Origin of the sequence: Neisseria sp. HMSC15G01 (assembly GCF_001808255.1) — a bacterium.
GTDB classification, from domain to species: Bacteria; Pseudomonadota; Gammaproteobacteria; order Burkholderiales; family Neisseriaceae; genus Neisseria; species Neisseria subflava_A.
In genome coordinates, this window is sequence record NZ_KV792655.1 from 49,660 (window position 1) to 97,824 (window position 48,165).

Here is a 48,165-nt window from a genome sequence, read left to right on the forward strand (position 1 = left end):
AAGGCCGTCTGAAAATGTTTCAGACGGCCTTTTTGACGGCTTAACAAAATGATTTATCAAGAATTTGTTTTTCGTTCAACGAAAGTGGAAAGCAGGGCGGTATCGATGTCCCATTTCCAAATGCCGCGATCCGAGCCGTCCATGCCGCGCAGGAAGAGGTAGCGGATGGCGATTTTGGGCAACGGCTTGCCGCGCAGGGCATAGTAGCGTGCGGTGGCAACGGCGTAGATCAGGGCTTGCAGATAGTAGTGATGATGTGCCACGGCTTCGTTCATCGCCTGTTGCGTGTAGGCGCTTGCATCGTTGCCCAAATGGTTGGATTTGTAGTCGATTAAAACGACATTGCCGTCTGAATCTTGGCAAACCATATCAATAAAGCCGTTCAAATAGCCTTGTAAATCATGGAAGTCAAGCAGTTGCGCGGCTTGAACGCATTCGGGCGGCAGGTTTGCTTCGCTTGAGGCAAACCAACGGCGCAAGTCGTCCAGTTTGAAATCGTCCATGTACAGGGTAAACCCCATTTCGGGCAGGCGTCGGGTCGGCGGAATCTGCGACAGGCTCTCGTTGATTAAAGGCGTAAGGCGGCAGGTATCGAGCATGGTGATTACCGTCGGCAGCCATTTGTCTTCAAAGCTGTGGCGTTGCAAAACTTCGGCAATCATTTCGGATTGGCTCTCGGCAGAGGCGGCGAAGTCGAGTTTTTCCAGCATTTCATGCAAACATACGCCGGCATTGGTGCCGTGGGGGAAATGGTGGATATCGAGGCCGTCTGAAAGTGGGGGCGGCAGGTTTTCAGACGGCATGGCACGGTCTGCGCTTTCTGCCGGATCGATGGCAGGTTGCAAAGGCTCGTGTTGTTCGTCGGTTGACTTGGTATGCCGGCTCAAACCGGTAAAGCTGGTGTGGCGGATAAAGTCAAAATCGCGGCGTTTGATGCTATGTGCGCTAAAAGCTTGGTCTTGCTGGCGGCTGTATTGGTAGACGGTTTCCGGCGGGGCTTCTTCCGTGAATGCAAACTCCGTATTTTCAGGCGTGTTTGTGATAAAGCGTTGCCAGTTGGTTTTGAGCATTTCCACAACGTCTGTCGCGCTTTTATAGCTTTGGCTGACGCTTTCGCGGCCGGCATCCGGCAAACCTTCGAGCAGATAGGCAAAAGGATTGTTTGGCGTACAGTTTTTGTTGGCGGCGGCGTAGATATTGAGCTGTTCTTCGGCGCGGGTAAGGGCGACATAAAGTAGGCGTAAATCTTCGGCCGTCTTTTCGTCGGCAAGGTGGCTTAGTTCTGCTTCTGAGGTTTGCGATTTGGCCAGCAGCTCGGTTTCGTGGTTGTCAGTATGCAGGATTTTCCAGTTTTCTTTGGAATTGTCTTTGGTATCCCATGCGAAGGGGCAGTAAACCAAAGGATATTGCAAACCTTTCGACGCGTGCATGGTAACGATTTTGACCAGTTTTTCGTCGCTTTCAAGACGGATGGTTTGCGCGTCTGATGGGAAATGGCCGCTGCGCGCACGGCTGATTTGTTCGTTCAGCCATTTATGCAGGGCGGCAGGGTTGCGGCTTTGGCTGTCTTCTTCGGCCAAAAGCTCCAGAATTTGATAGTAGTTGGTCAGGCTACGCTCGTTGCCGCCTTTGAGCAGGCGTGTTTCGATGTCATGTAGGGCGGCAAACTGCTGCACGGCGGCAAAAATGCCGCCTTTCCGCCATTTTTCCATGGCTTGGGCAGACGACTCCAGCCATTTCAGCAGCTGGTGTTCGTTGTGGTTGAGTTCGTAAATCTCTTTGGCGGTATAGCCGAACAAAACGCCGGTCAAGACAAAGCGCAGCCAGTCGGTTTGCCTTGGGTTGAGCCAAAAGCCGATCAGCGCGGACAGCGAGTCTGCCTCGGCGGAATCGAAAACGGACTGGCGCGACAGCAACACGCTTTGGATACGGCGCTGTTTCAGTTTACCGGCAATCATCGCTGCTTCGTCGTTGAAGCGCACCAAGACGGCAATATCGCCGGATTCCAGCGCGCGGCCTTTGAAATTCAGACGGCCTTCGGCTGCTTCATTGAGCGCAAAGGCAATTTCATCGGCGCAATATTCGGCGGCACGGCCATGCAAAATCTCTTTGTTGGTCTGATCGTCCGTATTGAGCCAGCGTACTTGGATGGCGGGGCAGTGTGGCGATAGCCGGCTTTCGGCGCGGCTGGCGGAGACATCGCTGTAATCGATGTTTTCCAATACAAAGGGGTGTTTTTTTTGTTTGAACAAGGCGCTGATGCCGTTGATCAGCTTGGCATGGCTGCGGTAGTTGACAGCGAGGGTGTAATGCCTGTCCGCATCTTGCGCGGCTTGCAGATAGGCGTAAATGTCCGCACCGCGAAAGCTGTAAATCGCCTGTTTGGGGTCGCCAACGAGAAACAGCGGGCAGCCTTGCTCAATAAAGATTTGGCGGAAAATTTCGTATTGCAGCGGGTCGGTATCTTGGAATTCGTCAATCAGCGCGATTTCCCAGTTTGCCGCCGCCGCTTTTGCCAACGCATTGCCATGTTCATTGGTGGTCAATGCTTGATGGACGTCCAGCAGCAAATCGTCAAACACGCGCTCGCGGCGTGATTTTTTTTGTTCGGCAATGGATTGGTTGATGTAGGAAAGTAGGTCGAGTTGCAGGCAGATGAAGACTGCTTCTTCTGCGCTTTCCATTGCCTGCAAATCACGACCGAGATTGGCCAAGGCTTGCAGCTGAATAATTTCCGGCGCATCGGCATCGGCTTTATATTCTTTTTTCAGTTTGCTGTTGAGTGTATCGACACTGAAATGGTTTAGTTTTCCTAGTGTTTGTTTGCTTAGGCGGGGCAGACGGTTGGATTCGGAGTTTGTTTTTAAATCGGTAAAAACATTTTCAAAGGTATTTCTTCTGTAGATCTGGCCGTTAAGTTTGGGCAAGATTACCCAAAACGCTTTTTCCAAGTCTTCCAACTGGCTGCAAACTTTTTGCCATGTTTCTTGAAGGTTAGCTTGGGCTTCTTTCAAATCGCCTTCGGGCCGTCTGAATTTCAGATAGGGGCGGCCGGTATAGCTTTTGATTTCGGCAAGCATTTCTTCAGGCGTGCATTTCCGATCAAAAACCAATTGTGCCAATGTGGCATCGGTTGCCACTTTTTGCCGCCAAAAGTCTTGCGCAGGAATCAGCAGCCTCTCGCGCGAGTCGTCCGACAGCTCGACATCCAAAGGTGCGCCGCACAAAAACGCGTAATCGCGCAAGACGCGCTGACAGAAGCCGTGGATGGTGTAAATCGATGCGTTGTCAAACTGGCTCAGCGCGGCTTTGAGGCGGAGAGTCAGGCGATGGCAGCTTTCCTGTCCGTCTTGCTCGCCTAAAGCCAAAGGAATCAAGCGATTGAGAAAGTCATCGGGGGATTTTTTCTCTTTTTCGTAATATTTGTTCAGGCCGTCTGAAATATGTTCCGGCTCGCCGCCCAAGGTTTGGATTTCGTTCAAAACCTGCAACACTTCGTCCAAACGCGCGCGCAAACGGGTTTTCAGTTCTGCCGTCGCCGCTTTGGTAAAGGTAACGACCAGAATTTTCTCGATGTCTTTTTTTTCTAAAACAATCAGTCGGGTAAAAAGCGCGGCAATGCCGTAGGTTTTACCCGTACCGGCAGAAGCTTCGATGAGGTTGGTACCGTCGATGGAAAGTGTGAGCGCGTCAAAAGGAAGGGCGGAAGACATGGTTGGAACGGAATAATATTAGCGAGGCATTATCATAACAGAGATAGTGTGTTGTTTTGCATTGATGATAAAAATGCCGTCTGAAAACTTTCTGTTTTCAGACGGCATGTCTTAATGGCTATTAAATGACTTCAATAGTGCATTTTAGTAGCGCAAACGGCGTCTGGCGTAGCTTGGTTGGCGAGGATGGTAGGTATAACGGTTCGCCGCAGGAGCTTTACTGTCGTCATAGTAGTACGCAACATTATTACCGTTGATGGTCGTATTGTTGACGCTCAAACCGGTTGGAGAGCCGGTAGTGATAACAACATTGTCGCTTTGGATGGTGTTTGCCGTATTGGTTACGGTGGCGTCGTTTTTACCTTTGGCGTTGATGCCGCCGTTTGGTTTGCCTGAAGCGTAGCTGCCGTTGACATTGACGGTCAGATTTTTTTCGTTAACGCTGCTGATCGCGCCGGAAGTATTGACTTTGTTGCCTTCTACTTCAACGGAGTTATTGGATACCAGGTTGGTACCGTGCAGGTTGACGTCGCCGTTGTTGGCATTGATTTTAATATCGTTGCCGGCCACTACATTTGCGCCTGCGGCGGTAGAAGACGCGTTATCGGTTTTGTTGACGCCGACAGAGCCGTTGACGTGAGGAACGGCAACACCGGTTTCAACATTGATTGTCGCGCCAGCGCCGATACCGACATTAACGGCTGTACCTTGGTTGGAGGCAGTATTGGCTGACTCGGTGAAGGTTACGCCGTTGCCTGCGGTAATGTTGACGTTGTTGTTGGCAGTAATGTTGGATGCGATTTCAGCAGAGTCTTTGGCGTTGATGACAACATTGGTCGCATTCATATCGCCTTTGACGGCGGTAGATTCTTTTTTGTTTTCATCAGCGTAGTTGACGTTCAGGTTGGCATTCACATCAACGTTTGAACCGTCTTTGGTGTATGCGCCGACAGTCAAAGAAGCGCCTCCTTGTTTACTGCTGCTGTTGCTGGTGTTGTGGGCGGCAGTGTTGTGGTATGAACCTGCATCAATGTTGATCGCACCGGTAACATCATATTTTGTACCTTCATCAGACACTTTGTCATTTGCCAAAACGATGGCATTGCCTGCGTTGATGGTGGTTACGGTTGCAGTGGATTCATTGTGGGTCGAAGAGTTGCCTTGACCTTGTGCAGTGATTTCACCGCCGATGCCTTTGTTGGTGCTGATGCCAACAGAAACGACCAAACCGCCGCCGTTTTGTTTCACATCGGATTTTGCACCGCTGTGTGCCGCTGCATGGGTAACGTTTTTGGCAGATTCAACCACATTGCCGGTCGCGTTAATCACGGTACCTTCTTGATTAATATTGCCGTTTGCAGTGATGGTAGCGTTGCCGCCGGTGTTGATGTTGGATACATGGGATGTATTCGTTACGGTAGTTGCATCTGTTTTGGTGCTGGTAATGCCGACAGATACGCCGACGCCTGCAACGTTATTTTTTTCGTATGCAGTAGCAGATACGCCCAAATCGGTTACGCGGCCGGATTCGGTCACAGTGCTGCTGCCTTTGGATGCAACAACATTGACGTCATTGGCTGCGGAAATGTTGACAGATTCTTCGCCGTTGACTTGGCTGCCGCTGACGGTAACGTTTGAGTTGGAAGACAACTGGGTGTTTTTACCGGTCAAAATGCTGCCGTTCAGGCCGACAGAATGGGTGTCGGTGTGGGTATCGGTAAATTTGATACCGGCTTTGGCAGTCACGCTGCCGTTTTCTTTATTGGTTTCGATACCAGAGTAGCCTTTGATGGAATACTCGTTGACCTGCTTGTTTTCTACTGCTTTGGCTGCATCAATGGTCAAATCGCCTGCGGAAGACAGTTGCAGTTTTTGTGCCGCAAACAATGCAGAACCGATCACATTGATGTCTTTGTTGGAAACAACGGTCAGGTCGGCATTGGAAACCAGGGTAGAACCGGTTACTTTTTCAATGCTGCTGTTGCTGCTGGTTTTAGAGGTAGTGATATTGAAAATCGTACCTTTACGCGCGCTTTGTGCGGAAGTATCGGTGCTGGTGGCGTTTTTAATATCAACATTGCCTGCTTTGGAGCTGACGAATGTACCGGCTTGGCCTTCAACGGTACTGCCGTAAACGTTGACGCCGTTTTTTGCACCCAAGACTACGTTTGAGTTGGCAGTAATGCTGCTGCCGTGCAGGTTTTCTGTACGGTTGTTTTGAACTTGGCTTTCACCGCCGAACAGGCCGCCCCAGTATTTTTTCTGGTCATCGAGGCTGTTGGTATTAGTGGTGGTTTGAGTGCCCAAGTTGATCTTGTTGACATCGGTAACGACATTGCCGTTTGCCGCGATGCTTGCGCCGTAAGTGCTCAAATCGCCTTCGGAAATCAAACCGATATCACCGGCTGCGGAGATTTTGGTTTGATGGGCGGTAGAGTTTTTGGAAGATTTTGTAGCGATACCGGTTTTCAGGGCGGCAGTTTCATTTTTGAAGCTGACATAAGTCGAGCTGCTGTCGGTTTCGCTGTTGCTGCTCAATACGATTCCTTGTTGGGCGGCAATGCGAGCATCAGCAGCCGAGTTTAGTTCGGTCGCATCCAATTGAACTTTGCCTGTGGTGGCAATATTGACAGAGCCGGCATTGATTTTGGTTTGATGCAGGCTTTCGTCAGCAGAAGAGCTCAGGTTGTTGTTGTACCAAAGGCCTTTGCTTTGAGTATGGTCGGATTCTATGCGGTTGGTGGTTTTTACCGCGTTAGAATTGAAGTTGCCTGTGGCAGATGCGGTCAGCGCGCCGGCATTGATGTTGGCTGCGCTCAGGTTGAGGCTGCCGCTATTGTTCAAAGTCAATGACTCGGATGCATTGATATTGCTGGCGGTAAAGGTTTCCGTTTTGTTGCGGTCTGAACGGAAGTGCTGAACATTTTTCGCCTCTTTGCCGCTGGAAGACTTGTTAGCAGAATGGCTGTTAACCGTGCCTTTGATGTCGGTATCGCGGGCAAACAATTCCATTTGTGCGCCGGTCAGATTGGCAGACTGGATGCTCAGGTTGCCTTTGCTGTCGATATTCAGGTAGCGGGTGCCGGTAATCGCCGCATTTTGAATGTTTTGTTTGGCGCGTTTGTCGGTCGCGTGGATGCGGATGGTACCGGCACGCATACTGCCGAAGATATGACCGTCAAGCACCGGCGCATTTGAAGCAGCGTCCAATGCTTCGATTTGCGCGGTTTTGTAGTCGAAGTTGCTTTTGCCTGAAGAAACGTTGATGGCGTCGGCGGCATTAACATTGGCTGATTTACCGACAACAACTTGCGGCGCGAGCAGGTCAACTACGCGGTTGCCGCTCAAATTGCCGTTTACTTGCAGTTGTTTGCCATTGTCGCTGATATTAAAAGATTTCAACGTGCCGTCTGAAACGGTTGGCGTACCGACAACCAAGGATGTGCGGTTGGCATTCAGGATGCTGCCGCCGTTGTGGGTAATGCCGTTAGGGTTTGCCAAAACATAGTCTGCGGCAATACCGAAGATCTCTTGCTGACCCAAGATCAGAGAAGGGTTTTTGCTGACCACTTCGTTCAAGATCACAGATGCGGCCTGACCTTGGAAGTTTTTGTTGGCAGACAGGTTTCCGGCCAGTTGGGATTTACCGGCAGACAGGGCGTTATTCAAAACGGCACCGTGTTGGGAAACGTTGTACTTGTTATATTGGTTGTGAGAAAGACCTTGGGCCGTCGGTGCGGCAATGTTGACGATGTCAACATTGTGTTGCTGCTGTACCGAAGTTTGGCCGATGGCTTCGATATTGGCCGCTACCGCTGCATTTCCCAGGAATGCAAAGCACACGGCGACAGTTACTTTGCCAGAAGCTGAGAGCTTAGGCTGATATAAAGTGTCGATTTTCATGGATTTTAATCCTTATTTATCGTGATGGAGATTGAATCAGAAATCCCATATCGGGTATGAGATTTCTGTTGAGGAAATTTTGAATGTATTAACATTGTTATAAAATTTTTTACAATAATACCACCAGTACGGCCTTGTGTGCACTATTTCAAATGCAAATATAAACCGCCCATCTTATTGATATTAATGAAAAATTAATAATGTTAAGATGGGCGGTTTATATATTGGATAAAAGGATATATATTTACATAACTTTAAAATGGAATGCGCAAAGAAACGGTCACATGATCCTGTATTTCACTGTTTGATTGGTTGGGCATGCGCGCAAAACCTTTGCCATAGTCGGCAGAAAGTTGCCATTTATCCGCCTTGCCCAAATTCAAACCTGCAACCACACCCATGGCGCGTTGCGAACCTTCGTTATTGTTTTTGGCAACGCCGATGTCTGCACCCAGATAAGGCTCGATATAGATGCCGTGAGGCGTATTGCGGCGGAAATAAACGGTATTGCTTAACAGGACTGCGCTGTTTGCGCTCAAAGAAGTTGAACGGAAACCGCGTACATTTTGATGACCGACGACGTCCATTTCTTTGGTGGCAAACAAATCATGAGGGCTATATTGGGCATCGATTTGGTGATGGTTGCGCACGATCCATTTACCCAATGGGCGGTTTTGAATCAAATTGCTTTGCAAGGATACAGAGGTATAGCGCTTGTCGAACGGCGTATGTTCGGTATTTTTCGCAAACCCTTGTTCCACGCCGATATTGTTGAGCCAAATACCGTTTGGCAGGATGGTTGTATGCGACAGGCCGACTTGTGCCGAATAGATTTCCGGGCTTTGCAGTTCCAGTTTGCTGTCGGCAAATTTTGCAGTCTGTTTCACATAATCGATGCCGGCATAGGCGGAGGTAATGTGTTTTTGACTGCGTGAAAATACGCGGTCCGCTTTGATTCCTGCCGCTTTGGATTTGGAGCGGTAGGCATAGCGCGTTACGCTGGGCGTTAAGATGCTTTGCGATTGCGACGCGGCGGCGTAAGTGCTGAATGTCCATGCGCCATAAGGTACTTGGTAGAACATACTGCCGCCGCGACTGTAATGGCTGTCGTGATTGTTTAGATTGGTATAGCCGTTTAGATAAAGGGAGTCGCTCAATCCCAACGGGCTGCCGATATTCAGGCTGCCGCGAAGTGTCGTGGTATTGGGTTTGCTGCCTTTATTGTCGATGGTGACGCTGCCGCCCCAATGTTTTTGGGCATCGTTGTTGAGTTGGATGGAGGCGGTGCCGTCATCATGCGGATAAACATCGATGCTGACGTTGTTGCCGGCAACATGGTTTGCCTGTTCAATACCTTGGTCGAGGTATTGGATGTTTAGAGGTTTGCCTTGATGATCGGGGAAGAGGGTATCGACGTTGACTGTACGGGAGCCGCCGGTAATCTCACGGATTTTGCCTTCGATGACTGCCAATTTCAGGACGCGTTCAGACGTGGTTTCAAATTTGATTTGCGTATGCGGATAGCCTTGAGCGATATACTCGGCAACGATGTCCCGGTTCAGTTGGTTGATGTTGTTTTGATTGATGCATTTGGGTAACTTGGCTTCAATCTTTTGGGAATCGATAAGGGTAATGCCGGAAAGCTCGATACCGGTGTAATCCAAGCATTCGGTATTGTTTTCAGACGGCACCTCTTGTGCAACCGTGTCGTTATCTTGTTTTTTCTGTAAATCCCATGCCGACTGCTCGCGTTTTTGGATTTCGACCGAATGAATCTGATCGAGGTTGTCGCGGAAGTCTTTGTCGAATTGGTTGGGTACGTTTTTATCGATTTGATCAAGCGGATTCGGCGTATTGGCCGCATAGGCGTTCAGCGCGGAGAGAATCAATACGGGCAGGGGAAGAAGGCGGGATTTATACATGGTGTCGTAATTTTATAGGGATAATAATTGGGTTTATTTTATCGAAAATAGCTGCTTGGGGCGTATCAGTTTTTATCGTTGTCTGTAATCAGGGTTTATTAAGCAACGATGGGATAAATTTCTATGATAATACCATAAAATATTAAGGGAATTTAAATAACAAAAACCTGCCTTTGAAAAGGCAGGTTTTTTTCAGACGGCCTTTGAGCCGTTAAAGATTTTGCAAACGTTCGACAGAAGGTGCGTAGTAGTAAGCACCTGATACGGCTTTAGACAAATGTTTCAGCAGTAAGTCGGTTTTGCCGTCAGATTCGCCGAACATATTGAGCAGTTGAACTTCAATATTGTGCAGCGTGTTGCAATAGGAAGTGAACATCAAACCATGTTCGCCGCTGAGTTTGCCGAAGGGTAGGCTGCGGCGGACAATTTTCAGGCCAACGCCGTTTTCTTTAACATTGACGCGGCCGAGATGGGAATCTGGCAGGCGCACGTCTTTGCTGAATTCGTCATTGGTTTCTTTGCTGCGGCCAACGCTGGCTTCTTGTTCGGCAGTGGGAACGGCATCCCATTTTTTCAAATCGTGCAGGTATTTTTGCAGCAAAACATAGCTGCCGCCGGCATCAGGCTTGCCTTCGGGAATAATGGCGACATTGCGCACATTGTCATCGCCCTGCGGATTTTCCGTACCGTCGACAAAACCGTCCAAGCCGCGGTCTTCATACAGGCGCAGGCCGTGTTCTTCAGTGGCTACGCGGATGCTGTCGCCGAATGCGCTGAAAACAGATTGGGCCAAGGCGTAGGCGGCTTTTTGCTCGGTGGCTTGAATGTGGATATAGAGGTCGTGTTGGGTGGAGGGTGCGAGGCCGTTGCCCAATTCTGGGAAAGGTTTGATTTCGCTGCCTTCGTCAGTATGGCCGAACGATTGCCATGCGCGGCTGCCAAAGGCAATGGTCAAACCCAAAATATCATTCGGAAAACGGGTTTTCAGTTTAGCCAGAGCCTCCAAAGAAAGACGGCAGGCAGATTTGATGTCTTCATTGCGGCCGTCTGAAATGTCTGCTTCGATAAAAATACCGGCTTGTGCGTGATCAGGAATAATGGCTGATTGGGGATGGCTCATGATGATTCCTTTCAAAATATTATGGGTTTTTACGCGGGGGATTATACACTGAAAGTTTCAGACGGCCTAAAATCTGCCTTTTGATTTTTTAGGGCGGAAAGGCATGTTTGGCAAGATGTTTTTTGTGAGCGTCATTCTGTTGCAAGTGTTTACATTCGGGCTCGGGCGTTCGCTGCAATGGTTGTTTGCGCCTTGGATTGGCAAAGTCGGCAGACGTTGGCTGATGGGTATTTCCTATTTCATTACAAACGGCTTGTTGGTCGGTTTGCTGCTGGAGTTGGGACATATAATATTCCGCGCGATGGCGTTTTGGATGGTGATCTTGCTGTTTGTGATGTATGCCGCGCTGGCGACATTTATCCTGTATCTTTTGCTGCGCCGTTTTATGGCACGCCAACTGCTGTCACGAAGCCTGCGGCTGTTTGCGCCTTTGTTTGTGGCCGGTTTGCTCGGTTTTGGGATGTATAACGCCTATACGCCTGTTGTTCGCCATCAGACTGTATTCATCAATAAGAAAATGGATAAGCCGCTGCGTATCGGCGTGGCCAGCGATTTGCACTTGGGGATTTTGTTTGGCGCGCGTCAATTGGACAAGCTAACGGACATCATGAAGCGGGAAAAAGTCGACATGGTGTTGCTGCCGGGGGATTTGATGGACGATACCGTTGATGCCTACCTTAAAGAAAACATGAAACCGCATTTGCAGAAGCTGACTGCGCCGATGGGCGTTTATGCCACTTTGGGCAATCATGACTGGTTCCGCGATCAGAAGCGTATCAAACATGAATTGGAAGCGGCAGGTTTGACGGTTTTGGCCAATCAGGTTCTGGAAGTGAATGGTGTGTTGCTGGTAGGGCGGAGCGATGATTTGGATCGCAAGCGTCCCAGTGCGGAGCAGCTTTTGGAAGGTCAAAATACCCAATTACCGGTTTTATTGATGGATCACCGTCCTACTTCAATCGAAACCCATGCCCGGCTGCCGATTGATGTGCAGGTCTCCGGCCATGTCCACAACGGCCAAGTTGCACCTGCCAACCTTATCGTCCGTACGCTTTATCGTCTTGCTTACGGTTATGAGGCGATCGGCAACGGCCATTTTTTCACCACTTCGGGCTACGGCTTCTGGGGCATTCCCCTTCGTTTGGGTTCGCAATCAGAAGTGTGGGTTATCGACATCAAGTCAAAGCATTGAAATAGAAATATAAACTTCAGGCCGTCTGAATTTTAGACGGCCTTTTTTATGAAAATTGGGAAAAAATATTAAAATTGGATTATAATCAATGTAAAAAATCAGCCACCGGTATGAGTGGCATCATAACTAGGGAACTCACTATGGGCATTATCAGTCTTGCACTTATTTTCGTATCAATCGCCGCCGTCTTATTGTATTTCAAACAACAGTTGAAAGACCGCAAAAAAGACTGTCGCGAATCCTTTGTCTCTTTGCGCATTGCGCTTGACTGCCGACATCAGGCCGTCCGTCATGTATTGGATGCATACAGCAAACACCTGCAAGAGCAGGGCATTGCATCGGATCGAAACGTTCAGCAGATGTGTGCCGAAGTCGAAACCGCATTGGCGCAAACTGCCAAAACATTTTCCGAATCCAAGATCAAACATCTGTGCGAAGCCGAAACAGCATTGAATCATGCGCTGAAAAAATTGCAAACTGCCGTCAAAGGCCTTTTGAAACAGTATCCTGATGAGAAATTGGCCGGTTTGATGGAAATGCTGGATGCAGCAGAGGCGGAAGTTGCATCGGCACGCCGCACTTACAACCGCAGAGCCGGAAGCTACAACCATCATTTAAACAAGCTGCCCAACCGCCTTGTCGCCAAGCCATTAGGTTTTGACAGGCAGGCAAGATTGGTTCATTTTACGGAAAACCAAACGCAACGCATGAGCAGCAATATGTTGGCTTAAAAAAATAAGCAGTTTGCTGAATAAGCGATAAACAAAAGGCCGTCTGAAATATTAATTTCAGACGGCCTTTTATGTGCTGTTAATGAAAAACACTTAGGCCTTGGCCAATTTATTGAGCAAAGCGGATCAGGCTGTCGGCAAGCTTATCGGCTGCAGTTTCATAACCTTGTGCAGAGAAGTGGACGCCGTCTTTGGCTGCCAAGCCTTGAGCCATCCAGTTTTTCATGCTGCATGCCCCGCCCATCGCATCCTGCCAAGACCAGAACATGATTTTTTCGTCATGGGCAACGCGTTGCTGCATTTGTTGTACTTCGCTGAGTAAGACTGGACGGTTGCCGCAGCTGCCGTAGGCAGTTTTCAAAGATTCCGGAGCGCCGAGGATCAGGATACCTGCGTTAGGCAGGGTGTTTTTGATTTGACGGATGTAATTGCGCCATGTCCGCTCGGTAAAGGAAATATCGAGGTTGCCGGAAAAGGCTTCATTGGTACCGTAGGCAAGGATGATTAAATCGGCTTTGGTTTGTGCCAAATCTTCCCACATACCGGGCCGCCATTTTGACCATTGGGATAACTGCGCGCCGTTGATGCCCATGGCGGAAACGGTTACGCCGCGTCCGGGGCGTTCGATATTAATGAAACCGATTTGCCAAGGCATGCTGCTGCTGAGGGTCATCGGCAGGGAAGCATTGGTACGCAGCAGTTGCCAACCGTTTTGTGTGGCAGGGATTTCGCGGCCGTTGACGGTCAGGGTTTGCTCTGACCAAACCGGTTTGCCGAAAATGGAGATTTGTTGCATATCCATGCTGCCGTCGGCTGCGCTTAAGGTAATGCTGCCGCCATCGGCGCGTGCTTCAATACCGCCGAAAGAAAAATCGCTGTGTGATTTGCGGCTGCTGATGGTGTTCCAACCGCTGCCGCTGTAACGGACGGTTGCCATGCGCTGGCCTTTGACGGTGTTGGGGTAAACCCAACCGATGCCGCCGTTGCCCCATTGTTGTTGCAAACGGCGACGCAGGCGGTCGGTGAAATAGTCGCCGGCGGTGTGGGAGTCGCCAACTTGGATGATGCGAAACTTGCCGTCTGAAGTATTGTTGAGCTGTTGCAGTTTATTCAGCCAGGCAGGGCGGTTGGAGCCGTAGTTGCTTAACAGGCCGTCATTGGTTGCGCAGGCGGTAATAGGGAGTGCGAGAAGTGTGAGGAGTAAGGTTTTATTAAATTTCATGGTTGTGTATCGTGTGTAAAATTAATTTTTTCCATAATTTTTTCGGCCAATAGTTTTTGGCCTTCTGCGGAAAAGTGAATGCCGTCCTTGCTGCGGTAACGGATGATTTTTCCATCTACTTTGACAGAGTCGGCATATTCTTCTGCGCCATTGCTCAACAGTTTGTCAGTCGGCAGCCAAATGGCTTGAGGCGACACCGTACCCGACAGGATTTTGTCGAGGTAGCGCATCTGTTCGTTGAGCTTGGCTTTTTTCATGTAAGGAATGCCCAGCCAAATGACTTGGACATCATGTGTGGAGGCTGCATCAAGAATACGGCGGACGCGGTTGAGGTATTCTGCCTCCCATTCGGGGGAGGCGAATTTCAGGTATTTTTTACCCATCGGGAAATCCCAAGGGTCGTTGGGGCCTAAGAATACAACCAAAACGCGGATATCGGGTTCTTTTTGCAAAGTTTGTTCGATGGTTTTCGGCCAGTCGAAGAAATTGGGGTAGGACAAACCGGTACTTTGTTTGCTGAGGTTGACCGATTGTACGCCATATTCTTGCTTGAGGTGTTTTTGTACGAAAGGTGCAACGCCCTGCATCAGTGAGTCGCCGGCAAAGAAAACTTTGTTGCCTTTTTTCAACACGACCTGTGTTGCCGACTGATCAGCCTGATTGCTTGGCTCGCTGGCTGCGGTATCTGTATTGTTAGCCGCATCGGAAGCAGCAGAGTCTTTTTGATTGTCGGATACTTCAATGTTTTCCGTATTTTCAGACGACCTTGTTGTTTCAATGCCAGAGTCTTCCGAAGCCAAAGTGTCTTCTGCTTCCAGCGAAGCTTTCAGGCCGTCTGAAAATTCGTAGGCTTTTTGTTGCCAATCCGCACCGATACGCCACCAAGCGTATTCGGATAAAGGCTCAAGCGGACTGTTTTCATGATAGGTTTGCTGCCAATAGGCATTGATGGAGTTTTGGGCAAACCACGTCAGCGCAACCGCACTGAGCAGAATCGAAACAAACAGGGAGATAAAGCGTTTCATGTTCTGCTCCTTAGAAGTTGGCGTAAATAAAGCCGGGAATACCGGACGGGGCGAAGACGATAATCAGGGCGAGGATCAGCGTGATGGGGATAAACCACAGCCATGCAGGCAGTTTGTCCAAGCCTTTTACCGATGCTTCAAATAAGCGAAGCAAATACGGGTACAGCAAAAGCATCATCGCAAATGCACCCAGCAACATGAGGTCGGTCGGCAGAGGCGCGTTCCAACCTTTGTCATTGGCAAATAATGCGCTGAACAGCATTTCCGTATCGGCAAGCGTTGCGCTGTTGAACACGACAAAAGCGAAACAAACGAAATGGAAAGTAAACAGCCAGGCAAGCGGTTTGCCGATTTTCAGACGGCCTAAGGCATTGCGGCCGACGATTTTATCGCCGCAGTTAAGGAATACTAAAGCCGCACCGTGCAGCGCGCCCCAAATTAAAAAGCTCCAGCCATAGCCATGCCAAATGCCGGAAAGCAACATAGCAATCATCAGATTGAGCTGGGTGCGGCCGAAGCCTTTTTTGCTGCCGCCCAAAGGGATATAGATATAGTCGCGAATCCAAGTGGACAGGCTGATATGCCATCTGTCCCAGAAGTCGCGGATGTTGATGGCGCGAAGCGGCGCGGCAAAGTTTTTCGGCAGTTGGAAGCCGAGCAGCATGGCCAAGCCGATGACCAAATCTGAGTAGCCGGAAAAGTCGAAAAAGAGTTGGAAGGTGTAGCCATAAATCGCAGACAGAACGCCCCAGCCGTCGAACTGAGCCGGATTTTCAAAAACAGGCGATACCCAACCTTCCGCTAATACGCCGGCAAGCCACCACTTTTTGGCAATGCCCAACATAATCAGGCCAACCGCCAAAGCCGGATAAATCAGCTGGCGTGCCTGTTTGGTGCGGATTTGCACCAATGCGCCTGCTTGTTCGCCATCTATGCTTTTAAAAGCGGCTGCACGGATAATCGGGCCGGATGTGATGGTGGGGAAGAAGCTCAGATGCAGTAGGAGCTCGTGCCATTCAAAACGCTCTCCCTTAGGCTCACGGTAGCAATACACCAAGTAAGCCAGCGATTGGAAAGTGTAATAAGACAAGCCCAGAGGCAAAAGGATGTCGATGACGGCGCTTTGTCCTGTATATTGCTGAATAATCGGGCGGAAAAAGTCGAAGTATTTGAAGAAACACAAAACAGTCAATGCCGCCAAAATACCGCAACCCAGCCAAAATTTGCGGATATGCTCGTTTTCAGAAAACATCAGCACGCTGACCAGGTAAACCACAGACGAGTAAACCAAAATCAGCGCGGCAAAGATGGGGTCGATACGGTAAAGCCAGCCCAGTCCGGCAACCAAAAGTAAAACGTTTTGAACTTGCGGCAAACGTGCAAATGCCCAGTACAGCGGCAAAAATACGATAAAGAATACCGCAAACTCAATAGACAACAACGGCATGACAATTCCTTGATGTGTTTAAACTTTCAAACTTTTCGATTGATTGTTATTTTTTGGCGTTAAGTTTGGCGCGGACGACTTCGACTACCGCAGGTAAAATCGAAATCACGATGATTGCCGCCATGACTAAGCCCAGATTGTTTTTGACGACGGGGATATTGGCGAAGAAGTAGCCTGCATAGGAAAACGACAATACCCACAACACTGCGCCGATAATGTTGTAACGGATAAACGTCGCGTAGTGCATATCGCCCATACCGGCGACAAATGGAGCAAACGTCCGCACAATCGGCACAAAGCGCGCAATGATGATGGTTTTACCGCCGTGTTTTTCATAGAACGCATGGGTTTTTTCCAAATACGAACGGCGGAAAATTTTGGAATCAGGATTGGCAAACAGTTTTTGTCCAAAATACTTGCCAATCATAAAGTTGGCCGCATCGCCTAAAATAGCGGCCGCCAAGAGCAGCAATACCATGACGTGGATGTTCATGCCGCCGATGGCCGCAATACCGCCGGCGGCAAAAAGCAGCGAGTCGCCGGGTAAAAATGGCGTTACGACCAAACCAGTTTCGCAGAAAATCACAACAAACAAAATCGCGTAAATCCACGGGCCGTATTGGGCGGAAAGGTGGACAAGGTGTTGGTCGATATGGAGGATGAAATCAATAAGGGTAGAAATCACTAGGGTTCCCCAAATAAAAAGGCCGTCTGAAAAAGAACAGACAAATGTTTCGGCGAGAAGTTCGACATTGTAAAACCAAAGCGGAATAAAACCAATGCCGTAAGCGCGTCAAGATATGTTTAGAAGTGCAGATATGTTGCAGGTATAGGTTTCAGACGGCCTTTATCCTTGATGGTGGACGGCAAAACAACGTAAAATAAAGCCGATTTCAACCTAACCGGTGCGCCTTTGTGAACCAGCTCATCTTCGATTTTGCCAGCCATGATTATCCCGGCTTCGACAAATTTCTGGGAACAGAAAATGCCGAGCTGGTGTATGTGTTGCAGCACAAACATGGGCAATTTATCTATGTTTGGGGCGAAGAGGGCGCAGGAAAAAGCCATCTCTTGCAGGCATGGGTCGCACAGGCGCTCGATGCCGGACGAAATGCCATCTATATTGATGCCGCCGCCACGCCGCTGACAGAAGCCGCGCTGGATGCGGAATATCTTGCCATTGACCAAATCGAAAAGCTTAATAATGAAGAACAGGCTTTACTGTTTGCCATCTTCAACCGCTTCCGCAACAGCGGCAAAGGCTTTTTGCTTTTGAGTTCCGAATATACGCCGCAACAACTCGTTATCCGCGAAGACCTGCGCACACGCATGGCGTATTGCTTGGTTTACGAAGTCAAACCGTTGACCGACCGGGAAAAAATCGATGCGCTTGTCAGCATGGCGGCCGCCCGTCAGGTAACCATCGATCCAGAAATTTTCGAATACCTGCTGAACCATTGGCGGCGCGATATGGACAGCCTGATGCAAATGCTCGATACCCTCGACAACTACGCCGTTATGATGGGCAAGCGCATTACTTTGCCGCTTTTGCGCCAGCTTTTAAAACAACAGGAAACCCAATGAAAAACCTTGCCATTTTCGACCTCGACAATACTTTAATCAATACCGATTCGGATCACTCCTGGCCGCAATACCTGATTAAAAAAGGCATAGTGGATGCGGCTGAAACCGAGGCGCAAAATGAAAAGTTCTACCAAGACTATCAAAACGGTTGTCTTGATATTGATGCTTTCCTCAAATTCCATCTCGCGCCTTTAGCCCGTTTCAGCAAGGAGGAATTGGCTGAGTTTCATCGCGAGTTTATGGCCGAATATATTGTTCCGCATATTTCTCCGATGCAGCGTATGTTGGTACAAAGCCATCAAATGGCGGGTGACGAAATGTTGGTTATTTCTTCGACCAACGAGTTCATCATTACTCCAATCTGCCATCTTTTCGGTATTCACAACATTATCGGCACACAGCTTGAAACCGGTGAAGACGGCCGATATACCGGCAACTATGTCGGTACGCCGAGCCTGAAAGAAGGCAAAATTACCCGATTGAACCAATGGCTTGCCGAGCGCGGCGAGACCTTTGAAAGCTACGGTAAGGTTTATTTTTACAGCGACTCCAAAAACGACTTGCCGTTGCTGCGTATCGTGGACGAACCTGTCGCCGTCAATCCGGATGCCGAGTTGGAAAAAGAAGCCAAAGAAAAAGGTTGGCCGATTTTGAATTTCAAATAACGACGAATCCAGGCCGTCTGAAATATTTAACCTAACCACAACCCTAATAAGGACTAAAACATGAAAACGACTAAACTCCTCGCCTCAGCCCTGTTGTTTGCCGCTGTATTCGGTACCGCACAAGCAGCCGATACCGAAACTCTGGAAGCCATGAAAGCACAAAACGGCAGCGTTAAAACCGTTTTGATGGATGTCTTCACAACTCCTGCCGGTAATGTCGACCGCGTGAATATCATTCAATCCAGCGGCAATCCTGAAATGGACGAACGTGCAGTGAAAAGCGTTTCCAAATATCCTTATCCGAAACGCAAAACCGCATCTAAATACCAACATACCGTTACTTTTGAGACCAATGTTGAAGTAATCAACAACTGATTCGGACGCAAGGCCGTCTGAAAAACAAAAGGCGTTTTGATTGGGAAATTCCCTGTCAAAACGCCGTTTTATTCTTTAAACAAGTATAACCAAAATTGCCGTAAAACCACACGCTCCGGTGTTATACTGAAGCAAATAAACCGCTTCATCACACATCATGTCTCCCCGTCCAGTTACCATTACTTCCTACAATATGCACAAAGGCATGTCTGCGCTCAACCGCAAAGTGCAGGTCAACCGCATGGCTGACGCGCTGGGTGCATTGGGTTCGGACGTTTTGTTTTTACAAGAAGTCCAAGGACAACATCTCAACAGAAGCCGCCGTACCGACTTTCCCGATGCGCCGCATTACGACATCATCGGCGACAGCCTCGATTATCATCGCAGCTACGGCAAAAATGCCGTCTATCCCAAACGACACCACGGCAACGCCATTCTCAGCCGCCTGCCGCTGAAAACGGAAAACAACCTCAACATCAGCGTCAATAAACTCGAACAGCGCGGCCTGTTGCATTGCGAGGTCGTGCCCGAAGGTTGGGAAGATCCGCTGGTGTGTTTGTGCGTCCACCTCAATCTGCGCGAGCCGGACCGCCTTAAACAATACCGCGCCATCAGCGATTACGTTGGCCGATATATTCGTCCGGAAAGCCCGTTGATTATCGCTGGCGATTTCAATGACTGGCGGCAGAAATCAGCGCATGAATTGGGCAGGGCATTAGATTTGAACGAAGTATTCGTCGATAATACAGGCAAACGCCCCAAAACCTTCCCTTCGCGCCTGCCCATCCTCAGTCTTGACCGCATTTACACGCGCAACCTTGATGTCATCGATTCTGAAATCCACAACAGTAAAGACTGGCAGCATTTGTCAGATCATCTGCCCTTGAGTGTAACGGTTAGACCTCATCGTAAAATGAATATGAAATCAGATAGAAAAATGTGAGGCTGAAATTTTTTAAAGCACTATTGGGAATGTATCGAAAGAAAAAGTTTTTTCGCTCAGATATTTGATATAAAAACAGGCCGTCTGAAAAGTTTCAGACGGCCTGTTTAAGTTTATAAAAAAGCGCAAACTTTTTTATATTAAAAGTTTGCGCTTCAAATCTGGTGGAGGCGGGGTCAATCGTACTTTGAGATTAACTCATTGATTTAAATATAATCATGTTCTTGTTTACGGTAAAAGTTACCCCAAAAGTTACCCCAAAACTTTAAGGTAGGGGCATTTTTTTGGCACTATTTACCCCTTGTCAGATTGCCAGTTTAAGCTGTTTGGGTGGCAGGGGCAAAAATATTTTGCGGCATTTCTGCCAAGCTGTAAACATGGTTGAATTGTAACACTGGAAATTATCCGCGCTTGTGGGGTGTTCTCTGCTTTCTTCTTCCAGTCGTCCGATATTGTCTCTCGGGCGGCTTTTGTTTGTATCGGCTCTGTCAGTCATGCGCCCAAACAAAAAAAGCGTATATATACAAAAAAACGCAAAAATCGTTTGTTACCTTGTTACCAATGGCTGAAAGCCTTGCCAGTCATGGCTTACATGGTAACAAAACACATATTTTAACCTTGTTACCATTTGTTACCGCTCCTATTTTTTAAGCGTAACCATTTGAATATAAAAGGGTAACAAGTGGTAACAAATCGGTAACAAGTAAATTTATGTTCATTTGTTACCGTTTTTTCTGTGTTTTTATATTTATATTCATATAGTTATAAGTGTTAAATTTTGTGGTAACAAAGGTAACAAGTGATTTTGCCTCGCGCATATGGTTTTATCTTTTCGCGTGTCTTGGTCTTCTTTCCTTTTTATGGGCTCCAAAAATTCAAGGGCTGCTTTTCTCGCGCGCGCGCGTATTGGTGTCGAAATTATTTATCCCTCGTCTGTCTTTGTTGGTCATAGCGTAAATAGGCTAAAATCGCGCTGTAAGCGCGTTTCTTTGTTTTGGTAGGGTAGGTATAGGGAAAGGGTCAAACAGTCCTAATTTTTGAGATTTAGGGGCTTCCTGTTAATTTTATGCTTTCTTGGTTGGTCTGCCTGAATGTTTAGACGTAAAAAAGCCCGCCTGTGTTGATCCCGGCGGGCTTGGTTAGGATTTTGGAATTAACCCCATGTAAATGATTAGTCGTCCAGTTCTATATTTGTAGCTAAAACATGAAACCAGCCGTTACCTTTCCGCTGGTGTTGGTAGCCTCTGTTTTTGTGGTTATATTTCAACAATCCATTATCTGCTAATACGCGGCAAACTTTCGCTTCATCGAAACTTTGGGCGATTTCATCGGCAAAGACACGGCGGATTACCCACAATTCCAATTTTTCCCCCTCCTGTTTCCTATATCCTGCATGGTCTTTATTGGTGCTTTTATCGCTCCATTCCATAAACCGCGTGCCTAATGCGTGCTGGGCGATAAAATCCTCTGCCTGCTCAATGATTCGGCGGTCTTCGTGTTTTCCTGCTCCGTTGGCTTCCAGCCATTCATCAAAGCATTTTTTCACGCCTGCCATGCCTACACCTACGGGCAAGCCGGTAACAGGGGCGGCAAGTTCCAAAGCGGAGGCGGCGATAGCAAAGCGTTTTGCTACTCTTCGCGCCTGCCCTGATAATTCGGGAATGGTTGCCATAAATGCGGCCATGCGCTCCGTTGCCTGCTGTTTGGCTTGTTCTAGGTTGTCTAAAAGCTGTCGGATAAATAGTCTTCCTGCCGTTCCGTGATATTTTTCTGCTGATTGGGCGATATGCTCACTCAACAATGCGCCATCTTCAAATCCGTGCAATGTGTCATAAATGCCGTATTGCGCGGCGGCTCTGATACTAGGCAGGCGGGCGGCTTGTCCTGCGTTCCAATCGCCCTTATGGTGCTTCAAGATGGAATCGGGGGTCTTTTCGCCGGTGGAAAACATCATCACTTTCCAGCGGCTTAAAGCGCGGTTTCCGCCTTGTTTTGCGCCTTGCACTTTGTTGATACCGTTCATAACGCTATAAACAGTATCGCCGATAACGTGCGGGCTTGCCTGTCCTATTTCGTCCAACACCAGCAAGCCATCATTGCGGGCGGCGGCTGTGTTGGAAAAGCCTATTTTCGTACCGCTCCAAGACAACAGGCTTCCTGATGGTTTGCCCCATACGCTCAAGGCTACTTTTGCGGCTGTGGTTTTGCCGTCTGAAGAATCGCCCATCAAGTGGAAGCCCCCCGATTCTTCGTTTAATAGGGAAAGCAACGGGGCGGCAAATGAAGCTCCCAAAGCAAGGCACAAACGGCTATTTCCTACTGCATATCGGGCTATGTTTTGTTGCCAGTCGGTAAGCTCTCCGTTTGGCTGATATGCCTTTGCTTGGCTGGTGTCGCCGTTGTAGATAATGGCGGGGTCTTTGTCGGTCGCTGTGATGGTTTCCCCACTGGGCATAATGTAGCTGTCTTCGTGCCAGCCTGCGCGGTCGGTAATGGTAAAGGCCGCCGGGCTTCCCTCTTTCTGCAAATAGTCTGCTAGTCTTTCCCTTTTTGCCCGCCCGCTCATGATGACTAGGCCGAAATTCTGCAAACGCTGCCAGCCTTGGACTGTGCCGATTTCTGCTTGTGGTATGGCGGCGGTCTTTTGTTGGCGTGTGATTTTGTCTTTAAACTTGATAATCCGATAATACGCGCCGTCATTGTCTTGCCCTGTGCCAATGATGTCGATAGGGTCGGAAAGCAATAGCGGCTCTGCTTCGATAATATCGCCGTCTTTATCGGTTCTAACGTTTACCCACCATACGCCCCGATTGTCGATTTCAAAGTGAGGGCGCGGGCGGAATGGCTCGATATTCTCAAGGTTGTAGTCGTTGGGGCTTTCCTGCTTCGCTGTTTCGGTATTTTTCATGCTGTCTGTCCTCCGAAATGATTGTCTGATTGCTTTTTCTCGTTCAGTTCGTCCAGTGCGTCATAGCCCGGCGTTTTGCTTTGCCATATGCTCGCCTTGATTCCCTGCTTAATGGCTCGCATTGCCAAGTCATAAGCAGCTCTGTAACCAACGGGGCGGGGCGTGTCGTTATCGGCAATAATCGCAATTTCTTTTATACCGTTCAAAAACTGAAAATTTGCCATGCTGTTTGCGCTCAAGGCCGCGTATAAGCCCCAATCGTAAGCCTTGTACAATTCACGGGCGGCAAGGGCGGTTTCTATTCCCTCTGCAATGACAAGACGGCCATTTTCAGGAATCGGGAACAAGTGGACGGCTTGCCCTGAAATGCTGCCTTGCTTACGGTTTCGCATTTTCTTGGCCGGTAATGCTTCGCCTGTTACAGGGTCTTTGATTGCCAGTTTCTGATAGCGCGGGGCGTGTAGTCCGTCCTCCCCGCATGGCTTGTCATAGCTAGGCTGTAAATAGGTTAGGTGTAAGCCTTGTAGCTCTTCGTCCATATCGCGGATAGCGCAAACCATACAGGGGAAACGGCCAAGCAAAAGCGGCTTATCTTCGACTGTTGTCCAATAGTCTTTTTCAGGTAGGAAACGGACGTTTTCGGGTAAATGCGCCATCTCCAAACCGCGTGATCTCAAATACTGGATAACAGGGGAATCGGGGCGGATAGGTTCTGTGCTTCTCCACAATGCGGCCAGTTTCTCGATTTGGTCTTTTTCGGGGCGTGGCTGCGCTTGTGGGCGTTTGGGCGGTATCGGCAAAGGGTTTGCATTGTCCATGTCTAAAATGCCAGCAACCTGCTTTAAGGCCGTCTGAAAATCACACCCGAAAAAGTGCATTACCAAGCCGAAACCATCACCCGCGCCGTTGTTGTAATGGTTGCAAATGAATGTGCCGTTTCCGTCCTTGTCGTCATATCTGAAACGGTCTTTCCCTCCACACGCGGGGCAGGGCTGGTGTTTGTTTTTCAGGTATCGCTGGTCTATGCCTAATGCCGCGTGTATTTCCGGCCAGCGGTATTGCGCGGCTGCTCTGATTTCTTTGCATGTCGGTTTCATTTTCCTACCTCCTCGAATCTGTCCATAGATTCGCGGGCTATGGCTGATACGGTATGAATCGCCTCTTTTTGGCTTGCTCCGTCATTCACAATCAGCAAGATAGTGCTTACAACGTCCGCCGCTGCGATTGCCTTTTCTTTGCTGTTTAGTTGGTTTGCCAGTTTCTCCGTGATGGTTTTCATTGCTCTGCCTCCTCTGATACTGGCTCTAAAACAATTCCTGCTGTTGGGTCGGTTTCCCATATTGCGGGCGTTTCTTGCTCTAGTTGCTCCGTGTCAGCGTGGGCGGGCTGGTTACAGGCTCGGACTACCAAAGCCAAAAGCAACACCCAAAACACCAGCAAGGCGCGGTTAAGATACCGGCGGAAACGGTCGGATTTATTGGTCTGTTTCATGGTTTTATCCTTTGCTCTGCCTCCAGTGTTTCAAAACATGAACCTAATAAAATCAATTAGTTATGAAAACACTAGGGCGAAGTTTGCCCTATGCCGTCTGAAATAGGCGGCATAAAGGCGGGTAAATTTCAGGGAATAGGTGGGCTTAATCTGCTTTGGTTACGCTGTAAACAGCCCATTCTTTCAGGTCGTCTGAAAGCTCCAGCAGGGCGGAAACCTGATTTACAGATTCCGTAAAGCTGTAACCAAACACCAGCGCCAGCAGGTCAAAACCGCTGCCGCCTTTGGGGGTGCATTGGTTACAGATGTAGCCGCCGCCGTCTGAATCGTCAGGGCGCGGGATGGGGTCGGTTTTGAATATATCCCTCAAGCTCGGATGACAAATCGAAAGATTCCAAGTTTTCCGCATGGGGGACTAGGGTTTGAATGACTGTGGCAAGGCGTGCCGTGCTTCTGATCGCACTTATGGGGGTGTTGTGGACGGGATGGGCGGCCATGTTGTCGCAAATGGTGTCGATAATTGCGCCCGTATTGGCGATAAATTCGCCGCCGTAGTACAGCGCGTCCATAATGCGGTTTGCCAGCTCTAAGGGGATGGTTACCGTTTGGGCTTGATTTTGAATGGTTTGGATTTGGGTAGAAGTGCAAGATTGCATTTGAAATGCTCCTAGTTAAATTGAGATTTGAGAAATGCCCGAAATAAGGGGGCGGTGCTCTCTCCTGTAACTAGTCAGGCGTGGACGTTGCCGTTACCACACACCGCCATAAACTTTGATATGCCGTCCAAAGCCTGTGAATAGGCTTCAAACGCCATAAGAGAAAATGGCGATAAAAAATCAGCGTTTACCCTGCTGATTTGGGCTAGTTAATTTAAGAGAGAAACTTAATTCTGCTTCTCAAAGCTCAATCTGTCAAATGGTTTTTTACGGGGTTAGATGGCGTTATGCTTACTCTTTCCCGACACCAGCAAAGAAAACCGCCCGCGTTTCACGGTCGCCCCGAATTGGTTTTGCACTTCTTCCATCACGGTTATGATTTCATGCCCCGCTCTGCGAAGTTCCATAATGCGTGAGTTATAGCCAAGTATGCCCATCTGTGCCAGCTCCCATGATGTAACGCTCCCTTTTCTCAATCGGGCTAAAATGCGCTCTCTTTGGCTTGGCGTTTTGGGCTTGTTATTGATACAATCAAGTTTCATAATCTACTCTTCTTTCTACCGTCTGAATGTCCGTTCAGGCGGTCTTATTTTTTAAAAATCAGGTCTTGAGTTACAATCGCGCGCGCGGGCGCGTACTGTTACGAAAACTCCTGTTCTCCTTTCATTAGCTTGCCTGTTCTGTAAGCCATTTCTTCACTTCTCCTGCTACATAAAAGCGGCTGCGCGTGCCTGTGATTTGGCGTGATTGCGGGAATTGTCCTGCTGCCTCCAGTCGTCTGATTTGGCTGCTACTCAAGCGAGTGATTCCGCGCCGTCCTTTTGCTTGGCTTGTCTCAAGTTCTGCAATAGTTAATTGCGCGGTATCAGGTAAGCAGTCGATATTGATAATGTGCATTTATTGCCTCCGGTTGGTTAATCACGCCTGCGTGTTGCTGGCGTTTCGATAGGCATAAATATAGCCGCCTCAATGGGCGGCTTTCGAGAGAGAAAAAAATGAGAAAAAACTCTCTTTTAATTTCAAAATTTACTTAGGTTATTTTTGTTTCTTTTTCATATGTAATTGATACATATCTATAAAATCATCTTCAAATTCTATTACCTCATTTATTTCTTTGCATTTAATATCATATCTATGCATGAAAGGGTTTGCCACTGCTTCCAATAATAGGATAGCTTTTGGTAATACGCTGTCTTTGATTGTGGACTTATCGGGAAACCATTCTTCCCCTGTTTTTGGGTTGATAACGGTTTCTGTACCATCGCCAAAGAGTAAGAATAACAGTTCTTCATGCGTGAAGTGTTGGCCGGTGTATACCTCCCAAATCAGCAAATCTAGGCATGGCAATACTCTGAAACGGTTTAGGCTTTCTATTTCTGAATCACTAAATGTTCTTGTCATGTCGTATTTTTTGCTTATATGGATATGGCCGCCGTAAAGTTGAAATGCTCTGTATTGCCTTAAGAAATACTCAAACATTTCTTTCAGCTCATCATCGGTATGTTCTTGGAAATTAATCAGCACCGGCGTGAAACAATTATATGCCCCTGCTTTTTTTTCATATCTGAATTGGCCTAGTTTGGGTAATTGAATCCCTACGGTAGAAATTTCATCAATAGGCATTTTTTCCCCGTCAGAATCGACAATATCAGCCCCGTGTTTTGCCAGCAATCCATTAAAGCAAGAGAAAAAGGAAGAATCGGGGAATGTTTTCTCATCGGGGAATGTTTTCTCTAAGTCTTCAAATGGTATTTTGTACATATCATCAGAAATTAGATTCTTGCCTAATGGAATCCCTCTAGAATCTCTTGGAATATCAGTATTACCCAAAAACAATGATTGCCAAGAGTTTATACAATCATTGCAGATGTCATAACCTAAATCTGGATTACGGTCATATTTTAAATTCTCATTGTAGTGGTAAATTTTATGTTCAAAAGCGATTGCCCAATCTTCCCGCCCCCATTGGTAGGTCTCTTCATACTTGGAAATATCAAACCATTTAGGACAATAATCATGAGTATTCATTTTTAGCTTTGTTTCCGGTATCAGGCAATCGCCTCAATTCCCTTGTTCTTGACGATAGTAAGCAGCTTCAAAGCCGCGCCGCTCGGCTTTTTAATACCCCGCTCCCATTCGGAAACTTGGTTTTTACCAATGTTCAGATACATGGCAAAAGCGGCTTGTGATAATGCTTCGCGCTCTCTGATTGCCTTGATGTCTTCGCCGCTCAATGGTTTGATTTCGGTCAGGCATGATTTGTCAAAATCGCGCATGGTTTTTTTGTCGATAATGCCAATGTCGTGCAATCCCTGCATGGTTTCATGTATTGCTGCAAAAATCTCGCTTTTGTATTTCATGGCTGTATCTCCGTGAAAGTGCCGTTTGATTTGGCTTGTTCTATGTCGGTTTCCGTCATTGCCAAGATGATGGCGGCGGCTTTCTTTAATTCTGCAAGTTCTTTGTCCGTGATGTTTTCGCGGTCGTTCTTGGCAAAGGCAGTCATGAAAAACGCCCGTTCCCCACGTCTGAAAAATATCAGACTACGATAACCGCCGCTTCTGCCTTGTCCTTGCCTTGCTATGCGTTGCTTGATAACGCCGCCGCCTAAATCTGCGTCTATCACTCCTTTATCTGCCCGCTCTACCGCTTCTATCAGCTCGGAATCGCTGATTTTGTGCTTCTTGGCAAATTTCGTTATCCACTGGTTTCTAAATATCCGCATGGTTTTCTTTCGTAATGCTTAAGATGATAGTTTATTCTGCCGTTTCCTGCAATATGCCTGAATGTGCTTTCAATTCATCAAGATAATCAGCCCATTTTTGAACCATATCGGCGCGCTGTTCTAAATATTCCGCATGGTTATAGGCTGCCCTTGTCGTGTTGGGGTCTTTGTGGGCTAGTTGTCGCTCTACCCAATCGGCGTTATAGCCCATCTCATTCAATATCGTGCTGGCTGTATGCCTAAAGCCGTGCTGTGTGGTTTCTTCCAAGAATCCCAGACGGTCTAATGCTTTTCGTATTGCTCCCTCGCTCAAGGGCTGTTTTTTGCTGGTGTTACAAAATACATATTCATAATGCCCGGTTACTGGTTTCAAGCCGTCCAGTATTGCTAAGGCTTGGCGGCTCAAGGGGACAATATGGTCTATCTTGTTCTTCATGTTTACGCCGTCTTTATAGTATTGCTGCTCCTCCCAATCAATTTCACACCAGCGCAATAAACGTAATTCGGAAGGGCGGGCAAATACATAAGGGGAAAGCTGTAATAGGGCGCGTGTTTGCGGAAAGCCAGCGTAACCGTCAAAAGCTCGTAACATCTCGCCTATCCTTTGCGGGTCTTTAATGAAGCGGTAATGTTTCTGTTCCACCTTTGCCAGCTCTCCCCGCAATTCGGCGGCGGGATTGAATAGGCTCAAGCGAAGTTTCACGGCATATTTGAAAACTTGGTTTACTACGTCATAAATTTTTTGTGCCGTGTCATATTTCCCCGCCGATTCCAGCCTCTGTAACAGTCCTAAAACCTCAAGCGGCATGATTTCGTCTATTTTGCGTGTTGCAAGGTCAGGGAAAATATGAAGCTCAAGGCTGCGGATAACTCTTTGTGCATGGTCGGGCTTCCATTTATTCGGCTTTGCTACTTGGTCGCTGTGCCATTTGCGCGCGATAGCCTCAAATGTTTTTTTAGCTGTTCTGTCTGCCTCTGTGCTTTGTCTTGCTGGTGTAGCTTAGGGTCTATCCCTTTTGCTATCAGCATGCGTAATTCTTCGCGCTTTTCTCTTGCTTCTTTTAAGCTGATTTCAGGATAGACACCCAGTCGCATTTTATCGCGTTTGTTGTCGCTTGGCCGGTAGTAACGAAAACGCCAGTATTTGCCGTTTCCCTTTGCTTGAAGATATAACCCTCCGCCGTCTGATAATTGATTCGGCGGTTGTAGTTTTTTGCATTGGCTATCTGTAAGCGGTAGCGTCTGTTTAGGCATTTTTAATCCAGTTTGGGGTAACTTTTAAAAACTCATTAAGCCATTGTTAATAATTGGTTTTATGGGTTTTTGGGGTAACTTGTTTAAAAAAATAGGGCTAATTTGCCCACTTTTCGGGCTTGTTTTTTGGGTAATTCCTGAAAAGTTACCCTAAAAGTTACCCTATAAATGATGAAAACTCAAGCATACGCCAGCATATTTGAGGCAATAAAAAAGCCTTGAAACCGTTATGGCTCAAGGCTTTATGCGTATTACAGGATACTGCTGAAAATTGGGTATGGTGGAGGCGGGGGGAATCGAACCCCCGTCCGAAAGTCCTCTACAGAGCGTTCTACATACTTAGTTGTGTCTATTTAGAATCTCGTCCCCATCATGCCGACCAACAGGCCTTCAGGGAACCAGTTACCTTAAATCTCGTTTCCTGCCAAGTAACCCGACAGAAAACCAGTCAATGTAGAATGACGTTGCGGTAGCTTGCGCTACACAGCCCATTGACCAACTGCTGCAACGGCAGGCCTTAAGCGGCCAGTGCGTAAGTTTCGTCGTTTGCGACTATTTTGATTCAGTGTTTAACGGGAAATCTGAGACCCCGGTATGCCCGCATCTGCTTTGCAACCCCCGTCGAAACCAAGATCGCCCCCAGATAGGGAAAGTCGATTATACGCATGTCGGCGGGCTTTGCCAAGTTGCTGTTTGATTAAAAAGGCCGTCTGAACAGCGGTTTGCTTTTTCAGACGGCCTCTTTGTTTAGGTTTATTGACGGTAGTTTTGCAGGAAGCGTTCGAGTTTGCCCATGGCCTCTTCAATTTGATGAACGGGCGGCAAGGTAACGATACGGAAGTGGTCGGGGCGTATCCAGTTGAAGCCTGTGCCTTGGACGAACAGGACTTTTTCACGTACGAGTAAGTCGTAGATGAATTTCATGTCGTCGTGGATGCTGTACATTTCGGTATCGATTTTAGGGAACATATACAATGCGCCCATGGGTTTGACGCAGGATATGCCGGGAATCTGGTTGACCAGTTCCCATGCTTTGTTGCGTTGCTCGAGCAGGCGGCCGCCTGGGAGGAGGAATTCGTTGATGCTTTGGTATCCGCCCAAGGCCGTCTGAATGGCGTGTTGCATGGGTGTGGTGGCACAAAGGCGCATAGACGAGAGCATGTCCAAGCCTTCGATATAGCCTTTTGCATGATGTTTCGGACCGTTGAGTATCATCCAGCCTTGACGGAAACCGGCAACGCGGTAGGCTTTCGAGAGGCCGTTGAATGTCACGGTCAGGAGGTCGGGGGCGAGCGCGGCGATATGGTGGTGTACTGCGTCGTCGTAGAGGATTTTGTCGTAAATTTCGTCGGCAAAAATAATCAGGCCGTGTTTGCGCGCTAATTCGGCGATTTCGAGCAGGATTTCTTTGCTGTACACCGCGCCTGTCGGGTTGTTGGGGTTGATGACGACGATGGCTTTGGTTTTAGGCGTAATTTTGGCTTCTATGTCGGCCAGGTTGGGAAACCAGTTGTTTTCTTCGTCGCATAGATAATGGCGGACGGTGCCGCCTGCCAGTGTCGCGGCGGCGGTCCACAAAGGATAGTCCGGTGCGGGAATCAGGATTTCGTCGCCGTCGTTGAGCAGCGCCTGCATGGACATGGTAATCAATTCGGAGACGCCGTTGCCGATGTAAACGTCGTTGACTGTAACGTCGAGCAGTCCTTTGGTTTGGTAGTAGTGGACGATGGCTTTGCGTGCGGAGTAAAGGCCTTTGGAGTCGCAGTAGCCTTGCGAAGTCGGCAGGTTGCGGATGACGTCAACCAAGATTTCGTCAGGCGCTTCAAAGCCGAACGGAGCCGGATTGCCGATATTGAGCTTGAGGATTTTGTTGCCTTCTTCTTCCAGTTGCAGGGCTTTTTTGTGAACCGGGCCGCGGATGTCGTAGCAAACGTGGTCCAGTTTGGATGATTTGGGAAATTTCTCCATGATGTGTGTTCCGTAAAATTGTTAACAATGGGATAAATGTACTCTTTTTGCGGGTAAATTAAAAGGGTTTCAGACGGCCAAGGCTTACTTATTGCGCGCTTCGGCACGGCGAACCGTCACGCTTTTACCGCCTATGCCCCAGTTGTCCATATCGATTTCGTCGATGACGACGACGGTTGTCTCAGGGTTTTTGTTGAGAACGCGTGAGAGTAATTCGGTGACGCCGCGGATCAATTCGGCTTTTTGCTCCGCGCTCGGGGCTTCGTTGCCGCCGGTTACTTTGATGTTGACGTAGGGCATGGCTTCCTCCTTTGAAAATAACGTTTATATGTTATCTTATTTTTATCAGGCCGTCTGAAATTTAATTGCAGGATTTTTCATTGCTCATGCCTGCTTTTACAAAGAATTAAGTTTTTTGGAATAGATTGTTTTTACAATGCGGTTTTATTTTGGATGGATATTGTCATGAACCGTTTTTTTCAGACTTTGATTGTGGCCGCGCCGATGGTAATTGCCGCGCCTTATGTGGCGGCGGAAACGCATCCGGCACAAAAGCAGATGCAGCAGAACATTGATGCCGTGTTGAAAATTGCACGCAATACGTCTTTGACAGAGGCGCAACGCGTGAAACAGGTTGAGCAGTATGCCAACCGTTATTTGGATTATGAGCGTATTTCGGCTTTGGCGGTCGGTGCGCCATGGCGTGAATTTTCTGCCAAGCAGAAAACCGATTTTATCCGTGCATTCAAAGATATGGTCATTGCGATGTACTCGCATTCCGCGTTAATTGGCGCGGCGGATGCAAATGTGCGCCTGTTGCCGAAGATGACGGCAAACGGCAATAAGTTTGACGTTTTCTCGGAAATTCAAACCAAAAAAGGTACGAAGTATGAGGTGGCTTACCAACTTTACCAAAGCGGCGGTGTGTATAAGATTTACAACATCCGCGTGGACGGTACCAGCTTGGTAACGGTATACCGCAATCAATTTGGCGAGCTGATTAAGAGCAAAGGCATTGACGGTACGATTGCCACTGTCGAAGCCAAGGGCTTGAAGAAACAATAAGGCAGATTGATAAAAGGCCGTCTGAAACTTGTTTCAGACGGCCTTTTTGTATTACGGGCTGATTAGGCGCGTTTGCGGAATTCGCCGGTACGGGTATCGATTTCGATTTTGTCGCCGTTTTCGATGTAAGACATCACTTGGATTTCAGTGCCGCCGACCAGACGTGCGGTTTTCATCACTTTGCCGGAAGTATCGCCTTTAACGGCAGGCTCGGTGTATTCAACTTCGCGAACGATGATGGTAGGCAATTCTACGGAGATTGGGTTGCCTTCGTAGAAAGTGACTTCGCATTGGTCTTCCATGCCGTCAACGATGAATTTCAACGCGTCGCCGATGTTGTCGGCTTCGATTTCGTATTGGTTGAATTCTTCGTCCATGAAGACGTACATTGGGTCGGCAAAGTAGCTGTAAGTACAGTTTTTGCGGGACAGGATCACGACGTCGAATTTGTCGTCGGCTTTGTAAATGGTTTCAGTAGCGGCACCGGTCAGCAGGTTTTTCAGTTTCATGCTGACTTTGGCGGAAGAGCGGCCGCCTTTGATGTATTCGGTTTTTTGAACGACCATAGGATCGTTGCCGACCATGAATACGTTGCCGGCGCGCAGTTCTTGTGCTGTTTTCATTGTGGTTTTCCAATCAAATCGGTTGTAATAAAACGCGCTATTTTAGCGTATTTTTTTGTGCTTTGAAATAAAGGCGGCAAGTTTTTCGACGGCACTTTTTTGGGCAAAAAGTCCGTCCCGCCATTTTGCCGCGCTTTGCCGCCATTCGTTTTGGTGTGCCGTCAGGGTTTGCCATGCTTGCAGGCGCTGGCTGTCGCTGAGTGCTTCGCCGTTGTTGAGTTCGTTGGAAAGGCGGCGGTGTGCCGTGGCGACAACATCCGGGTAAACTTGATGCGCTTTGTCCCAAAAAGCGTGCAGCTTGTCGAGATGGATATTTTCTTCTTGCGGATAGATGTGCCAAAAGAAAGGTTTTCCGGCGAGCTGGGCGCGAACAAAGCTGTCTTCGCCGCGTATGACGGCGCCGTCGGCAAGGTTGAGCAGTTTGTCGAAATCTTGTTGGGCAACGAAAGGGATTTTGATCAGGGTAACGTGTCCGCTCTGATATACATCGCCGTCTTCAAGCATGGTGTTTTGCGGCACTAGGCCGCTGTTTTTCAGGCTGGCGATGATTTGTGTACCTGCAAGCAGCAAGGTAATGGGTTGGCCGGCCTGTTGCCACATGGTCAGCCATTTTGCCCAAATATCGCTTTGATAGCCGAAAAGCAGCCATTCGAGCGTGTTTTTTGCGGGAAGTTTGAGTTGTCGGCGTAAGGTTTCCGTATCAAAGCGGGCAAATTCGGCGTAATTGCGTTCGCGCAGCAGGCCGCCGCTTTTTTCGCTGAAACCCATAAACCAAAAGTATTTCTGTATGCCGCCGGCTTGGGGCGAGGGCATTAAGTGCAGCCTCTCGTTGCTGTCTTCCGCGCTGAGGTATTCCCAGTTGAGCCAAAGCGGTCGGTGTCGGCGGATGATGGATTGAACGTTGTCGGGCAGTTCGCAGGCGAAGGTTTCGATGACAATGTCGGGGGTAGGGGCTGTATCGGTATCTTCGGCATGGTCGGCTTGCCAAGCGTGAATGCCGATGCCTTGATGAATATTGGGAATCGAGGCCAAATCAGGACAAAGTGCTTGAAGGGACGGGAAATCGTCTGTCCACAAATGCACTTGACAGCCGAGTTCGCGTTGCAAAATACGCGCCAGCCGCCATGAAACGCCGATGTCACCGAAGTTGTCGATGACGTTGCAGAAAATCCAGCAGGTATAAGGTAGGGGAGTGTTCATGGGAAAATATGCCCAAGGCCGTCTGAAAACATCAGAATGCGCCGAAATAGTGGAACAAATAAACAATCAGCAAAACAATCGGGATAAACATCCATATGCTTTGCCGTTTCAATTCGGGCTCTTGTTTGAGGTGGTGTTTGATGACGTCAAAGAGGACGAATTTGAATAGGAACGTGGCTTCGCAGGCAAGGATGATGCCGTTGATGAGGTGTTGCGTTTTGTCTTCGGGCGGGTTGAGGGCAAACCACAAAAGGGTGGCAAGCGGAATCAGGCAGACGGCGAGCCAGCGCAAAAGAATGGGTTTGGACATGGTGTGTGTGCAAGAAATAAAAGAAGCATTATACCCTGTCGTCTTTCAGACAAGTGCAAATCAGGCTATCATTCGGTTTATTTGAAGCGAACATTTATCCCTATGCAAACCCAAGCCATCATCCGCCATATCGTTCAATGGCTCAAAGATTACGCCGAGCAGGCGCGTGCCAAAGGTTTTGTCGTCGGCGTATCCGGCGGCATCGATTCTGCCGTGGTTTCCACACTTGCCGCGCAAACCGGTTTGTCGGTTTTGTTGTTGGAAATGCCGATTCGTCAGAAATCCGACCAAGTCAACCGCGCACAAGGACACATGGGCCGTCTGAAACAGCGTTATCCTAACGTAAAAGCGCAAAGCGTTGATTTGACTCCGGCGTTCGATACGTTTGCCGATACCGTTGACGTCAGCGAAACCGAATTTCCCAACAAACAGCTGGCACTGGCCAATGCACGCAGCCGCCTTCGCATGACGACGCTTTATTATTACGGCCAGCTGCATGGTTTGCTGGTGGCGGGGACGGGCAACAAAATTGAAGATTTCGGCGTCGGTTTCTTCACCAAATACGGCGACGGCGGCGTGGACATCAGCCCGATTGCCGATTTGACCAAAACTCAAGTGTACGCGCTGGCAGCCGAGTTGGACGTATCGGAAGACATTCAAAAAGCCGTACCGACAGACGGCCTTTGGGATACCGAGCGTACCGATGAAGAGCAAATGGGCGCGTCTTATCCCGAACTGGAATGGGCGATGAGCGTGTACGAAAGCCACAAGCCTGAAGATTTTGAAGGCAGGCAGCGCGAAGTTTTGGCAATCTATACCCGATTGCACAAAGCCATGCAGCACAAAGTCAATCCGATTCCGGTTTGCAAGATTCCGGAAGAGTTGTTTTAAATTTGAACATCAAAAGGCCGTCTGAAAACGCTGGATTAAGGTTTTCAGACGGCCTTTTATATTTTATTTCAATAAGAATTGGGAATATGCTTGAAAAACAGCATTATCAGATACCAAAACAGCGTAGCCGCCGCCGCCCCCAGCAATACCCACGCGCTGATTTTGGCGATTTCCCGAATGGTGCGCTTTTGTTGGCGGCTGAACAGACGGTTCACAATCAATGCCGCGATGGCGCAAAAGAAAAAAAATCGCAAAAGCCTGCCTATCATTCCACATCCTCCCAAAAATATTGCCTCTAATTAGGGCAGGCCGTCTGAAGCCTCATGCACAAAACAAAAACGAAACGTTATAATACCCCTTTTGCCGCATCACTTGGAAATTACAAATGACAACAAATGCCTCAGTGGGCATTGTAACGCCCCGGAAAATTCCGTTTGACACACCGCTTGCTCTGGAAAACGGCAAAACCTTACCTCGTTTCGACCTGATGATTGAAACCTACGGCACGCTCAATGCCGACAAAAGCAATGCCGTCCTTATCTGCCACGCCTTATCAGGCAATCATCATGTTGCCGGCAAGCACAGTGCGGAGGATAAATACGCCGGTTGGTGGGACAATATGGTCGGCCCCGGCAAACCTATCGATACCGAACGCTTTTTTGTGGTCGGTTTGAACAACTTGGGCGGCTGCGACGGCAGCACCGGCCCTTTGTCCGAGAATCCTGAAACCGGCCGCGAATATGGTGCGGATTTTCCGGTTGTAACCGTCAAAGACTGGGTGAAGTCCCAAGCCATGCTTGCCGATTATCTCGGCATTCAAAAATGGGCGGCCGTTGTCGGCGGCAGCTTGGGCGGCATGCAGGCATTGCAATGGACGATTTCTTTGCCCGAACGCGTTGCCCACGCGCTCGTTATCGCTTCTGCGCCCAAACTTTCCACCCAAAACATCGCGTTTAACGATGTTGCCCGTCAGGCGATTTTGACCGATCCCGATTTCCACGAAGGTAATTACCGCAGCCATCATACCGTTCCTTCACGCGGTTTGCGTATCGCGCGCATGATGGGGCACATTACCTATCTTGCCGAAGACGGTTTGGGTAAAAAATTCGGCCGCATTTTAAAATCAGACGGCTATCAGTACGGCTACGGCGTTGAATTTGAAGTGGAATCTTATCTGCGCTATCAAGGCGACAAGTTTGTCGGCCGTTTTGATGCCAACACTTATCTGCTGATGACCAAGGCACTCGACTACTTCGACCCGGCCGCCGATTATGGCCACAACCTCACGCGAGCCGTGGAGAATGTGCAGGCCAAATTTTTTGTCGCGAGCTTTAGCACCGACTGGCGCTTCTCGCCGCAACGTTCGCATGAATTGGTCAAGGCATTAATCGCTGCGCAAAAATCCGTGCAGTACATCGAAGTCAAATCCAATCACGGCCACGATGCCTTCTTGATGGAAGACGAAGCCTATATCCGCGCGGTTACCGCTTACATGAACAACGTTTACAAGGACTGCCAACAATGAATCTGCGCGACGATTTGCAACTCATTTACGATTGGATACCCGAAGGCAGCCGCGTACTCGATTTAGGTTGCGGCGACGGCGAGCTACTGGCCGCGTTGGTAGCGCATAAAAACTGTGCCGGTTATGGCATTGAAATCGATACCGACAGCGTGATTGCCGCCATGACCCGCGGTGTAAACGTCATTCAGGCCGACTTGGAAGAGGGTTTGGCGGCATTTGGCGATCAAAGTTTTGATGTGATTGTCTTGAGCCAAACCATTCAAGCCATGCAGAACACGGAAAAAATCCTGCGCTGCCTGATGCGCGTGGCCAAACAGGCCATCGTCAGCTTCCCTAACTTCGGCTACTGGCGCAACCGCTTTCAAATCGCCGTCGGTGGCCATATGCCGGTTTCCGAGCGGATGCCGTATCATTGGTACGATACGCCCAATATCCATTGGTGTACCCTCAAAGATTTTGATTTACTGTGTGCCAAAAACAAAATCCGTGTGCTTGAGCGTGCGGTCATGACGGGCAACCGACAGGTCAAACATCTGCCGAATTTATTGGGCAGCCTGGCGTTTTACCGCGTGGGTTGATACGGCAATCAATAAAGGCCGTCTGAACAGGTCATCACGAAAGCATGGCTTTTGCAAATATCTGTTCAGACGGCCTTTTATTGTTCCAGCCGGTTTAAGCCTGTTTCAATTTTTCCAACAAGGCCAAACTGCCGGCATCGACCAGACGGTAGGTTTCGTCAAAGTCGCCTGTGTACCACGGATCAGGAACATGGTTGTAGCCTGAGTCGGGGATAAGGTCGGTCAGTTTGAAGATTTTGCCGGGGTGAAAACCGAGCTGTTTTTCAGTTTCTCTGAGGTTGTTGTCGTCCATCACGATGATGTAGTCGAAATGCTCGGCATCGCTGGGTTTGATTTTGCTGCTGGTAAAGCCTGACGGGTCGATGCCGTGTTGCTTGAGTGCGCGGCGCGTGCCTTCGTGCATGTCTTCTCCGTCGTGCCAACCTGATGTGCCTACGCTGGCAGTAATGACAGCATTGCCCATGCCTGCTTCGCGGGCGCGATGGCGCAGGACGTATTCGGCCATGGGGGAGCGGCAGATGTTGCCGAGGCAGACGAAAAGGATTTTGTGGGTTTTCATGTTTGTGAAAATGAGCGGTAAGGTTTGAAAATCAATGCAACACGCTAAACCGTTTTCAGACGGCCTTGGCGTGTTGCATTTTCAATTTAGTTTACATTGCTGAAGAAAGGATTATGGCCTTCTAGTTTCAACGCTTGGGCATAAGTAGGGATGTTCTCGTTTTCGCCCAATGGGTCGTGCAGCAGGTAGAGGTGCTCGATTCGGCATTCGGCCATCAGGTCGAGGAAGTTTTGCTGAACGATAGCGATATTGTCGGTTGATGCCAGCTCCCAAGTGAAGGTCTGCGGAACGATTTCAAACGCGCTGTCGGTCGCGTTGAAGCTGAACTGGAGTTTGCCGTCCGCTTTTGCAGCGGCAACAACGCCGACGCGCGGGCTTTGCATACGGATGGCGCGGATGGCGTTGGTGGCAAAAACGTCCATGGCCATGCGTTGGCGGGTGTGGCTGCCGTCGGTAAGCGCGTCAAGCGGCGTATTGGGCGAGAGCGGGTTAGTAAAGAGGGTAACGCCGTCGAGGGCGAGATGCTCTTGCCAAACCTGCATCAATGGCAGGCCTGCCTGTTGCAGGTTGAGTCCCAAAGCCGTCTGAATGTCTTTATTGCCGTAGCCCAGCGCGTAAACAACATGGACGGATTGACCTTCGGGCAGCGTCAATGGTTTGTATTCGAATTTTTGCAGGAATGCGCCTGCCGCTTCATCGTTTTGCTTGGCTTGGAACCATTCGCCCGGGGTAACGCTGCTCAAATCGGTAGATTGGACGAGGTAGGGCAGCCATTGCGTGTTTTGCGTGAGGGCGCGCAGATTAGGGTAGTTTTGCAGGCAGGCGAAGAGGGCTTCGGTAGGCAGCGTGAGCGGCAGGGTTTGTTCTTTTTTGCAACCGGCGACCAAAACGACAGGCAGGGCAAACCATTGGGCTTCGTTATCGTTTTCTGCCTTCAGGACTTCGCCCACGCTTTGAATCAGGCTGGTGTAAGTGCCGACATCGGGGGCCATGGTCATCGCCAATGAAAGGTTGATGTAATGGTTTTGGCTGAGCATGGTGCGGATTTCGGTTTGCAGTTGGCCGGCGGAAAGCTTGCGCGATGCGGAGGAGGAGTTGTGCGCCAGCTGATAGGCATTGAGAAGAAGGTAGTTTTTGATAGGGCTCTGCGGATAAGGGCGGGTATCTGGAAGAACAAAGGTTTTCATGACGGTTTGAAGTGTTGTGTTGTAAGTGTGGCGATTATAGCAATTTAGTCAGTCGGTGTGCTTGTTAATACATGAAATTCAAATGGCGATAGAGGATACGCTTCATTTCTACACGGTGTATGTATCGGCATTTTCTAAGATGAGGGGGGTAAATGCCCGATGTGTTATAATCCATGACCAAACATAATTTAGAAAGGAACAAAATCATGCGCTTGCTTCATACTATGCTGCGTGTCGGCAATCTCGAACGCTCTTTGGATTTCTATCAAAACGTATTGAATATGCAACTGCTGCGCCGCCGCGATTATCCTGAAGGCCGTTTTACTTTGGCTTTTGTTGGTTATGGCGATGAAGCGGACCATACTGTTTTGGAACTGACCCACAACTGGGATACCGAGTCTTACGACTTGGGCGATGCTTACGGCCATATCGCGATTGAAGTCGATGATGCTTATGCGGCGTGTGAACGTGTCAAAGAGATGGGCGGCAAAGTGGTACGCGAAGCCGGTCCGATGAAACACGGCACGACTGTGATTGCGTTTGTTGAAGATCCGGACGGCTACAAAATTGAATTTATTCAAAAGAAAAGCGGTAGCGATTCAGTGCAATATTCATCTTAAGACATAAGATAATGGAAAAGGCCGTCTGAACATTCAGACGGCCTTTTGTTTGATCAGCCCAACTGTTTTTGCTTTTCGCTCAACAGGGCGTGTACTTGAAGCGCGGTAGCGTAGCGGTCTTCTCCCGCTTCAATCGGGTCGAGGAAATGCAGCTCAACCGTACTGGAAGGCTGGCTGATGACCATGCAGATGGATTGCCAGAGGCTGATGTCGCCGTAGTAGGCAGTATGCGGATTGGGGCTGCTGCCGTCCGGATTCGGATAGCGGCAGAGTGCCGGAATAATTGGTACACCTGCATCATAGGCCGTCTGAAAAAAGCTGGGTTTGAACGGCAGGATTTCACGGCCTTCGGTACTGGTTCCTTCGGGGAAAATGGTAACGGTATCGCCGTTTTTCAGCGCTTCGGTTACGCCGGCGATTTTGGCAGAATTACCTTTGATGCCGCGGTTGCGCGAGACATAAACCGTTTGCGCCTGTGTGGCGAGATAACCGACCACAGGCCATTTGGCCACATCGTCTTTAGCCACAAAACGGCCGGGGAATGCGCCGTTAACCGCCATAATGTCCAACCATGAAATATGGTTACTGATAAGCATCTGGCCGCGGCCTTCTTGCGGCGGCGTGCCGAAAGTTTGCAGTTTCATGCCGCAGGAAGCGAGCACGCGCAGCGACCATAATTGGATTGCGCGCAGTTTGCGTTTGCTGCTGTAAAAGGGAAACAGAAAAAACATTTCGGCCATGCCGTACAAAAGGCAGCCGGCAATACAGAAAAGACGGAAGATAAAACGGATTTTGGCGGTCATTGTGTGTGTTTTTATAAAGATTAGGTAGGCCGTCTGAAGTTTCAGACGGCCTTTTATTATGAATCGGTTTTAGGGGCAAAACGCTGCAAGTAGCGGTCGGAAAGGTGGTTGATGTCCATCATGATCAGCACATCCGCGCAGTTGAATGCTTCATCGACGCAAGGCTCGCCGCAGAACCACGCGCCTGCTTTGAGATAGCCTTTGATCAGGGCGGGTACAGGCGGATTTTCAGACGGCGTGATGCTGTCCCATTTGAGCGGGTTGAGCGGTTTGACACACCATTGTGCCGGAGCAAGGTATTTGTCTTTCAAAGCATGATACAGGCCGGCCGCATCGTTGCCGCCGTCACGCATTTCGATACTGCCGCAACCAATCATAAAGCGCAGGTTTTCGTCTTTCATGAATTTGACCAAACCGGTCCACAACAGCATGACCAAGCCGCCGTTGCGGTAGTCCGGGTGGGTACAGGCGCGGCCGAGTTCTACGGTTTGCGGCAGAATGTCTTTCAAAGGCTCAAGGTCGAATTCATGCTCGCTGTACCAGCCGCCGACTTTTTTTGCGGTTTCTTCTGTAATCAGGCGGTAGCAGCCGATAACTTCGCCAGTTGCATCGTCAAACGCGAGCAGGTGGTGGCAATGTTCATCATAAGGATCGACATCGCGGCCGTCATCGCTTTCGATTTCCGCCCCCAGTTCTTGGGCAAAAACCTGATAGCGCAATCTTTGGGCGGCTTCGATTTCAGCTTGGGTTTCTGCAAGGCGTACGCTCAGGCCGATTTTGGGGCCCGTTTGATTGAAACGGCTGGGGGACATGATGTTTCCTGTTTGAAGAAAATGGCTGATTATAGCGGATATACGGGCAGATTTATATTGATTTGCTTTGCGGCAGGGCAAATTATATCGGGTTGTTGGAAAAAGGCTTCAGGCCGTCTGAAACTGATGGTTGTTTAGAAAGATGGCCAGGAACATTTGCCAGGATGTTTGAAATTTATGACACAAATCAAAATATTTATCCAAACTATTTAATATAAGAATAAAAATATATACAATATAACTAGTTCAAAAGTATTAATTTGATTGAACGAGATATTTTTAATATTTAAAAAATGGAGAATATAAAGATGAAACTGAATGTATCGCTCAGTCCTTTGTGTTTGGCTTTAGCGCTTTTTTTCGGTACTGCGTATGCGGACGGAGGTATTGTTGCTGGAACCATGCACAAGACGGGTTCTTTGGCTGTCGGTAAGGAATCCGTATCGGGCGAAAATGCCGCTGCAGTTGGCGACAAGGCTAAAGCAAATGGCTATAAGGCGATGGCTTTGGGTTATGATTCTGCCGCTTCCGGTTTGAGCGCAACTGCTTTGGGTGGCGAATCCAAAGCGGAGGCATTGCGGTCGGTGGCGGTTGGCTTTCGGGCCCATGCCAAGGGAACAAATGATGTAGCAGTCGGTGGCGCAGCGGCTGCTTCTGGCGGTCAATCCGTTGCAGTCGGTCTGCTGTCCAAGGCTTCGGCTTTGCGTGCCGTTGCGGTAGGTAATGGCGCTCAGGCAAGTAATATTGATGCAGTAGCTATCGGCAGAGATAGTGAGGCGGATGCGCTCAGCGCGACGGCCTTAGGTGATCGAGCTAAAGCACGTGGAACTCAATCACTTGCGCTGGCATCGGCTGCTGAAGCAGAAGGTTATCAAGCAGTGGCGGTTGGTACGCGTGCGGTATCGAATGCCGTAAACAGTGTAGCTTTGGGTGTCGAGTCTTCCGCTACAGCCTTGAACGGTCTGGCTGTCGGCACCAGCTCCAGTGTGCGTAAAGAAGGTGGTACGGCAGTCGGCGGCGGTGCATCGGCTTTGGAAGAGAAATCTTTGGCACTCGGTTTCCAAGCCAAAGGTAAAGCCGAGAAAGGGGTGGCTCTGGGTGCGCAAAGCATCGCAGATTTGGCTGCAGGTCAGGCAGGCTATGATTTTGCGACACAGTCGGCAAGTCAATCTGAAGACAAGACATGGAAATCGACATTGGGCGCGGTTTCAGTTGGCAATGAAAAGGACAGCCGTCAAATTACCCATGTGGCTGCCGGTACTCAGGATACGGATGCGGTAAATGTGGCTCAGGTTAAAAGGCTTGCGGAAAGATGGCAGGCCGATAGTCAGCAAAAAGAGTCGGCGGTGGCTGCTCAAATCAATCAGATACGAGCTGAAACACGCGTAGAAATGAAAAAACTGGAAGACCGTGCGGATGCCGGCTCTGCCGCTGCGATTGCGGTGGGTAATCTGGGACAGGCTTACCAGCCGGGACAGGGTGCGGTATCCATTGGCAGCGGCGTTTGGCGCGGAAAGGCCGGTTTTGCTGTCGGAGTATCGAAAGTATCCGCCAGCGGCAAATGGCTGGTGAAAGGTTCTGCTGTCGGCGCATCTAAGGGTGGTGCAGGCGGTGGAGCCAGCGTAACCTATCTGTGGTAGAAAATTTCAGATAGTCTTGAATGTTGAGGCCGTCTGAATTTGGCATGCGAAGCGGTAGAAGCGTAAAATCAACGTTTTTGCCGCTTTTTTATCATGGAAACCTCTTTCCTGCTTGCCGGAAAAATTACCGAGCTGACGCTGATTGTTTTGATGGGCGTGGCCTTGGTAAAAGCCGGGCTGTTGAAATCGGAAAACAGCTACACGCTCTCCGTTATCGCGCTTTACCTGATCAGCCCGTCCGTCATGATTCATGCCTTTCAGATGGACAATACGCCGCAGATTATCGAAGGGCTGAAGCTTTCCGTCATGCTGGCGGTGTTTTTCCATGTGGTGTTGATTGTTTTGGGCAGGGTGTTTAAACACTTGTTCAAACTCGATGGGCTCGAACACGCGGCGACGGTGTACAGTAATTCGGGCAACTTGATTATCCCTTTGGTGATGTCGGTATTTGGTGCGGAATGGGTGATTTATACCACTGGTTTTATCTTGGTGCAGACGTTTTTGTTTTGGACGCATCTGCGCCTGTTGATTTGCGGCCGAGGCAATGTGGCTTGGAAAACCATTTTTACCAATATCAACATCTTATCCATGTTGGTCGGGCTGCTAATGTTTACCTTTCAAATCAAGCTGCCGCATATTGTCGATAATACTTTGGCGACGGTGGGCGGCATGATTGGCCCGGTTGCCATGTTGGTGGCGGGCATGCTTTTGGCTTCTCTGCCGTTACGCTCGATTATGTGGACGCCGAGGCTTTATCTCGTTGCTTTTTTAAGGCTGATTTTGATTCCGGTATTATTGCTTTTCGCCGTTAAAGCCTGCGGTTTTGCCCATCATGATGCGCATGCGGATACGGTTGTTTTAATCAGCTTTTTGGCAACGACTTCGCCTGCCGCAGCGACGGTTACCCAAATGGCGGTTGTTTACGGCAAAAATGCCCAAAAAGCCAGCGCGATTTATGGGTTGACGACCTTGCTTTGTGTGGTAACCATGCCGGTAATGATTGCGTTATATCGTTGGATTATTTAAGAAAAGGGCAGGCCGTCTGAAACTTTGACTTTATGTTTCAGATGGCCTGTTTGGTATTTTAATTTTGAAAATAACTTTTATTATCAATTAATTAAGCAATTAAAAAACTATACAAAGCCGTTTGCAGCGTGTATCCTTATGTCTAACATTCATCCAATATCAATCTTTAAAGGAACACAGCCATGACCGACTTTACCCTTTGGGAAACCGCACCTTTCAATTCCACCATTGACCATATTTTGCAGCGTTACCACAATGTCCACCGCGCCCAGTTTGAAGAGTTGGTTCCGCTGGCGCAAAAAGTGGCGCAGGTTCATGCTGATACTTTCCCTGCCGAAGTTCCTGATTTGTTGGCCTATATGCAAAACGAGCTGTTGATGCACATGATGAAAGAGGAGCGCATGTTGTTCCCGATGATTAATCAGGGCGTGGGTCGCGGCGCGGCAATGCCCATCAGCGTGATGATGCACGAGCATGAAGAACACGACCAAGCCATCGCGCGTCTGGAAGAATTGACCAATAATTTTGAACTTCCCGAAGGCGCTTGCGGCAGCTGGACCCGTTTGTATACTTTGGCCAAAGAGATGGTGGATGATTTGAAAGACCATATCCATTTGGAAAATGAGATTTTGTTCCACCGCGTTTTGGCTTCTTAAAATTTGAGCTTAATCAAGGCCGTCTGAATGTTCAGACGGCCTGTTCTTTAATCCCTTGCTAAGTTAGTGCAATAGTTCTAAAATTTTAATAAAGAAAGAAACAAAATTAGGCAGTAAAGGCACACATCCGTTCTTTTGTTTACTTGAGAAGGAGTTTATGAATGAAACATTCTAAAGTTTTACTATCGGGTATTCTGTTTGCTGCTGTGACTGCATGCGCCCAAACGACGGACGGAGACTGGAGCGCCCTGCAGGATGCGAAAACAGGCGTGCAGTCGCGGCCTTATTATGAATTTGGCAATGTACTTCAGAAGATTTCTTTTAAGAAAACCGGTAATCCGGAAAATGGTCTGAAAAAGCCTGTCTTGACAGTGTATCGTCAGGGCAAGCTGTTGGGCGAAGCATATAATTTGGAAGCATCTTATGGCAGCCCCTTGTTGCCAACCCTGTTTTTGGTAAACGGCAAGTCATTAAATATTAATGACGACAATGATAGAAAACTGTTGGCTACTGCTAAGAGAGTCGATTTTTACGATTTCGGACGTAGTCGGATCGGCCATGCAGTCTTTACCGCGCCTAACGGCATCTGTCAGGATATGAAACACGGCAAAGGCGTTTCCTACAAGCTGGTTACCAACTATGTTAATTTTCCGGATTATCCTTCGCCTGAAAATATCTTGATTATTACTGCGCAAGGCAAATATGAGCAAGACGGTTTTATATTGGATTCCACTGAGTCAAGGGTGACCAGTGCCAATAAAGAGTTTGCCAGAAAATATGGTGAAGCCCTGAAATCCAAGAATGGCCCTGAGACCAGACAGGTGAATATGGCTAATGCAGCCAGTGCAGAAAAAGGCAGACTGTTGGCTGATTATATCTGTCAGTAATCATATTAAAGGCCGTCTGAAATTCAGACGGCCTTTTTGAATCATGAATGCATCTCTTGTTCAAATGACAGCAGAATCTGTTTTACTTCATCCGCTTCTTTAACGGCGCGGATACGGTCAAACAATACCTGCGCCTGTTCAAACTCTTTTTTCATCATGCCCAGCCACTGTTTCAAGCGGGCAACCGGATATTTGTTGTTGGCTTCTTTGGCAAGGCATAAGTCGAAGAATTGGACTATCCATGAGGAGACTTCGGCAAAGTCGGTATCTTTGACTGTTTCGCCGTTTTCATATTGCTTGATTTGCCGCGCCAAGTCGGGACGGATAACTGCGCCGCGCCCGAGCATCACGCTGTCGCATCCGCTGACGGTTTTAATGTCGAGATAGTCTTGAAGGCTGAATACATCGCCGTTGGCAGTAACGGGAATACTGACTGCATCGCGGATTTTGCGCACCCATTCCCAATGTGCCGGCGGTTCGTAGCCTTCGACTTTGGTGCGCGCATGGACGGTTAATGCACATGCGCCGCCGTTTTCAATCGCGGAAGCACATTCCAATGCCAGACTTTTATCTTCATAACCGAGCCGCATCTTGGCAGTCAGCGGAATGTGTTGCGGAAGGCGTTGGCGCAGGGTGTGGACGATGTGGTAAATCAAGTCGGGCTCTTTGAGCAAGACCGCGCCGCCTTTGTGTTTGTTGACCGTCGGTGCGGGGCAGCCGAAGTTGAGGTCGATTTTGTCCGCCCCGAAACGCACGGCTTCTAAAGCATTGACGGCCATGTTTTCCGCATCGCTGCCCAAAAGTTGGACAGTACAGGGCGTGCCGGCCGGCGTGCGGTTGGCATGGGCGATTTCGGGAACATATTTAAGCCAAGTGGCGCGTGAGTGGACCGTGTGCGTAATGCGGACAAATTCGCTGACGCATTCGTCAAATCCGCCAATGCGCGTCAACAGGTCGCGCATCACATCGTCCACCAGCCCCTGCATGGGGGCAAGAATAAGCTGCATGAGTCAGGCCGTCTGAAAAAAGGAGGACATATTGTAGCGGTATATCGGTTAAAATACAGCTTCCTTTTTCAGACGGCCTTTTTATGATGCACACAATTCCGGCAACCGCCGCCATGTTGGTAAAAAATTCAGAACGTTATCTTTCAGAAGTTTTGAGTGCGTTGAAAGACTTTGACGAAGTCCTGCTGTTGGACAACGGCTCGACCGACCGTACTTTTGAAATTGCTAAGGGCTTTCCCAATGTCAGCTATTACAAGCATGACTTTATCGGGTTTGGCCCGATGAAAAATCTGGCGGCCAGACTGGCGCAAAACGATTGGATTTTCAGCATAGACAGTGATGAAGTGGCGGATGAGACTTTAATCGAATCGATTCGTGCGGCCGTTTTGGAAAATGAGAAGGAACATATCTTTTCGCTTTCCCGCCTGAACCATTACCACGGCAGACTGATTAAAGGCTGCGGCTGGTATCCGGATATTATTCCGCGCCTTTATCATCGCAGATTTACCCGTTTTTCTGACCGTCAGGTGCATGAGTCTTTGGTGTTGCCGCAGGAAGCCAAGGTTAAACAACTTGATGGCCGTCTGAAACATTATTCTTTTGAAAACGCCGAAGGGCTGATTCAGAAAATGCAGCAGTACAGTTCGCTGTATGCGGAAGAAAACCGCTTTAAGAAAGACAGCTCGCCGTTTAAGGCTTTGCTGCATGGCGGCGTATCGTTTGTGAAAAATTACCTGCTCAAGCGCGGTTTTGCCTATGGGGCGGACGGGCTGACGATTTCGGTGTCCAACGCGCAAGGTTCGTATTACAAATATGTCAAACTCTACGAGCGCAACCGCACGATAACCGTCTCCCTCATCATCACCACTTACAACCGCCCCGATGCTTTGGAGCTGGTGTTGAAATCGGCTTTATCGCAAACCCATCTGCCGGATGAGATTATTGTCGCGGATGACGGCTCAAGGCAGGAAACTGCCGAAGTGGTTGATTTTATCCGCCGTAGGACAAGCATTCCTGTTAAACATTCATGGCAGCCGGATAGAGGCTTTCGTGCCGCCGAATCGCGCAACCGTGCGCTGGCGCAGGCGAAAAGCGATTATATTGTGTTGATTGACGGCGATATGGTTTTGGATCCGTCTTTTATCGCCGATCATTTGAAGATTGCCCGCAAAGGCCGTCTGATACAGGGTTCCCGCGTGATTTTGACTGAGGATAAAACGCAGGATATTTTGGACGAAGGCGATTTACCTGCCTTGTCTATGTTCAGCTCGGGGATAGAAAAACGGCTTTCCGCCTTGCGCTGCTGTTGTTTGGCCAAATTGGCAGGCCGAAAAGGCAACCGCAAACACAAAGGCATCAAAACTTGCAATATGGGCTTTTTCCGCAGCGATGCGCTTGCCGTCAACGGGTTTGACAATAGCTTTGTCGGTTGGGGCAGGGAAGACAGCGAATTTGTCGCCCGTTGCTATCATAATGGTATGAAACGCCATAATTTGAAATTTGCCGGCATTGCGTACCACCTCTGGCACAATGAGGCAGAACGCGATTCTTTGCCGCAAAACGATGCCTTGTTGGAGGCAACCTTGTCGGAACGCAAAATCCGCTGTGTTCATGGCGTATCGGATTTTATAAAAGATGAAGAAGTAGCCGGGAAATAGCCTTATCATCTTTTTAAACCATAGAGGCCGTCTGAAAAAATCAGACGGCCTTTTTTGTGCTTTTAATGAGTCTGAGACCTTTGCAAAATTCCTTTCCCCCAACAGCCGAAACCTAAACACAGGTTTTCGGCTGTTTTTGTTTCAAATATCCACTGATTTTACCCAAATATCCCCTTAATTCCCCTTGGATACCTGATTAATCAGGCATCCGGGCCGCCTTTTAAGCAACAACAGGCACATTTAGCCTGTTAGCCGCTTTCAACAGGTTCAAACA

At 48.8% G+C, this 48,165-nt stretch carries 48 protein-coding genes and 1 other RNA gene; 16 read left to right on the forward strand and 33 right to left on the reverse strand.

Translation table 11 applies throughout. The features are described from left to right. Positions 1-56: 56 nt before the first annotated feature. The 4 genes from recB to HMPREF3139_RS01690 all read right to left on the reverse strand — a co-directional run bounded on the left by recB (position 57) and on the right by HMPREF3139_RS01690 (position 10,658). The gene (gene recB / locus HMPREF3139_RS01675) at positions 57-3,713 is read right to left on the reverse strand and encodes an exodeoxyribonuclease V subunit beta (RefSeq protein WP_070459936.1); all 3,657 of its coding nucleotides are present in this window, start codon (positions 3,711-3,713) and stop codon (positions 57-59) included. Between the two features lie 144 nt (positions 3,714-3,857). Next, positions 3,858-7,616 carry a hemagglutinin repeat-containing protein gene (locus HMPREF3139_RS01680; RefSeq protein WP_070459940.1) on the reverse strand — a complete coding sequence of 1,253 codons (3,759 nt, stop codon included), beginning with the start codon at positions 7,614-7,616 and terminating at the stop codon, positions 3,858-3,860. Positions 7,617-7,870: 254 nt separating this feature from the next. Continuing rightward, positions 7,871-9,538: a ShlB/FhaC/HecB family hemolysin secretion/activation protein gene (locus HMPREF3139_RS01685; RefSeq protein ID WP_070459943.1), complete on the reverse strand. Its 1,668-nt coding sequence runs from the start codon at positions 9,536-9,538 to the stop codon at positions 7,871-7,873. A gap of 211 nt (positions 9,539-9,749) precedes the next feature. Further along, positions 9,750-10,658: a Dyp-type peroxidase gene (locus tag HMPREF3139_RS01690; protein WP_070459946.1), complete on the reverse strand. Its 909-nt coding sequence runs from the start codon at positions 10,656-10,658 to the stop codon at positions 9,750-9,752. 103 nt (positions 10,659-10,761) lie between these two features. Between HMPREF3139_RS01690 and HMPREF3139_RS01695 the strand changes: the two genes are divergently transcribed. Further along, positions 10,762-11,850: a metallophosphoesterase gene (locus HMPREF3139_RS01695; protein WP_070459949.1), complete on the forward strand. Its 1,089-nt coding sequence runs from the start codon at positions 10,762-10,764 to the stop codon at positions 11,848-11,850. 140 nt (positions 11,851-11,990) lie between these two features. After that, complete coding sequence (locus HMPREF3139_RS01700; protein WP_070459952.1) at positions 11,991-12,581, forward strand: LemA family protein; 591 nt, start codon at positions 11,991-11,993, stop codon at positions 12,579-12,581. Positions 12,582-12,690: 109 nt separating this feature from the next. Here HMPREF3139_RS01700 and HMPREF3139_RS01705 read toward each other — a convergent pair whose 3' ends face one another. The 4 genes from HMPREF3139_RS01705 to HMPREF3139_RS01720 are packed head-to-tail and all read right to left on the reverse strand — an operon-like array spanning position 12,691 to position 16,960. After that, the gene (locus tag HMPREF3139_RS01705; protein WP_070459955.1) at positions 12,691-13,803 is read right to left on the reverse strand and encodes an SGNH/GDSL hydrolase family protein; all 1,113 of its coding nucleotides are present in this window, start codon (positions 13,801-13,803) and stop codon (positions 12,691-12,693) included. Continuing rightward, positions 13,800-14,828, reverse strand: coding sequence for a peptidoglycan O-acetyltransferase PatB (patB, locus tag HMPREF3139_RS01710; protein ID WP_070459958.1), 1,029 nt, complete (start codon positions 14,826-14,828; stop codon positions 13,800-13,802). Before patB ends, HMPREF3139_RS01705 begins: the two co-directional genes overlap by 4 nt. Before the next feature lie 10 nt (positions 14,829-14,838). Further along, positions 14,839-16,275 (reverse strand): MBOAT family O-acyltransferase, encoded by a 1,437-nt coding sequence (locus HMPREF3139_RS01715; RefSeq protein ID WP_070459961.1) that lies wholly within the window; start codon positions 16,273-16,275, stop codon positions 14,839-14,841. Positions 16,276-16,321: 46 nt separating this feature from the next. Continuing rightward, positions 16,322-16,960: a DedA family protein gene (locus HMPREF3139_RS01720; protein ID WP_070459965.1), complete on the reverse strand. Its 639-nt coding sequence runs from the start codon at positions 16,958-16,960 to the stop codon at positions 16,322-16,324. 230 nt (positions 16,961-17,190) lie between these two features. Here HMPREF3139_RS01720 and hda point away from each other — a divergent pair, with 230 nt between their 5' ends. The 4 genes from hda to HMPREF3139_RS01740 all read left to right on the forward strand — a co-directional run bounded on the left by hda (position 17,191) and on the right by HMPREF3139_RS01740 (position 19,842). Continuing rightward, a complete protein-coding gene (gene hda / locus HMPREF3139_RS01725; protein WP_070459969.1) occupies positions 17,191-17,859 on the forward strand; it encodes a DnaA regulatory inactivator Hda in 669 nt (222 codons plus the stop codon). Beyond that, positions 17,856-18,524, forward strand: coding sequence for a histidinol-phosphatase (locus HMPREF3139_RS01730; protein WP_070459972.1), 669 nt, complete (start codon positions 17,856-17,858; stop codon positions 18,522-18,524). Before hda ends, HMPREF3139_RS01730 begins: the two co-directional genes overlap by 4 nt. A 60-nt stretch (positions 18,525-18,584) precedes the next feature. Then, positions 18,585-18,899 carry a TonB family protein gene (locus HMPREF3139_RS01735; protein WP_003747161.1) on the forward strand — a complete coding sequence of 105 codons (315 nt, stop codon included), beginning with the start codon at positions 18,585-18,587 and terminating at the stop codon, positions 18,897-18,899. A 157-nt stretch (positions 18,900-19,056) separates the two neighbouring features. Further along, the gene (locus HMPREF3139_RS01740) at positions 19,057-19,842 is read left to right on the forward strand and encodes an endonuclease/exonuclease/phosphatase family protein (protein WP_070459975.1); all 786 of its coding nucleotides are present in this window, start codon (positions 19,057-19,059) and stop codon (positions 19,840-19,842) included. Between the two features lie 1,171 nt (positions 19,843-21,013). On the opposite strand, the gene HMPREF3139_RS01745 is transcribed toward HMPREF3139_RS01740, so the two are convergent. From HMPREF3139_RS01745 to HMPREF3139_RS01815, 16 genes are all read right to left on the reverse strand, one after another. Further along, positions 21,014-22,750: a DUF927 domain-containing protein gene (locus tag HMPREF3139_RS01745; protein ID WP_070459978.1), complete on the reverse strand. Its 1,737-nt coding sequence runs from the start codon at positions 22,748-22,750 to the stop codon at positions 21,014-21,016. Next, positions 22,747-23,847 carry a DUF7146 domain-containing protein gene (locus tag HMPREF3139_RS01750; protein ID WP_070459981.1) on the reverse strand — a complete coding sequence of 367 codons (1,101 nt, stop codon included), beginning with the start codon at positions 23,845-23,847 and terminating at the stop codon, positions 22,747-22,749. Before HMPREF3139_RS01750 ends, HMPREF3139_RS01745 begins: the two co-directional genes overlap by 4 nt. After that, positions 23,844-24,029 carry a polyribonucleotide nucleotidyltransferase gene (locus HMPREF3139_RS01755; RefSeq protein WP_070459984.1) on the reverse strand — a complete coding sequence of 62 codons (186 nt, stop codon included), beginning with the start codon at positions 24,027-24,029 and terminating at the stop codon, positions 23,844-23,846. Before HMPREF3139_RS01755 ends, HMPREF3139_RS01750 begins: the two co-directional genes overlap by 4 nt. Continuing rightward, positions 24,026-24,241 carry a hypothetical protein gene (locus tag HMPREF3139_RS01760; RefSeq protein ID WP_049351938.1) on the reverse strand — a complete coding sequence of 72 codons (216 nt, stop codon included), beginning with the start codon at positions 24,239-24,241 and terminating at the stop codon, positions 24,026-24,028. The genes HMPREF3139_RS01755 and HMPREF3139_RS01760 overlap by 4 nt, the downstream gene beginning before the upstream one ends. Positions 24,242-24,386: 145 nt before the next feature. Then, complete coding sequence (locus HMPREF3139_RS01765) at positions 24,387-24,611, reverse strand: hypothetical protein (protein WP_070459987.1); 225 nt, start codon at positions 24,609-24,611, stop codon at positions 24,387-24,389. After that, positions 24,571-24,897, reverse strand: a complete 327-nt coding sequence (locus tag HMPREF3139_RS01770) for a hypothetical protein (protein ID WP_070459990.1) — start codon at positions 24,895-24,897, stop codon at positions 24,571-24,573. The genes HMPREF3139_RS01765 and HMPREF3139_RS01770 overlap by 41 nt, the downstream gene beginning before the upstream one ends. Positions 24,898-25,172: 275 nt before the next feature. Next, positions 25,173-25,439, reverse strand: coding sequence for a helix-turn-helix domain-containing protein (locus HMPREF3139_RS01775; RefSeq protein ID WP_070459993.1), 267 nt, complete (start codon positions 25,437-25,439; stop codon positions 25,173-25,175). Positions 25,440-25,563: 124 nt separating this feature from the next. Continuing rightward, positions 25,564-25,794 (reverse strand): helix-turn-helix transcriptional regulator, encoded by a 231-nt coding sequence (locus HMPREF3139_RS01780; protein ID WP_070459995.1) that lies wholly within the window; start codon positions 25,792-25,794, stop codon positions 25,564-25,566. 138 nt (positions 25,795-25,932) lie between these two features. After that, positions 25,933-26,925, reverse strand: a complete 993-nt coding sequence (locus HMPREF3139_RS01785; RefSeq protein ID WP_070459998.1) for a DUF6387 family protein — start codon at positions 26,923-26,925, stop codon at positions 25,933-25,935. A gap of 20 nt (positions 26,926-26,945) precedes the next feature. Further along, positions 26,946-27,257: a helix-turn-helix domain-containing protein gene (locus HMPREF3139_RS01790; RefSeq protein ID WP_070460005.1), complete on the reverse strand. Its 312-nt coding sequence runs from the start codon at positions 27,255-27,257 to the stop codon at positions 26,946-26,948. Beyond that, on the reverse strand, positions 27,254-27,622 hold the full coding sequence (locus HMPREF3139_RS01795; RefSeq protein WP_070460008.1) for a type II toxin-antitoxin system RelE/ParE family toxin: 369 nt from the start codon (positions 27,620-27,622) through the stop codon (positions 27,254-27,256). Before HMPREF3139_RS01795 ends, HMPREF3139_RS01790 begins: the two co-directional genes overlap by 4 nt. A 31-nt stretch (positions 27,623-27,653) precedes the next feature. Beyond that, a complete protein-coding gene (locus HMPREF3139_RS11140; protein WP_283127001.1) occupies positions 27,654-28,430 on the reverse strand; it encodes a tyrosine-type recombinase/integrase in 777 nt (258 codons plus the stop codon). A 101-nt stretch (positions 28,431-28,531) separates the two neighbouring features. Further along, positions 28,532-28,876, reverse strand: coding sequence for an integrase arm-type DNA-binding domain-containing protein (locus HMPREF3139_RS11145; protein WP_234396214.1), 345 nt, complete (start codon positions 28,874-28,876; stop codon positions 28,532-28,534). Positions 28,877-29,154: 278 nt separating this feature from the next. Continuing rightward, positions 29,155-29,517, reverse strand: a transfer-messenger RNA (tmRNA) gene (gene ssrA / locus HMPREF3139_RS01805). A 112-nt stretch (positions 29,518-29,629) separates the two neighbouring features. Further along, the gene (locus HMPREF3139_RS01810) at positions 29,630-30,844 is read right to left on the reverse strand and encodes a pyridoxal phosphate-dependent aminotransferase (RefSeq protein ID WP_070460010.1); all 1,215 of its coding nucleotides are present in this window, start codon (positions 30,842-30,844) and stop codon (positions 29,630-29,632) included. Between the two features lie 84 nt (positions 30,845-30,928). Continuing rightward, a complete protein-coding gene (locus tag HMPREF3139_RS01815; RefSeq protein WP_049333410.1) occupies positions 30,929-31,144 on the reverse strand; it encodes a tautomerase family protein in 216 nt (71 codons plus the stop codon). Positions 31,145-31,309: 165 nt separating this feature from the next. On the opposite strand from HMPREF3139_RS01815, the gene HMPREF3139_RS01820 reads away from it, so the two are divergent. Continuing rightward, entirely contained in the window at positions 31,310-31,909 is a 600-nt protein-coding gene (locus HMPREF3139_RS01820; RefSeq protein ID WP_070460013.1) for an MlaC/ttg2D family ABC transporter substrate-binding protein, read from the forward strand. A gap of 62 nt (positions 31,910-31,971) precedes the next feature. Here HMPREF3139_RS01820 and efp read toward each other — a convergent pair whose 3' ends face one another. Genes efp through HMPREF3139_RS01835 form a run of 3 tightly spaced genes read right to left on the reverse strand, consistent with a single transcriptional unit; the run spans position 31,972 to position 34,042 of the window. After that, positions 31,972-32,532 carry an elongation factor P gene (efp, locus tag HMPREF3139_RS01825; protein ID WP_036490530.1) on the reverse strand — a complete coding sequence of 187 codons (561 nt, stop codon included), beginning with the start codon at positions 32,530-32,532 and terminating at the stop codon, positions 31,972-31,974. Between the two features lie 42 nt (positions 32,533-32,574). Next, a complete protein-coding gene (earP, locus tag HMPREF3139_RS01830) occupies positions 32,575-33,732 on the reverse strand; it encodes an elongation factor P maturation arginine rhamnosyltransferase EarP (RefSeq protein WP_070460016.1) in 1,158 nt (385 codons plus the stop codon). A gap of 31 nt (positions 33,733-33,763) precedes the next feature. Next, the gene (locus tag HMPREF3139_RS01835; protein ID WP_003747149.1) at positions 33,764-34,042 is read right to left on the reverse strand and encodes a hypothetical protein; all 279 of its coding nucleotides are present in this window, start codon (positions 34,040-34,042) and stop codon (positions 33,764-33,766) included. Between the two features lie 102 nt (positions 34,043-34,144). On the opposite strand from HMPREF3139_RS01835, the gene nadE reads away from it, so the two are divergent. After that, entirely contained in the window at positions 34,145-34,933 is a 789-nt protein-coding gene (gene nadE, locus HMPREF3139_RS01840) for an NAD(+) synthase (RefSeq protein ID WP_070460019.1), read from the forward strand. A 68-nt stretch (positions 34,934-35,001) separates the two neighbouring features. On the opposite strand, the gene HMPREF3139_RS01845 is transcribed toward nadE, so the two are convergent. Next, positions 35,002-35,202 (reverse strand): protein MIGRI, encoded by a 201-nt coding sequence (locus tag HMPREF3139_RS01845; RefSeq protein ID WP_070460022.1) that lies wholly within the window; start codon positions 35,200-35,202, stop codon positions 35,002-35,004. A gap of 116 nt (positions 35,203-35,318) precedes the next feature. On the opposite strand from HMPREF3139_RS01845, the gene HMPREF3139_RS01850 reads away from it, so the two are divergent. Beyond that, complete coding sequence (locus tag HMPREF3139_RS01850) at positions 35,319-36,458, forward strand: homoserine O-succinyltransferase MetX (RefSeq protein WP_003747142.1); 1,140 nt, start codon at positions 35,319-35,321, stop codon at positions 36,456-36,458. Continuing rightward, positions 36,455-37,036: a methionine biosynthesis protein MetW gene (gene metW, locus HMPREF3139_RS01855; protein ID WP_049322294.1), complete on the forward strand. Its 582-nt coding sequence runs from the start codon at positions 36,455-36,457 to the stop codon at positions 37,034-37,036. The genes HMPREF3139_RS01850 and metW overlap by 4 nt, the downstream gene beginning before the upstream one ends. Positions 37,037-37,130: 94 nt before the next feature. On the opposite strand, the gene HMPREF3139_RS01860 is transcribed toward metW, so the two are convergent. Together HMPREF3139_RS01860 and HMPREF3139_RS01865 are read right to left on the reverse strand one after the other, a co-directional pair. Beyond that, positions 37,131-37,595 (reverse strand): low molecular weight protein-tyrosine-phosphatase, encoded by a 465-nt coding sequence (locus HMPREF3139_RS01860; protein ID WP_070460025.1) that lies wholly within the window; start codon positions 37,593-37,595, stop codon positions 37,131-37,133. An 86-nt stretch (positions 37,596-37,681) separates the two neighbouring features. Further along, on the reverse strand, positions 37,682-38,782 hold the full coding sequence (locus tag HMPREF3139_RS01865) for a conjugal transfer protein (protein WP_070460028.1): 1,101 nt from the start codon (positions 38,780-38,782) through the stop codon (positions 37,682-37,684). Positions 38,783-38,988: 206 nt separating this feature from the next. On the opposite strand from HMPREF3139_RS01865, the gene gloA reads away from it, so the two are divergent. Further along, a complete protein-coding gene (gloA, locus tag HMPREF3139_RS01870; protein ID WP_003685011.1) occupies positions 38,989-39,402 on the forward strand; it encodes a lactoylglutathione lyase in 414 nt (137 codons plus the stop codon). Positions 39,403-39,455: 53 nt separating this feature from the next. Here the strand turns inward: gloA and HMPREF3139_RS01875 are convergent, their stop codons facing one another. Continuing rightward, a complete protein-coding gene (locus HMPREF3139_RS01875) occupies positions 39,456-40,205 on the reverse strand; it encodes a lysophospholipid acyltransferase family protein (protein WP_070460031.1) in 750 nt (249 codons plus the stop codon). 56 nt (positions 40,206-40,261) lie between these two features. Beyond that, positions 40,262-41,017: a GNAT family N-acetyltransferase gene (locus HMPREF3139_RS01880; protein WP_070460034.1), complete on the reverse strand. Its 756-nt coding sequence runs from the start codon at positions 41,015-41,017 to the stop codon at positions 40,262-40,264. 308 nt (positions 41,018-41,325) lie between these two features. Here HMPREF3139_RS01880 and HMPREF3139_RS01885 point away from each other — a divergent pair, with 308 nt between their 5' ends. From HMPREF3139_RS01885 to HMPREF3139_RS01900, 4 genes are all read left to right on the forward strand, one after another. Beyond that, the gene (locus HMPREF3139_RS01885) at positions 41,326-42,657 is read left to right on the forward strand and encodes a YadA-like family protein (protein ID WP_070460037.1); all 1,332 of its coding nucleotides are present in this window, start codon (positions 41,326-41,328) and stop codon (positions 42,655-42,657) included. 93 nt (positions 42,658-42,750) lie between these two features. After that, positions 42,751-43,683 carry an AEC family transporter gene (locus HMPREF3139_RS01890; RefSeq protein WP_070460039.1) on the forward strand — a complete coding sequence of 311 codons (933 nt, stop codon included), beginning with the start codon at positions 42,751-42,753 and terminating at the stop codon, positions 43,681-43,683. 182 nt (positions 43,684-43,865) lie between these two features. Next, complete coding sequence (gene dnrN / locus HMPREF3139_RS01895; protein WP_070460041.1) at positions 43,866-44,339, forward strand: iron-sulfur cluster repair protein DnrN; 474 nt, start codon at positions 43,866-43,868, stop codon at positions 44,337-44,339. Between the two features lie 161 nt (positions 44,340-44,500). Beyond that, positions 44,501-45,226 carry a DUF8095 domain-containing protein gene (locus tag HMPREF3139_RS01900; protein ID WP_070460044.1) on the forward strand — a complete coding sequence of 242 codons (726 nt, stop codon included), beginning with the start codon at positions 44,501-44,503 and terminating at the stop codon, positions 45,224-45,226. Positions 45,227-45,267: 41 nt separating this feature from the next. Here the strand turns inward: HMPREF3139_RS01900 and HMPREF3139_RS01905 are convergent, their stop codons facing one another. Then, on the reverse strand, positions 45,268-46,233 hold the full coding sequence (locus HMPREF3139_RS01905) for a tRNA dihydrouridine synthase (RefSeq protein ID WP_049333384.1): 966 nt from the start codon (positions 46,231-46,233) through the stop codon (positions 45,268-45,270). A gap of 83 nt (positions 46,234-46,316) precedes the next feature. Between HMPREF3139_RS01905 and HMPREF3139_RS01910 the strand changes: the two genes are divergently transcribed. Beyond that, positions 46,317-47,891, forward strand: a complete 1,575-nt coding sequence (locus HMPREF3139_RS01910) for a glycosyltransferase family 2 protein (RefSeq protein WP_070460047.1) — start codon at positions 46,317-46,319, stop codon at positions 47,889-47,891. Positions 47,892-48,165: the final 274 nt, after the last annotated feature.

Coding starts and splice junctions, on each gene's coding strand:
- HMPREF3139_RS01785 (WP_070459998.1), bottom strand. CDS start 26,925: ATGAATACTCATGATTATTGTCCTAAATGGTTTGATATTTCCAAGTAT.
- dnrN (WP_070460041.1), top strand. CDS start 43,866: ATGACCGACTTTACCCTTTGGGAAACCGCACCTTTCAATTCCACCATT.
- HMPREF3139_RS01760 (WP_049351938.1), bottom strand. CDS start 24,241: ATGAAACAGACCAATAAATCCGACCGTTTCCGCCGGTATCTTAACCGC.
- HMPREF3139_RS01735 (WP_003747161.1), top strand. CDS start 18,585: ATGAAAACGACTAAACTCCTCGCCTCAGCCCTGTTGTTTGCCGCTGTA.
- HMPREF3139_RS01730 (WP_070459972.1), top strand. CDS start 17,856: ATGAAAAACCTTGCCATTTTCGACCTCGACAATACTTTAATCAATACC.
- HMPREF3139_RS01715 (WP_070459961.1), bottom strand. CDS start 16,275: ATGCCGTTGTTGTCTATTGAGTTTGCGGTATTCTTTATCGTATTTTTG.
- HMPREF3139_RS01885 (WP_070460037.1), top strand. CDS start 41,326: ATGAAACTGAATGTATCGCTCAGTCCTTTGTGTTTGGCTTTAGCGCTT.
- HMPREF3139_RS01815 (WP_049333410.1), bottom strand. CDS start 31,144: ATGCCCTACGTCAACATCAAAGTAACCGGCGGCAACGAAGCCCCGAGC.
- HMPREF3139_RS01695 (WP_070459949.1), top strand. CDS start 10,762: ATGTTTGGCAAGATGTTTTTTGTGAGCGTCATTCTGTTGCAAGTGTTT.
- HMPREF3139_RS01745 (WP_070459978.1), bottom strand. CDS start 22,750: ATGAAAAATACCGAAACAGCGAAGCAGGAAAGCCCCAACGACTACAAC.
- HMPREF3139_RS01850 (WP_003747142.1), top strand. CDS start 35,319: ATGACAACAAATGCCTCAGTGGGCATTGTAACGCCCCGGAAAATTCCG.
- HMPREF3139_RS01905 (WP_049333384.1), bottom strand. CDS start 46,233: ATGCAGCTTATTCTTGCCCCCATGCAGGGGCTGGTGGACGATGTGATG.
- HMPREF3139_RS01820 (WP_070460013.1), top strand. CDS start 31,310: ATGAACCGTTTTTTTCAGACTTTGATTGTGGCCGCGCCGATGGTAATT.
- HMPREF3139_RS01900 (WP_070460044.1), top strand. CDS start 44,501: ATGAAACATTCTAAAGTTTTACTATCGGGTATTCTGTTTGCTGCTGTG.
- earP (WP_070460016.1), bottom strand. CDS start 33,732: ATGAACACTCCCCTACCTTATACCTGCTGGATTTTCTGCAACGTCATC.
- HMPREF3139_RS01890 (WP_070460039.1), top strand. CDS start 42,751: ATGGAAACCTCTTTCCTGCTTGCCGGAAAAATTACCGAGCTGACGCTG.
- HMPREF3139_RS01860 (WP_070460025.1), bottom strand. CDS start 37,595: ATGAAAACCCACAAAATCCTTTTCGTCTGCCTCGGCAACATCTGCCGC.
- HMPREF3139_RS01845 (WP_070460022.1), bottom strand. CDS start 35,202: ATGATAGGCAGGCTTTTGCGATTTTTTTTCTTTTGCGCCATCGCGGCA.
- gloA (WP_003685011.1), top strand. CDS start 38,989: ATGCGCTTGCTTCATACTATGCTGCGTGTCGGCAATCTCGAACGCTCT.
- HMPREF3139_RS01810 (WP_070460010.1), bottom strand. CDS start 30,844: ATGGAGAAATTTCCCAAATCATCCAAACTGGACCACGTTTGCTACGAC.
- HMPREF3139_RS01865 (WP_070460028.1), bottom strand. CDS start 38,782: ATGAAAACCTTTGTTCTTCCAGATACCCGCCCTTATCCGCAGAGCCCT.
- HMPREF3139_RS01740 (WP_070459975.1), top strand. CDS start 19,057: ATGTCTCCCCGTCCAGTTACCATTACTTCCTACAATATGCACAAAGGC.
- HMPREF3139_RS01790 (WP_070460005.1), bottom strand. CDS start 27,257: ATGAAATACAAAAGCGAGATTTTTGCAGCAATACATGAAACCATGCAG.
- nadE (WP_070460019.1), top strand. CDS start 34,145: ATGCAAACCCAAGCCATCATCCGCCATATCGTTCAATGGCTCAAAGAT.
- HMPREF3139_RS01700 (WP_070459952.1), top strand. CDS start 11,991: ATGGGCATTATCAGTCTTGCACTTATTTTCGTATCAATCGCCGCCGTC.
- HMPREF3139_RS01705 (WP_070459955.1), bottom strand. CDS start 13,803: ATGAAATTTAATAAAACCTTACTCCTCACACTTCTCGCACTCCCTATT.
- HMPREF3139_RS11145 (WP_234396214.1), bottom strand. CDS start 28,876: ATGCCTAAACAGACGCTACCGCTTACAGATAGCCAATGCAAAAAACTA.
- efp (WP_036490530.1), bottom strand. CDS start 32,532: ATGAAAACAGCACAAGAACTGCGCGCCGGCAACGTATTCATGGTCGGC.
- metW (WP_049322294.1), top strand. CDS start 36,455: ATGAATCTGCGCGACGATTTGCAACTCATTTACGATTGGATACCCGAA.
- HMPREF3139_RS01755 (WP_070459984.1), bottom strand. CDS start 24,029: ATGAAAACCATCACGGAGAAACTGGCAAACCAACTAAACAGCAAAGAA.
- HMPREF3139_RS01780 (WP_070459995.1), bottom strand. CDS start 25,794: ATGCACATTATCAATATCGACTGCTTACCTGATACCGCGCAATTAACT.
- HMPREF3139_RS01835 (WP_003747149.1), bottom strand. CDS start 34,042: ATGTCCAAACCCATTCTTTTGCGCTGGCTCGCCGTCTGCCTGATTCCG.
- HMPREF3139_RS01685 (WP_070459943.1), bottom strand. CDS start 9,538: ATGTATAAATCCCGCCTTCTTCCCCTGCCCGTATTGATTCTCTCCGCG.
- HMPREF3139_RS01770 (WP_070459990.1), bottom strand. CDS start 24,897: ATGCAATCTTGCACTTCTACCCAAATCCAAACCATTCAAAATCAAGCC.
- HMPREF3139_RS01795 (WP_070460008.1), bottom strand. CDS start 27,622: ATGCGGATATTTAGAAACCAGTGGATAACGAAATTTGCCAAGAAGCAC.
- HMPREF3139_RS01690 (WP_070459946.1), bottom strand. CDS start 10,658: ATGAGCCATCCCCAATCAGCCATTATTCCTGATCACGCACAAGCCGGT.
- HMPREF3139_RS01775 (WP_070459993.1), bottom strand. CDS start 25,439: ATGAAACTTGATTGTATCAATAACAAGCCCAAAACGCCAAGCCAAAGA.
- HMPREF3139_RS01680 (WP_070459940.1), bottom strand. CDS start 7,616: ATGAAAATCGACACTTTATATCAGCCTAAGCTCTCAGCTTCTGGCAAA.
- HMPREF3139_RS11140 (WP_283127001.1), bottom strand. CDS start 28,430: ATGCCGCTTGAGGTTTTAGGACTGTTACAGAGGCTGGAATCGGCGGGG.
- HMPREF3139_RS01750 (WP_070459981.1), bottom strand. CDS start 23,847: ATGAAACCGACATGCAAAGAAATCAGAGCAGCCGCGCAATACCGCTGG.
- HMPREF3139_RS01880 (WP_070460034.1), bottom strand. CDS start 41,017: ATGTCCCCCAGCCGTTTCAATCAAACGGGCCCCAAAATCGGCCTGAGC.
- HMPREF3139_RS01910 (WP_070460047.1), top strand. CDS start 46,317: ATGATGCACACAATTCCGGCAACCGCCGCCATGTTGGTAAAAAATTCA.
- recB (WP_070459936.1), bottom strand. CDS start 3,713: ATGTCTTCCGCCCTTCCTTTTGACGCGCTCACACTTTCCATCGACGGT.
- patB (WP_070459958.1), bottom strand. CDS start 14,828: ATGAAACGCTTTATCTCCCTGTTTGTTTCGATTCTGCTCAGTGCGGTT.
- HMPREF3139_RS01875 (WP_070460031.1), bottom strand. CDS start 40,205: ATGACCGCCAAAATCCGTTTTATCTTCCGTCTTTTCTGTATTGCCGGC.